This window comes from Microbulbifer taiwanensis (assembly GCF_014904815.1).
In the GTDB taxonomy this organism is placed as follows: domain Bacteria; phylum Pseudomonadota; class Gammaproteobacteria; order Pseudomonadales; family Cellvibrionaceae; genus Microbulbifer; species Microbulbifer taiwanensis.
The window spans coordinates 1-57,671 of record NZ_JACZFR010000036.1 but is presented as its reverse complement, the minus strand read 5'-3'; the positions used below and the strand labels follow the sequence as shown (position 1 = coordinate 57,671).

At 61.0% G+C, this 57,671-nt stretch carries 56 protein-coding genes (1 of these 56 running past the window's edge); 32 read left to right on the top strand and 24 right to left on the bottom strand.

The genetic code is table 11. The features are described 5' to 3' along the window. Together IG627_RS13865 and IG627_RS13860 are read right to left on the bottom strand one after the other, a co-directional pair. Positions 1 to 727, bottom strand: the start of a protein-coding gene (locus IG627_RS13865; protein ID WP_193192970.1) for an efflux RND transporter permease subunit. The gene continues 2,411 nt to the left of window position 1, outside the view; only the first 727 of its 3,138 coding nucleotides appear in the window; the start codon lies at positions 725 to 727; the stop codon falls past the left edge of the window. Positions 728 to 729: 2 nt separating this feature from the next. Next, a complete protein-coding gene (locus IG627_RS13860; protein WP_193192969.1) occupies positions 730 to 1,977 on the bottom strand; it encodes an efflux RND transporter periplasmic adaptor subunit in 1,248 nt (415 codons plus the stop codon). A 285-nt stretch (positions 1,978 to 2,262) separates the two neighbouring features. Between IG627_RS13860 and IG627_RS13855 the strand changes: the two genes are divergently transcribed. Continuing rightward, on the top strand, positions 2,263 to 4,608 hold the full coding sequence (locus IG627_RS13855; protein WP_193192968.1) for a Tex family protein: 2,346 nt from the start codon (positions 2,263 to 2,265) through the stop codon (positions 4,606 to 4,608). 122 nt (positions 4,609 to 4,730) lie between these two features. Here IG627_RS13855 and IG627_RS13850 read toward each other — a convergent pair whose 3' ends face one another. The 4 genes from IG627_RS13850 to IG627_RS13835 form a co-directional block, all read right to left on the bottom strand. Further along, positions 4,731 to 5,147 (bottom strand): hypothetical protein, encoded by a 417-nt coding sequence (locus tag IG627_RS13850; RefSeq protein WP_193192967.1) that lies wholly within the window; start codon positions 5,145 to 5,147, stop codon positions 4,731 to 4,733. A gap of 318 nt (positions 5,148 to 5,465) precedes the next feature. Next, entirely contained in the window at positions 5,466 to 6,128 is a 663-nt protein-coding gene (locus tag IG627_RS13845) for an RluA family pseudouridine synthase (RefSeq protein ID WP_193192966.1), read from the bottom strand. 114 nt (positions 6,129 to 6,242) lie between these two features. Beyond that, complete coding sequence (locus IG627_RS13840; RefSeq protein WP_193192965.1) at positions 6,243 to 6,677, bottom strand: acyl-CoA thioesterase; 435 nt, start codon at positions 6,675 to 6,677, stop codon at positions 6,243 to 6,245. Next, entirely contained in the window at positions 6,678 to 8,393 is a 1,716-nt protein-coding gene (locus IG627_RS13835; RefSeq protein ID WP_193192964.1) for a phytoene desaturase family protein, read from the bottom strand. 144 nt (positions 8,394 to 8,537) lie between these two features. Between IG627_RS13835 and IG627_RS13830 the strand changes: the two genes are divergently transcribed. From IG627_RS13830 to IG627_RS13820, 3 genes are read left to right on the top strand one after another with little or no spacing between them, the layout of a single operon-like run. Continuing rightward, positions 8,538 to 8,744 carry a ParD-like family protein gene (locus IG627_RS13830; protein WP_193192963.1) on the top strand — a complete coding sequence of 69 codons (207 nt, stop codon included), beginning with the start codon at positions 8,538 to 8,540 and terminating at the stop codon, positions 8,742 to 8,744. After that, positions 8,737 to 9,570, top strand: coding sequence for a type I methionyl aminopeptidase (gene map, locus IG627_RS13825; protein ID WP_193192962.1), 834 nt, complete (start codon positions 8,737 to 8,739; stop codon positions 9,568 to 9,570). The genes IG627_RS13830 and map overlap by 8 nt, the downstream gene beginning before the upstream one ends. After that, positions 9,554 to 10,330, top strand: coding sequence for an alpha/beta fold hydrolase (locus tag IG627_RS13820; protein WP_193192961.1), 777 nt, complete (start codon positions 9,554 to 9,556; stop codon positions 10,328 to 10,330). Before map ends, IG627_RS13820 begins: the two co-directional genes overlap by 17 nt. A gap of 180 nt (positions 10,331 to 10,510) precedes the next feature. Here the strand turns inward: IG627_RS13820 and IG627_RS13815 are convergent, their stop codons facing one another. Beyond that, positions 10,511 to 13,018, bottom strand: coding sequence for a TonB-dependent receptor (locus IG627_RS13815; protein ID WP_193192960.1), 2,508 nt, complete (start codon positions 13,016 to 13,018; stop codon positions 10,511 to 10,513). Between the two features lie 331 nt (positions 13,019 to 13,349). On the opposite strand from IG627_RS13815, the gene IG627_RS13810 reads away from it, so the two are divergent. The 8 genes from IG627_RS13810 (at position 13,350) to IG627_RS13775 (ending at position 18,349) form a co-directional block, all read left to right on the top strand. Further along, positions 13,350 to 13,808 (top strand): MarR family winged helix-turn-helix transcriptional regulator, encoded by a 459-nt coding sequence (locus IG627_RS13810; RefSeq protein WP_193192959.1) that lies wholly within the window; start codon positions 13,350 to 13,352, stop codon positions 13,806 to 13,808. Positions 13,809 to 13,977: 169 nt separating this feature from the next. Then, positions 13,978 to 14,406: an organic hydroperoxide resistance protein gene (locus IG627_RS13805; protein ID WP_193192958.1), complete on the top strand. Its 429-nt coding sequence runs from the start codon at positions 13,978 to 13,980 to the stop codon at positions 14,404 to 14,406. 42 nt (positions 14,407 to 14,448) lie between these two features. Then, complete coding sequence (locus tag IG627_RS13800; protein ID WP_193192957.1) at positions 14,449 to 15,468, top strand: alpha/beta hydrolase; 1,020 nt, start codon at positions 14,449 to 14,451, stop codon at positions 15,466 to 15,468. A 375-nt stretch (positions 15,469 to 15,843) separates the two neighbouring features. After that, positions 15,844 to 16,242, top strand: coding sequence for a GFA family protein (locus IG627_RS13795; protein WP_193192956.1), 399 nt, complete (start codon positions 15,844 to 15,846; stop codon positions 16,240 to 16,242). Positions 16,243 to 16,426: 184 nt separating this feature from the next. Next, on the top strand, positions 16,427 to 16,867 hold the full coding sequence (locus IG627_RS21305) for an MBL fold metallo-hydrolase (RefSeq protein ID WP_193192986.1): 441 nt from the start codon (positions 16,427 to 16,429) through the stop codon (positions 16,865 to 16,867). Then, positions 16,831 to 17,142, top strand: coding sequence for a hypothetical protein (locus tag IG627_RS13785; protein WP_193192955.1), 312 nt, complete (start codon positions 16,831 to 16,833; stop codon positions 17,140 to 17,142). The genes IG627_RS21305 and IG627_RS13785 overlap by 37 nt, the downstream gene beginning before the upstream one ends. Positions 17,143 to 17,225: 83 nt before the next feature. Continuing rightward, positions 17,226 to 17,951 carry an alpha/beta fold hydrolase gene (locus IG627_RS13780; RefSeq protein WP_193192954.1) on the top strand — a complete coding sequence of 242 codons (726 nt, stop codon included), beginning with the start codon at positions 17,226 to 17,228 and terminating at the stop codon, positions 17,949 to 17,951. A 152-nt stretch (positions 17,952 to 18,103) separates the two neighbouring features. Then, positions 18,104 to 18,349, top strand: coding sequence for a DUF2164 domain-containing protein (locus IG627_RS13775; protein ID WP_193192953.1), 246 nt, complete (start codon positions 18,104 to 18,106; stop codon positions 18,347 to 18,349). A 92-nt stretch (positions 18,350 to 18,441) separates the two neighbouring features. Here IG627_RS13775 and hutG read toward each other — a convergent pair whose 3' ends face one another. After that, positions 18,442 to 19,395, bottom strand: a complete 954-nt coding sequence (gene hutG, locus IG627_RS13770) for a formimidoylglutamase (RefSeq protein WP_193192952.1) — start codon at positions 19,393 to 19,395, stop codon at positions 18,442 to 18,444. Continuing rightward, a complete protein-coding gene (hutI, locus tag IG627_RS13765) occupies positions 19,379 to 20,608 on the bottom strand; it encodes an imidazolonepropionase (RefSeq protein WP_193192951.1) in 1,230 nt (409 codons plus the stop codon). The genes hutG and hutI overlap by 17 nt, the downstream gene beginning before the upstream one ends. Positions 20,609 to 20,888: 280 nt before the next feature. On the opposite strand from hutI, the gene hutC reads away from it, so the two are divergent. The 9 genes from hutC (at position 20,889) to IG627_RS13720 (ending at position 30,750) form a co-directional block, all read left to right on the top strand. After that, a complete protein-coding gene (hutC, locus tag IG627_RS13760) occupies positions 20,889 to 21,611 on the top strand; it encodes a histidine utilization repressor (protein ID WP_193192950.1) in 723 nt (240 codons plus the stop codon). A gap of 150 nt (positions 21,612 to 21,761) precedes the next feature. Further along, positions 21,762 to 23,438 (top strand): urocanate hydratase, encoded by a 1,677-nt coding sequence (gene hutU / locus IG627_RS13755; protein ID WP_193192949.1) that lies wholly within the window; start codon positions 21,762 to 21,764, stop codon positions 23,436 to 23,438. A 174-nt stretch (positions 23,439 to 23,612) separates the two neighbouring features. Then, positions 23,613 to 25,163, top strand: a complete 1,551-nt coding sequence (hutH, locus tag IG627_RS13750; protein ID WP_193192948.1) for a histidine ammonia-lyase — start codon at positions 23,613 to 23,615, stop codon at positions 25,161 to 25,163. A 153-nt stretch (positions 25,164 to 25,316) separates the two neighbouring features. Then, entirely contained in the window at positions 25,317 to 27,407 is a 2,091-nt protein-coding gene (locus IG627_RS13745) for a S9 family peptidase (protein WP_226865118.1), read from the top strand. Positions 27,408 to 27,566: 159 nt separating this feature from the next. Beyond that, entirely contained in the window at positions 27,567 to 27,854 is a 288-nt protein-coding gene (locus IG627_RS13740) for a hypothetical protein (RefSeq protein ID WP_193192946.1), read from the top strand. 92 nt (positions 27,855 to 27,946) lie between these two features. Further along, positions 27,947 to 28,348, top strand: a complete 402-nt coding sequence (locus tag IG627_RS13735) for a hypothetical protein (RefSeq protein WP_193192945.1) — start codon at positions 27,947 to 27,949, stop codon at positions 28,346 to 28,348. A 152-nt stretch (positions 28,349 to 28,500) separates the two neighbouring features. After that, entirely contained in the window at positions 28,501 to 29,154 is a 654-nt protein-coding gene (locus tag IG627_RS13730) for a hypothetical protein (protein WP_193192944.1), read from the top strand. A 145-nt stretch (positions 29,155 to 29,299) separates the two neighbouring features. Then, complete coding sequence (locus IG627_RS13725; protein ID WP_319024573.1) at positions 29,300 to 30,088, top strand: 3-hydroxybutyrate dehydrogenase; 789 nt, start codon at positions 29,300 to 29,302, stop codon at positions 30,086 to 30,088. 41 nt (positions 30,089 to 30,129) lie between these two features. Beyond that, positions 30,130 to 30,750 carry a response regulator gene (locus tag IG627_RS13720; RefSeq protein ID WP_193192943.1) on the top strand — a complete coding sequence of 207 codons (621 nt, stop codon included), beginning with the start codon at positions 30,130 to 30,132 and terminating at the stop codon, positions 30,748 to 30,750. A 104-nt stretch (positions 30,751 to 30,854) separates the two neighbouring features. On the opposite strand, the gene IG627_RS13715 is transcribed toward IG627_RS13720, so the two are convergent. From IG627_RS13715 to IG627_RS13705, 3 genes are all read right to left on the bottom strand, one after another. Further along, positions 30,855 to 31,790 (bottom strand): alpha/beta hydrolase, encoded by a 936-nt coding sequence (locus IG627_RS13715; protein ID WP_193192942.1) that lies wholly within the window; start codon positions 31,788 to 31,790, stop codon positions 30,855 to 30,857. Next, entirely contained in the window at positions 31,777 to 32,982 is a 1,206-nt protein-coding gene (locus IG627_RS13710) for an MFS transporter (RefSeq protein ID WP_193192941.1), read from the bottom strand. Before IG627_RS13710 ends, IG627_RS13715 begins: the two co-directional genes overlap by 14 nt. A 200-nt stretch (positions 32,983 to 33,182) precedes the next feature. Further along, entirely contained in the window at positions 33,183 to 36,551 is a 3,369-nt protein-coding gene (locus IG627_RS13705) for a hybrid sensor histidine kinase/response regulator (RefSeq protein WP_193192940.1), read from the bottom strand. A gap of 198 nt (positions 36,552 to 36,749) precedes the next feature. Here IG627_RS13705 and IG627_RS13700 point away from each other — a divergent pair, with 198 nt between their 5' ends. Together IG627_RS13700 and IG627_RS13695 are read left to right on the top strand one after the other, a co-directional pair. Then, positions 36,750 to 38,921, top strand: coding sequence for a TonB-dependent receptor (locus IG627_RS13700; protein ID WP_193192939.1), 2,172 nt, complete (start codon positions 36,750 to 36,752; stop codon positions 38,919 to 38,921). 264 nt (positions 38,922 to 39,185) lie between these two features. Further along, complete coding sequence (locus IG627_RS13695; RefSeq protein ID WP_193192938.1) at positions 39,186 to 39,362, top strand: hypothetical protein; 177 nt, start codon at positions 39,186 to 39,188, stop codon at positions 39,360 to 39,362. A gap of 54 nt (positions 39,363 to 39,416) precedes the next feature. Here IG627_RS13695 and pyk read toward each other — a convergent pair whose 3' ends face one another. Beyond that, entirely contained in the window at positions 39,417 to 40,853 is a 1,437-nt protein-coding gene (pyk, locus tag IG627_RS13690; protein WP_193192937.1) for a pyruvate kinase, read from the bottom strand. A gap of 191 nt (positions 40,854 to 41,044) precedes the next feature. Between pyk and IG627_RS13685 the strand changes: the two genes are divergently transcribed. Both IG627_RS13685 and IG627_RS13680 read left to right on the top strand, forming a co-directional pair. Further along, on the top strand, positions 41,045 to 41,518 hold the full coding sequence (locus IG627_RS13685) for an META domain-containing protein (protein ID WP_193192936.1): 474 nt from the start codon (positions 41,045 to 41,047) through the stop codon (positions 41,516 to 41,518). Between the two features lie 63 nt (positions 41,519 to 41,581). Then, positions 41,582 to 42,076, top strand: coding sequence for an META domain-containing protein (locus IG627_RS13680; protein WP_193192935.1), 495 nt, complete (start codon positions 41,582 to 41,584; stop codon positions 42,074 to 42,076). Positions 42,077 to 42,566: 490 nt separating this feature from the next. Here IG627_RS13680 and smrA read toward each other — a convergent pair whose 3' ends face one another. The 7 genes from smrA to IG627_RS13645 all read right to left on the bottom strand — a co-directional run bounded on the left by smrA (position 42,567) and on the right by IG627_RS13645 (position 46,500). Next, a complete protein-coding gene (gene smrA, locus IG627_RS13675) occupies positions 42,567 to 43,154 on the bottom strand; it encodes a DNA endonuclease SmrA (protein ID WP_193192934.1) in 588 nt (195 codons plus the stop codon). 38 nt (positions 43,155 to 43,192) lie between these two features. Further along, positions 43,193 to 44,056, bottom strand: coding sequence for an SDR family oxidoreductase (locus tag IG627_RS13670; RefSeq protein WP_193192933.1), 864 nt, complete (start codon positions 44,054 to 44,056; stop codon positions 43,193 to 43,195). Then, positions 44,049 to 44,498 (bottom strand): acyl-CoA thioesterase, encoded by a 450-nt coding sequence (locus IG627_RS13665; RefSeq protein WP_193192932.1) that lies wholly within the window; start codon positions 44,496 to 44,498, stop codon positions 44,049 to 44,051. The genes IG627_RS13670 and IG627_RS13665 overlap by 8 nt, the downstream gene beginning before the upstream one ends. Next, complete coding sequence (locus tag IG627_RS13660) at positions 44,499 to 44,846, bottom strand: GFA family protein (protein ID WP_193192931.1); 348 nt, start codon at positions 44,844 to 44,846, stop codon at positions 44,499 to 44,501. A gap of 291 nt (positions 44,847 to 45,137) precedes the next feature. Continuing rightward, positions 45,138 to 45,638 (bottom strand): protein-export chaperone SecB, encoded by a 501-nt coding sequence (gene secB, locus IG627_RS13655; protein WP_193192930.1) that lies wholly within the window; start codon positions 45,636 to 45,638, stop codon positions 45,138 to 45,140. 143 nt (positions 45,639 to 45,781) lie between these two features. Continuing rightward, on the bottom strand, positions 45,782 to 46,042 hold the full coding sequence (gene grxC / locus IG627_RS13650; protein ID WP_193192929.1) for a glutaredoxin 3: 261 nt from the start codon (positions 46,040 to 46,042) through the stop codon (positions 45,782 to 45,784). 47 nt (positions 46,043 to 46,089) lie between these two features. Continuing rightward, positions 46,090 to 46,500 carry a rhodanese-like domain-containing protein gene (locus IG627_RS13645; protein WP_319024572.1) on the bottom strand — a complete coding sequence of 137 codons (411 nt, stop codon included), beginning with the start codon at positions 46,498 to 46,500 and terminating at the stop codon, positions 46,090 to 46,092. Between the two features lie 218 nt (positions 46,501 to 46,718). Here IG627_RS13645 and gpmI point away from each other — a divergent pair, with 218 nt between their 5' ends. The 5 genes from gpmI (at position 46,719) to IG627_RS13620 (ending at position 51,708) form a co-directional block, all read left to right on the top strand. Beyond that, complete coding sequence (gene gpmI / locus IG627_RS13640; RefSeq protein ID WP_193192928.1) at positions 46,719 to 48,269, top strand: 2,3-bisphosphoglycerate-independent phosphoglycerate mutase; 1,551 nt, start codon at positions 46,719 to 46,721, stop codon at positions 48,267 to 48,269. An 8-nt stretch (positions 48,270 to 48,277) separates the two neighbouring features. Next, positions 48,278 to 49,411 carry a murein hydrolase activator EnvC family protein gene (locus tag IG627_RS13635; protein ID WP_193192927.1) on the top strand — a complete coding sequence of 378 codons (1,134 nt, stop codon included), beginning with the start codon at positions 48,278 to 48,280 and terminating at the stop codon, positions 49,409 to 49,411. A 62-nt stretch (positions 49,412 to 49,473) separates the two neighbouring features. Continuing rightward, positions 49,474 to 49,833, top strand: a complete 360-nt coding sequence (locus IG627_RS13630; protein WP_193192926.1) for a DUF488 domain-containing protein — start codon at positions 49,474 to 49,476, stop codon at positions 49,831 to 49,833. A gap of 139 nt (positions 49,834 to 49,972) precedes the next feature. After that, a complete protein-coding gene (locus IG627_RS13625; protein WP_193192925.1) occupies positions 49,973 to 51,322 on the top strand; it encodes a S41 family peptidase in 1,350 nt (449 codons plus the stop codon). A gap of 122 nt (positions 51,323 to 51,444) precedes the next feature. Continuing rightward, a complete protein-coding gene (locus tag IG627_RS13620; protein WP_193192924.1) occupies positions 51,445 to 51,708 on the top strand; it encodes a DUF6316 family protein in 264 nt (87 codons plus the stop codon). A 72-nt stretch (positions 51,709 to 51,780) separates the two neighbouring features. Here the strand turns inward: IG627_RS13620 and hisF are convergent, their stop codons facing one another. The 4 genes from hisF to hisB are packed head-to-tail and all read right to left on the bottom strand — an operon-like array spanning position 51,781 to position 54,598. Next, complete coding sequence (hisF, locus tag IG627_RS13615) at positions 51,781 to 52,542, bottom strand: imidazole glycerol phosphate synthase subunit HisF (protein WP_193192923.1); 762 nt, start codon at positions 52,540 to 52,542, stop codon at positions 51,781 to 51,783. A 15-nt stretch (positions 52,543 to 52,557) separates the two neighbouring features. Further along, on the bottom strand, positions 52,558 to 53,289 hold the full coding sequence (gene hisA, locus IG627_RS13610; protein WP_193192922.1) for a 1-(5-phosphoribosyl)-5-[(5-phosphoribosylamino)methylideneamino]imidazole-4-carboxamide isomerase: 732 nt from the start codon (positions 53,287 to 53,289) through the stop codon (positions 52,558 to 52,560). Positions 53,290 to 53,336: 47 nt separating this feature from the next. Continuing rightward, positions 53,337 to 54,011 carry an imidazole glycerol phosphate synthase subunit HisH gene (gene hisH, locus IG627_RS13605; RefSeq protein WP_193192921.1) on the bottom strand — a complete coding sequence of 225 codons (675 nt, stop codon included), beginning with the start codon at positions 54,009 to 54,011 and terminating at the stop codon, positions 53,337 to 53,339. Further along, positions 54,011 to 54,598 (bottom strand): imidazoleglycerol-phosphate dehydratase HisB, encoded by a 588-nt coding sequence (gene hisB, locus IG627_RS13600; protein WP_193192920.1) that lies wholly within the window; start codon positions 54,596 to 54,598, stop codon positions 54,011 to 54,013. Before hisB ends, hisH begins: the two co-directional genes overlap by 1 nt. A 140-nt stretch (positions 54,599 to 54,738) precedes the next feature. On the opposite strand from hisB, the gene IG627_RS13595 reads away from it, so the two are divergent. Then, positions 54,739 to 55,029: a hypothetical protein gene (locus IG627_RS13595; protein ID WP_193192919.1), complete on the top strand. Its 291-nt coding sequence runs from the start codon at positions 54,739 to 54,741 to the stop codon at positions 55,027 to 55,029. 313 nt (positions 55,030 to 55,342) lie between these two features. Then, positions 55,343 to 57,568 carry a TonB-dependent receptor gene (locus IG627_RS13590; protein WP_193192918.1) on the top strand — a complete coding sequence of 742 codons (2,226 nt, stop codon included), beginning with the start codon at positions 55,343 to 55,345 and terminating at the stop codon, positions 57,566 to 57,568. Positions 57,569 to 57,671: the final 103 nt, after the last annotated feature.

Genomic DNA, 57,671 nt, shown 5'->3' with positions numbered 1-57,671 from the left:
CCAGCGGGATGCGCGCGAAATCGTCGGCGGTGTAGGCCTGGCCGCGGGTCTGCACCTGGATATCACCGCGGTCGGAACGCACCATACCCGCCGGCAGGTCCAGCGAGGAGCGGCGCACCGCATTGGCGACATCGTCGAAGCTCAGGTTGTAGCGGCGCAGGTCCAGTTCGGAGACCTCGATGGACACCTCGTCGGCGCGATCACCCCAGACGTCCACCTGGCGCACGCCGGGAATCAGCAGCAGCTTGTCGCGCATGTCCAGCGCCGTGTCCTTCAGCTGGCGCTGGGACACGGGGCCGCCGATGGCGATATGCATTATCTGCGTCGACCACTCCTCCAGCGAGACCACCGTGCGCTCGATATCCGCGGGGAAGGTACTGATGGAGTCCACCTGCACCTTGATGTCGTTCAGCAGGCGCAGCTCATCGTAGCCGTCCACGGTCTCTACCCGCACGGTACTGTGGCTGCGGCGGGAGAAGGAGCTCACCTCCTTGATGCCCTTGACGTCGGAGATGGCCTGCTCGATCCGCTGGGTGACCTGTTGCTCCACTTCCGCCGGGCCGGCGCCCGGGTAACTGATATCGACGCGCACTATGCCCGGATTGATGGCCGGGAACACTTCGCGGCCGATATGGGAAATGCCGAATACGCCGCCGATGAGGATCATGATCATCAGCAGGTTGGCGGCCTTACTGTTGCGAACGAACCATTGAATGATGCCCTGCATGATCAGCGCGCCCCCTGCGCGACGCCCGCGGCCGGATTGGCAGCGGCGGCACTGGCGGTCGAGTCGGCATCATCGCCCTCTTCGCCCAGCAACAGGCCGGTCGGCTTTTCGTTCAGCGGATTGGCAGTGATCACCATACCCTCGCGGGAGTAGCCGAGGCTGGATACGATGACGCGCTCGCCCGGGGTGACATCGCCGCGCACCCAGACTTCCTCTTTCACCGCCTGCAGCAGCTGCACATCCTTGAATACCAGTTTGTTCTCCGCATCCAGCACCAGCAGGTGGTCGCCCTCGTGCAGGGCCTGGCGCGGCAGGCGAATGATGTTGTCGAGGGTCTTGCCGGCGATATCCGCCTCGACGAAGAGACCGTTCACCAGCGGTGCCTCGCCCTTGTAGGGGTTCTGTACCTGGGCCACCGCGTAGACGAAACGGCTGTTGGGATCGATGCTGGCCTCGGTGCGCACTATCTCGCCGCGCCACTCGCGCTGCCGGCCGGCGATCTGTGCAGCCAGGCGCACCGCCGGACCATTCTTAATCGACTGGCCCAGGGGCAGGTCCAGCAGGGACAGCTGGTGGTCGGTCAGCGGCAGGCGCACCTCGGCGATACCGGTGCTGTGAATCCTGGCCAGTTTGGTGCCGGGGGTGATGTACTGGCCCAGGTCGACGAAGGTCTCGACCACACGGCCGGCGAAGGGCGCCTGCACCCGGGTGCGCTGCAGGTCCAGCCTGGCCTGGTCGCGGTCGGCGCGGGCGGCGGCCACGGCGGCCTCGGCGGCAGACAGTTGCGGTTGGCGCAGGAAGAGGTCGTTGGCAGCCTTGCTGCCCAGGTCGCGCCACTCGCGCTTGGCCTGCTTGGCGCGGCCCTGCTCCTGCGCCAGGGTGGACTTGGCATTGGCCAGCTGCGCCTCGGCGCGGGTCAGCTGGTGCGCATAGTCCGCCGACTCAATCTGTACCAGGGAGTCACCATCGGCGAAGAAGCCGCCGGGCACGAAGGCATCGTTCACGCTCTCGATCACACCGCCGACCCGCGCCACCACCTCAATCTCGTGGCGCGCGTGCACCGTACCCTGGCTGGGCACCAGCAATGTCTGGCGGCCCGGCTCGGCGTAGAGGACATCGGCCACAGGCGGCACCGCCGCCTCGGCAACTTTTTCCTCAGGTTTCGGTGCCAGGACCGATACCAAGGCTATGGCGGCGACGCCGGCGATAACAACAATCGCCAAAAACTTGTTTTTGTTGGAAATTTTCACAAATACCCTCAACCCGGACAGGACGGAAATTGATCAAAATTTAGCTAGTTGCGCATTCTACTGGAGTTCGACGACGAGGGAAGCCATTTTGGATGCAGGCTGTCGCAAGCGGCTGCACTTCGCCGCAAATGGCCGCAAATAACCAGGCCGCGAGGGAGAGACCGCGGTCAAACCTTTCTCACTGCGCGCGCCTCGCGCATAATGCCCCACCGAATTTGCCCCGTATGGACGCCCCCCGTGCGCCCATGCAGATGTAGAAGCCCGCAGTACGGATTTAAAAACAAGATGCTGGATATCAACGCCCGAATTGCCGAAGAACTCAACGTACGCCCGCAACAGGTTTCCGCAGCGGTGGCGCTGCTGGACGAGGGCGCGACAGTGCCGTTTATCTCCCGCTACCGGAAGGAAGTCACCGGCGCCCTGGACGACACCCAGCTGCGCACCCTGGAAGAGCGGTTGCGCTACCTGCGCGAACTGGAGGAGCGCCGCGCCGCCATCCTCAAGAGCATCGACGAGCAGGGCAAGCTGACCCCGGAGCTGGCGCAGCAGATCAATGCCGCCGACACCAAGAATCGCCTCGAAGACCTCTACCTGCCCTACAAACCCAAGCGCCGCACCAAGGGCCAGATCGCCATCGAAGCCGGCCTGGAGCCGCTGGCCGATGCGCTGTTCGGCAACCCCTCCCTGAACCCGGAAGAGGAAGCCCAGCCGTACCTCAACACCGATAACGAAGACGCCTCCCTGCACGTCAAGGACATCAAGGCGGCCCTCGACGGTGCCAAGTTCATCCTGATGGAGCGCTTCGCCGAGGATGCCGAGCTACTGGGCAAGCTGCGCGAATTCCTCAAGCGCGACGGCCAGGTGAAATCGAAATTACTGGACGGCAAGGAGCAGGAGGGCGCCAAGTTCCGCGATTATTTCGAATACGCCGAAGACTGGGCCAAGGTGCCCAGCCACCGCGCCCTGGCCATCTTCCGCGGCCGCAACGAGGGCGTGCTGGCCATCAGCCTGGGCCTGGAGGACGACGAAGAGCGCGCACCGACCCAGGGCCACCCCTGCGAGACGATGATCGCCAGGCACGTGGAAATCGAGGATCAGGGCCGCCCGGCGGACAAGTGGCTGGGTGAAGTGGTGCGCTGGACCTGGCGCATCAAGCTGCTGACCAGCCTCGAGACCGACCTGATGGGCGAGCTGCGCGAGAAAGCGGAAGAGGAGGCGATCAAGGTCTTCTCCCGCAACCTGAAGGACCTGCTGCTGGCCGCCCCGGCGGGCCAGAAGGCCACCATCGGCCTGGACCCGGGCCTGCGCACCGGCGTCAAGGTGGCCGTCGTCGACGCCACTGGCAAGTTGCTCGACCACACCGCCATATTCCCCACACCGCCGCAGAATCGTATCCAGGAATCCGCCGCGGTCATCGCCGCCCTGTGCGCCAAGTACGACGTGGGCCTGATCGCCATCGGCAACGGCACCGCCAGCCGCGAGACCGACAAATTTGTCGGCGACACCATCAAGCAGTACAAGCTCAGCGCGCAGAAGGTCATGGTGAACGAGGCCGGCGCCTCGGTGTACTCCGCCTCCGAATTCGCCGCGCGCGAGTTCCCGGACCTGGACGTGACCATCCGCGGTGCCATTTCCATCGCCCGCCGCCTGCAGGACCCGCTCGCCGAGCTGGTAAAAATCGAGCCCAAGTCCATCGGCGTTGGCCAGTACCAGCACGACGTATCCCAGACCCAGCTGGCCCGCTCCCTGGATGCGGTGGTCGAGGACTGTGTAAACGGCGTCGGCGCCGAACTGAACTCCGCCTCAGCACCGCTGCTGTCGCGGGTGTCCGGCCTGAGCGCATCCATCGCCAACAATATCGTCAGCTACCGCGACCAGCACGGCGCCTTCAGGAACCGCAACCAGCTGAAAGAAGTGCCGCGCCTGGGGCCCAAGGCCTTCGAGCAGGCGGCGGGCTTCCTGCGCATCAACAGCGGTGAGAATCCGCTGGACAGGTCCGGCGTACACCCGGAGTCCTACGTGGTGGTCAAGCGCATCGCCGAGAAGAACGGCCGCGAGATCAACAGTCTGATCGGCGACTCCGCCTTCCTGCGCCGCCTGAACCCGGCCGACTACACCGACGACAAGTTTGGAATGCCGACGGTGACCGATATCATCGCCGAGCTGGAAAAGCCCGGCCGCGACCCGCGCCCGGAATTCCGCACCGCCCAGTTCGAAGAGGGCGTGGAGGACATCAAGGACCTGCGTCCGGGTATGGTGCTGGAAGGCACAGTCACCAACGTCACCAACTTCGGCGCCTTCGTCGATATCGGCGTGCACCAGGACGGCCTGGTCCATATCTCCGCGATGTCGGAGAAATTCGTCAAGGATCCGCACGAAGTGGTCAAGGCCAACGACATCGTCAAGGTCAAGGTGATGGAAGTGGACGTGGCGCGCAAGCGTATCGGCCTGTCCATGCGCATGAGCGACGAGCCGGGAGAACAGGGCAGCGGCGGCGTCAAGAAGGGCGACCACCGCGAGAGCCGCCAGGCGCAGCGACACAACAACAAGAGTCGCCAGCAGCAAAACAGTGGCGGTCGCGGCAGTATGGGCGACATCCTCGCTGCGGCCATGGCTGGCAAGAAGAAATAGCCCTGGGTATCCGGGCTCGCATGGCTTTTACGATCGCGGTGAGCAGTGCAGCCTTTACCGTCGACCAATAAAAAAACGGATGCGATTGCATCCGTTTTTTATCGGCGCGAAAACCTGCCAGATTATTCGACGCCTTCTTTATCCGCCATATTGACCACCACAGTCGACGGATACTTGTAGAAAGCGTTAGTAGCGCCATCAATAATGCAGGACGCGGTCAGGATGCAGGCATCCCATACCAGGTCCAGCAGCAACCACTGCGCCTGGAAGCTCGGGCTCGCAGAGCCAACACCCTTCTGGCTAGCATTTTCACACTCCACTTCCAGCTGATTGCCGTCTTTATGGATTACGGACGTGGTATTGGCCACAACACGCCATTCACCTTCCTCATTCCGAATCTGACACTGCGTTGACTCTGGAGAGCTGTCATTCAGCGTCGACACCATTATGTCCTGATTGGAGCCATCGAATATGGTGGCGCATCCCCCTAGTGTAAAGGCCGCGGCAAACATACAAGTAGCCAGTGCATTTTTAAGCATTACATTTTCCCAAAGTATTTTTTCTAAACATCCCGACAATACGCCAAAGTCATGGCAGAAAACGGGCGGGCAATACTGTGCTCACAGGTTGAGAGCGTCAAGGGCGGATACATGGTCAATCCACAAATGAGACATACCCAGCCAAAGGCACTGCGGCGTCAACGAACACAGCGCCCAACCCTTTCAACGAAAGCATGGATATTTTCACCGGCATTGTTTCTATGTCGAAAATTAAGCGGAACCGCACAAATTTTGCACTGGAGGCGGTACGCAAAGACGAATCTCGTATTCGCCCTGGCCGATTAACCACTGCCGCCACTATTGAAGTAAGCTTTCATCCGGCGCGCTGGTAAAGTGCATCCGCTTCCTGCTTTCCGGATGGTTGAGGGTCAGCTCCGCCGCGTGCAGCAACAGTCGCGGCGCGGCCGCCAGTGCTTGCGGATGGGCGTAGAAGGGATCGCCGAGAATGGGGTGACCTATCGCCTGCAGGTGCACCCGCAGCTGGTGCGAGCGCCCGGTGACTGGTTGCAATTCCATCAGGCTGCAGTTACGGGCAGCGGCGATTTTCTTCCAGTGGGTCAGCGATGGCTTGCCAACTTCATAGTCCACCTTCTGCCGCGGGCGGTTGGGCCAGTCGCAGATCAGCGGCAGGTCGATTTCCCCCGTCTCCGCTTCCGGCTCCCCCCACACTTTCGCAAGGTACTTTTTCTCTACCAATCGGTTCTGGAAGAGGGCGCTGAGTTTTCGGTGTGCCTCGGGGTCCCGCGCCATCACCACCAGGCCGGAGGTATCCATATCGAGGCGGTGCACTATCAGTGCACCCGGGTACTCCGCCTGCGCCCTACTGGCCAGGCTGTCGCGGTGGGCGGGGTCGCGCCCGGGCACGCTGAGCAGGCCGCAGGGCTTGTCCAGCACTAACAGCGACTCATCGGCGTAGACGACCGCCAGGTAGGGCTTTGTGGGTGGGCGGTATGGCCGCAACTGCTCTCTCCAGCTTCAAACATCTAATAAGACTGCGGCTTTGGTGAAGCCTCAAAATCGATCGCGGCCATGGGCGGATGGCCGCGAACATAGTATCCGCAACCGCGAAACTGTCTACTTCAATAGCGCTTCCAGCGCCATCCTGATCCGCGGCGGAATCGCCACCGACCGGTTCTCCACCCGATCCACGAACACATGGGTAAAGCTGCCCACCGCACAGGCCTCTTCCCCGTCGCGCCGGAAGATCCCTACTCCATAAGTCACGGAACTATTGCCCAGCTTCTCCACCCGCAGCCCCGCCTCGATTTCCTCCGGATAGGCAATCGCGGCACGGTAGTCGCAGCTGGAATTCACCACATAGCCCACCACCGGCGCGTGGTGAATATCCAGCCCGCCCTCCTCGATCAGGTAGCGGTTTACCGCCGAGTCGAAATAGGAGTAGTAGGTCACGTTATTCACATGACCGTAGATATCATTGTCCTGCCAGCGGGTGCTGATGGGGTAAAAGACCCGGTAGCGCTCGCGCGATATTGGTCTGGGGCCATTCATCTACTGATTTTCCGCAGCCGTTCCATCGATACTGTCCGCCACCGGCGATTCATCACTGACCTTGAGCGGCGCGGCCAGAATGCGCTTCAACAGGGACACGCCCCTGCGCCAGCCGAGAATACTCTGCGCGGTAACCACGCCGCCGATCATGGCGCCGGCGACGCCGCAGCTCATGATGTCCTGTCCGGTCAGGTAGAGTCCTTTGATGCGGCTCTGCGGGCGCAGCCAGGGCTGCTCGAAGCGATTGGGATCGTGGTCCAGGCCGTAGATCTCGCCGCGCGGGTAGGAACAGAAGTAGTCGGTGGACAGCGGTGTGGACAGTTCGCAGTAGTCTATCTGTCCGCGCAGCTGCGGGAAGTGTTTGTAGAGGTGCTCGAGCAGGCGCTGGCTGTATTTTTCCTTCAGCGCCTCGTATTCGTCGCCGCGCTTGCCCCAGGGCTGGTCGTGCCACCGGGCAAACCACTCGTACTTGCCCGGCGCGACTATCTCGATGGTGGCGCGGCCCGGGTAGCGTTTTATGAAACTGGGGTCCTTGGCGGACGGGAAGGAGATGTAGACCAGGGGGATTTCCCGCTCGCTGTCTTCGAGGAACTTCTGCACCTCGCCATCGTAGTCGGCGCTCGGGTAGAGCCAGTAATTGGTTTTCGGCAATCCCAGCTCCTCGGCGGTCTTCTGCAGGCCGATATAGAGGCAGACATGGGCCATTGAACGCTGCACGCTTTCCAGGTCGCGACTGTAGCCGGCCTGCCCACTGGCGCTCTGCGGCAACAGTTTTTCGAAGGTATTGAAAACCCCCGCACCGGAAATGACCAGCGGTGCCTCTATCTCGGTGCCATCCGCCATGCGCAGCCCACGCACGCGGTTGCCGTCGAGCAGTATGGTTTCCACCTCTGCGTAGGTGAATACCTCGCCGCCGGACTTCTGTATCTGCGGAATGATCGTCTCGGCAATCTGGCTGGCACCGCCAACCGGGTAGTAGCCGCCGTACAGATAGTGCCGGACTATCAGCGCGTGGATGATGAAACTGCCGGTCTTGGGCGTCATACCGTTGTCGCCCCACTGGCCGGTCAGCACCGCTATCAACTGTTCGTTGTCAGTCAGCTGGCGCAACACTTCATAGGTGGTTTTGTTCAGCCATGACGGCTCGCGCAATCTGCGCAACAGGCGGACCGCGGGCCCGCACCAACGCGGCAACAGTTTTTCCACAGTCCGCAGCGGCATGGCCTTGGCCACCGCATTGACCCGGTGCAGGTATTCCTCGATGGTTGCCCGCTCGCCGGGAAAGCGCCGCACCATTTCATCGATAAATTCGTCGCGCCCGGCGCGCAGGTCGTACTGCTCGTCGCCGATGCAGATGCGGTCGTAGGTGGCATCCATCGGCGCCCATTTGAGCCTGCCGGCGGAGAGGAAATCGAACAGCCTGCGGGTGACCGTCGGGTGCTCGCCGACATCGCCGATATAGTGCACCCCCACATCCCACTCGTAGCCATTGCGATCGTAGGCGTGGGTGAATCCACCGGCGGTGTAGTGCTGCTCCAGTACCAGCACCTTCTTGCCGGCAGCACTCAGCATGGCCGCGGTCGTCAGGCCACCGATCCCCGAGCCTATCACCAGCGCATCGTAAGGACCCTCGAGGCGGCCGGGCCTGTAGCGCCTGCCTATGCGAAGACGGCTGGGTTTGGGAGCGCTGCGCGGAGTTTCTGCTGACTGGACCATAGCGGCCTCACGGCTATTGCTGTTGTTATTGCTCCACCTTAACGTCGCAAAATCAGTTATGCAACAAATTGCATATCGTAAAGCCCTTTGCCCGCTTTATATAATTTATATATGATTTGTATATTCAGCTAGGGGCAAAAGCGCATGGGTATAGTCAAAATTTCCGAAGAGCTGCACGACGAGATACGCAAGGCGAGCACTGCCATGACGCGCTCCATCAATGCGCAGGCGGAATTCTGGATCAAGATCGGCATGCTGGCGGAGCTCAATCCGGAGCTGAGTTACAACCAGCTGTGCAAGAAGCTGCTGCGCGCACAGACGCCGACGCTGGAAGAACTGACCCGTGAATAACATCAGAATCAAAAACACCGCCGAGCAGGCGCTGATGCGCGACGCCGGCCGGCTGCTGGCGCGGGTCTTCGCCATGCTGGATGACTTTATCGCCCCCGGCGTTTCCACCATGCAGATCAACGACAGGGTCGAGGCGTTTATCGTCGGGGAGCTCCAGGCCAGGCCGGCCAGCAAGGGCCAGTACGGCTATCCCTATTCGCTCAACACCTCGGTCAACGAGGTGGTCTGCCACGGCATGCCGCGGGCGTCGCAGTTATTGAAAAACGGCGATATCGTCAATGTGGATATCACCCTGGAAAAAAGCGGCTTTATCGCCGACTCCAGCAAGATGTATATGATCGGCGGCGTGGCTCCGGTGGCCAAGCAGCTGGTGGACACAACCTACGAGGCCATGTGGAAGGGCATAGACGCGGTCAGACCCGGCGCAACTCTGGGCGATATCGGCCATGCGATACAGAAACACGCCGAAGGGCGCGGCTACAGTGTGGTGCGCGAGTATTGCGGCCATGGGATAGGCCGGGAAATGCACGAGGAGCCCCAGGTACTCCACTACGGCCGCCCCAACAGCGGCACCCTTTTACAGGAGGGCATGACCTTTACCATAGAGCCGATGATCAACCAGGGCGACCGCAAGACCAAAACCAAAAAGGACGGCTGGACGGTTGAGACCCGCGACGGCAGGCTGTCGGCGCAGTGGGAGCATACGGTGCTGGTCACCACTGATGGCTGTGAAGTACTTACACTCCGCGCTGAGGAGGTGCGTTCCACAGCCGATCACAGCAGTAACACGATAAACAAGGTAGTAAGAAGTGAACCGAGTAAGTAAAGACCGGGGAGAGTGCATCGTTTTTGTTCACGGGGCACTTGCCGATGCCCGGATGTGGCAGCCCCATATCTCAAACATCGAATCGGAATATGATGCCCGCGCCGTAACACTGCGCCACTTCGACGCAGCCGAAGACTGCAGCTTCGGCTTGAACACCCACGCTGACGACCTGGCTGGTTTTCTGAAATCCCTGCACGAACCGGCGCACATAGTGGCATGGTCATACGGTGCAGATGTCGTGCTGAATACTCTGACAAGACACGGTAGTGCGGTTGCGAGCGTATTCCTGTACGAACCGGGATATCCGGGATCCGTGCCACAAGAAAAGATGAATTCCTGGCTGGCCGATGCGAACGCGATGTTTGCACCGATATTCCAGGCCGTAGAGCAAGGCGATCTGCCCCTGGCCGTTGAACTGTTAATGGATGCCTCCGCAAACCGGAAAGGCTACTTCAGTTCCCAGGCAGATTTCTATCGACAGCAGCAACTCAGCAAAGCCTATACGCTGCCCCTACAATTGAACCAGAGTGAGCAGCCACAACTGGATGCGGACTCACTGGGGGAAATAAATGTCGACACCACCATTGCCTTTGGCTCGCAAAGCAGACACCTGAACAAGGTCACCTGCGCCTCTGTCAGTGCATCGGTCAATGGCTCCAGACTGCTCTGCGTTCCCGATGTCAACCATATGTTGCCACAGGAAAATCCAGATCACTTTATGCTACTGGTGAGAGAGCACCTTTCACAGATCGGCAATTAGTGAAATCCCGCGACAAACTATGGCCGCGACTGGCGTACCGGTGTCTATCGGTTGCAGCCATGATTCCTTTTTGCCGATAAGAATCACGGCCCCCTTATTGGCAAACCTAAAAGGGCCCTACTGCAGTAGTGCAGCCGGGCCCGCTGGGCTCCGGCCTGCGCCGGAGTGACGAGTTGCGGGTCAGAAGTTATAGCGCAGCTCGGCGCCGTAGCTTCTCGGCTCGGAGATGGACGTGTAGGGCGTACCGAACACATCCAGCGTGCGGCCGCTGGGAATATCCGCGCGCCCATTGTCGAGCAGATTGCGGCCCCAGAATGCCAGCTCGTAGCTGCCGTTGCCGCTCATCCAGCTGATGCGCCCGTTCAGGCGCTTGTCGTCCTCACCGACGCCGTCGATTTCACTGAAACTCTCCAGATAACCCGGCTCCAGCTCGTCGGTATTCTCCGCGTAGATATAGTCCAGGTGCACATTGAGGGCGCCGACCGGGATCGCCGGTGCCCAGTCCACGACCAGCGTGTAGGCGGTATTGACCGAGGACTTGTCGCGATCCTGCTGTAGCTCCCCTTCTGCATCATAGAAGGGATCCCATTCGGACTCCTCGTCGCGCACCGTGGTCACCATACCCAGGCGCAGGGTATCCAGCGGCAGCCAGTCCACGGTGACCTCAAAGCCGTTGAACTGCTGGTCACCGTTGATCACGCGCGGCAACGCATTGGCGGAGCCCGGCGGCTTGCTCTCTACGCTGCGCTGGCGATTGTCCACGGTCATGTCGAAGTAGCTGACCTGTACCCGCAGCAGGTTTTCCACAAGATCGCCCTTAACGCCCAGCTCGATATTGTCCACTTCCTCCGGCTCGATCGGCGTATCGGCGGTGAGCAGGTTGAGGGAATCGAAACCGCCGGACTTGTAGCCGGTGGAGTAGGACAGGAAGGCCATGGCGGTTTCCGAGAAATGGTACTGGCCGACCAGCCGGCCGGTGGTCGCACTCCACTCCTCGCGCGCCTCGCGCACACCCTGGCCTACGTTGTAGTCGTCGGCAGTGGAGAAGATCACCTCTTCCATACCCGGGCGTATGTCGCGGTAGTTGGTACCCGGCGTCAGCCAGCTGAAGGATTTCTCGTCGGTGCTGTAGCGCAGGCCGGCGAGGATATTGATGCTGTCGGTGAGCGCATAGTCCATATCGAAATAGACGCCCCAGTTGGTGAAGTCGCCCTCGTTCTCCACCCGCTCGACCCAGTTGCGGCCGGCGAATGAGGGACCGAACAGCATGCCGGTACCGAGGACATTGTAGGCAATCGCATCGTAGTAGTCGTCCACCTGCGGCAGCGGGCCGGTGAGCCCCATCGCCGGCGCAACCAGGGTGGTAAAGGTGGCCCAGTCGTCCGCCTCCCACAGGTGATCGACACTGTCCAGGGCCGCCAGTGCCTGGCCGGCCGCCATATCACCGATACCGCCATCCCCCGGAAAGCCGCCGGCGGACAGGGCCGCGCCGCCGGCGATCTGCGCGCGCAGTTCGGGATTGTTGACGATATCGGTGGTGACCAACCGCGTGACGGAGCTGGCGGTGGCGGTGACATCGGTGCTCTGGTAGATATTCTCGCGGGAGTAGTTGGCCCCCATGACCGCAGTCACCTTATCGCCGCTGAAATTCACCTGCAGCTCGTGGTAGCCGATATCCGAATCGAAGATATTGTTGGTGTCCAGGTAGCGGCTGATTTCCGCGGTGCCGTCCTCCTCCTCGCGATTGCTGGTTTCCCACTGGCGATAGCTGGACACCCATTTCATGCTCCAGCGGTCATTGAAACTGTGCATCAGCTTGGCGTTGACGGTGGACATGGAGCGGGTCTCCTCCCCCTCCATCACGTCGTTCTCCACCTTGCGCTCGAAGGGATCGATACTGTAGCTGTAGGGGCTGACACCGATAGCCTGGCGCGGTGCACTGTCCACTTCATCCCAATCGTAGGAGAGCTGCGCCGATGTGTTGTCGGTGATATCCCACCAGGCGGAGAGGCGCCCGGTCAGGATATCTTCGGACCCCGAGTCGACGCCGCCGGGATAGACATTTTCCACATAGCCGTCGCGCTGGTAACTCATCAGGTTACCGCGCACAAAGAAACTGTCGGAGAGCGGCGTGTTGAGCATGCCCTCCAACTGCTGCAGGCCGAAGTTTCCCAGGCGGGCAGACAGGAAAGCATCGAAATCCGCCTGCGCCCGGTTGGGCACCATGTTTACCGTACCGGCGGCAGCGTTGCGCCCGAAGAGCGTGCCCTGCGGCCCCTTCAATACCTCCACCCGCTGCATATCGGTAAACGACATGGAAGTGGCCGGGCTGGGTACATAGGCGTCGTCGTAGAAGACTGCCACCGACGGATCGCCGCCGGCGCTGATACTGGGGCTCTCGATACCGCGGATACTCAGTGCCGACTGGGTAACACTGCTGCCGGCCTCAAAACCGGGAATATAGTCGGCCATATCGCTCAGCTTGAGCGCATTGGTATTTTCCATATCGGTGCTGGAAAAGGTATCCACGGTCACAGGCACTTCCAGCGCATTCTGTTCGCGCTTCTGCGCGGTTACCGTCACTTCTTCGAGCGCCAGCTCTTCGGCGAAAGCCTGGGCGCTGAGACTGCCGGCAACAGCAATCGCCAGCGCGAGGGGATGCCGCCCAATCAACTTGGCATTGTTCATCGATCTCTCCATAGGGTTATTTTTATTTTCTGCGCGGCGGGGCCATTTATGGCGCGCAACCGCCTGTGGAGAAATACAAATAATCAACGAAAAGTTGGTACGCAGATGTTCGCGTACCAGTTACTGCAGCGAAATTCGTTATTATTTTCTCCGCAATTTTTTTCGAAACAGCGCATTGAAATTAGCACATGGGTTTTACGCTGGCTATACGGATGTACCAGTATCAGGCAGACTGCGCTCGACAATTCCGGCGAGTGTCGCCAACCGCTAAACCCGGCATTCCCATTGCGCTAAACTGCACAGGATTGCCAGCCATACAACGAGCGCGCCCATGGCCAAATCCGAATTCGAAGACCTGAAACTCGACAACCAGCTCTGCTTCAGCCTCTACTCCACCTCCCTGGCCATAAGCAAGATGTACAAACCCCTGCTGGAGAAGCTGGGACTCACCTACCCGCAGTACCTGATGATGCTGGTGTTGTGGGAGGAAGACGGCATCACCGCCACCGAGCTGGGCCGGCGCCTGGGCCAGGACAAGGGCGCATTGAGCCCGGTGATCAAACGCCTGGAAGCCCAGGGCCTGATCGATCGCCGCCGCGATCCCGGGGATGAGCGCCGCGTCCACCTGCAGCTCACCGCCACCGGCAAATCCATGCAGCGCCAGGCGCACACCATACCCTCGCAGGTGCTGCGCGCCACCGGCCTCGACCGGGCGGCGGTGCAACGGCTGAAAACACAGATAGAGGCCGTGCGCCGGGCCCTGAACAGTCTCACCGAGAACTCTGACTGATACGTCACCCTTCCAGTTTCCTCGCAAATCCCCCGCCAGCGACTACCTTCAACGGAAGCTATCAACACGATAGTAAAAAATGATTATCGCGATTACAGTTATCGCGATAACTTTCTCTCCGTGCCCGGCACAACACTGAATTTCAACATCACTCAATGAGGACACAGTCATGCAGGTACTCTACAAAGCCGTAGCCACTGCCACCGGAGGCCGCGACGGCCAGGCCAAGTCATCCGACGGCATACTGGATGTAAAACTCACCACCCCGAAAGAGCTCGGTGGCCCAGGCGGCGACGCCACCAATCCGGAACAACTGTTTGCCGCCGGCTACTCCGCCTGCTTTATCGGCGCGATCAAATTTGTCGCCGGTCAGGAAAAAGTCAAGGTACCGGAAGACACCAACGTGCGCGGCGAAGTGGGTATAGGTCCGATCAATGGAGGCAAGGGGTTCGGCCTGGATATCGACCTGTATGTCAGCTTGCCTGGCCTGGATAAGGAAACCGCCGAGAAGATCGCCAACCGCGCCCACGAAGAGGTGTGCCCCTACTCCAACGCAACGCGCGGCAACGTGGATGTGCGCCTGCACGTCGAGACCTGAGACAACTCGCAGTCAACCCCGATACTCCCGGAGGTAAGAGTCATGAAAAAATCACCCTTATCCAAGCTGGTATTCTCACTGTTCTTTGCCCTGGACACCGCTATCGCCTTCGGCGCCGGCTCCCCGGGAGTGGAGCAGAACACACAGAAGTTTCTCGAAACGCTCGAACAGGGCGGCGGCAAACCACTCGAGCAACTATCACCCGAAGATGCCCGCGCGGTGCTGACCGGTGCCCAACGGGGCGCCAAACTGCCGTCGGCAGAGGTGTCGCGGAAAACCATCGAGGTTGACGGCGAGCCGCTGAAGCTGGTGATCGTCAAGCCGAAGGGCGCCAAAGGACAGCTGCCGGTATTTATGTTCTTCCACGGCGGCGGCTGGGTTCTGGGTGACTTCCCCACCCACGAGCGCCTGATCCGCGACCTGGTAGTGCGCTCCGGTGCCGCAGCCGTCTACGTGGACTACACCCCGTCACCGGAAGCCAAGTACCCCACGGCGATCGACCAGGCCTACGCGGCGACCGAGTGGGTCGCTAAGCACGGCGGGGAAATCGGCGTGGACGGCTCGCGCCTGGCGGTAGCCGGCAACAGTGTCGGCGGCAATATGGCCGCGGTGGTGGCCCTGAAAGCCAAGGAAAAGGGTACGCCGAAGATCCGCTTCCAGCTGCTGCTGTGGCCGGTGACCGATGCCAACTACGATAACGCGTCTTACAAGCAGTTCGCCGAGGGCCACTTCCTGACCCGCAACATGATGAAATGGTTCTGGGACAACTACACCACCGACCCCAAGCAACGCGCCCAGATCTACGCCTCGCCGCTGCGCGCCACCACCGCGCAACTGCAGGGACTGCCCCCGGCGCTGATTCAGACTGCGGAAATGGATGTACTGCGGGATGAGGGCGAAGCCTACGGACGCAAACTGAACGACGCCGGTGTCACCGTCACCTCAGTCCGCTACAACGGCATGATCCACGACTTCGGCCTGCTCAATGCACTGAGCGAAGTGCCTGCGGTGCAGGATGCGCTGGACCAGGCCGGACAGGAACTGAAGCAACAGCTGCAATAGCAGCCACTGATCAGGCAAAAAGGCCCCGACACCGGGGCCCTATTGCCATTTGCAGCACCGTACTGATCCATTCCGCTAATGGCGCCAGTGCCGTTCACTACTCCCCAAAAGTAGAAATCAGACCATTTCTCTCGATTTCGCAATAGACACAAACACCCTGCCACTCCATATCTCCTGCCGACTGTGCCTCTTGGTACCAAATAACCAAATTCAGGCCCACTTCACAGACCGACAACAATTACATCAAACTATACAAAAATCAGTGGGCATATTTGGCAATCTGTGGCTAGATATAGGTATTCGTGGACAGATATGACCATACCCATGAATAAAGCTTTTATATGAGATTAAATTCAAGCAACGGAGTGTAATAAAATGAAAGGAACTTGTCTTTGCGAAGCTGTAACTGTTGAAGCCAGTGAAAGTAAAGAGTTTGAAGCCTGTCACTGTGGAATATGTCGGCGCTGGGGTGGCGGGCCACTGCTCGCAGTTCATTGTGGAAATAATGCGGCTTTCACGGGCAATGAATCAATAGCTACCTTTGCATCATCTGATTGGGCCGAAAGAGGGTTTTGCAAAAATTGCGGAACACATATTTTCTATCACCTAAAGCCAACGGATGAATACATTATTCCACTTGGATTATTTCAATCGGAAGGAAACTTTGTATTTAAAGGCCAGGTGTTTATAGATCAAAAACCAAGCTTCTATGAGTTCTCCAACCAAACAGAAAATCTTACGGAACGTGAAGTATTTGAAAAATTCGGTGCGTAGAAATCACTATATAAGGCGCTGATTTCGGACAAATTTTCCGCTGCGCCTTAATTTTTTCCGATCTTCTGGCGCTGCGGACCGCACTAAAACATGATCATCGATTAGAATAAGAGTTATCCGTTAAATTTACATTATCTTTTTCTTCGCGATCTACTCAACAATAAGCCTGTAAAATTCGGAGAATATTTTTACAACCGAACTTCCCAAGGAATCATTCATTCTGAAATCAATCGATTACGGAACAAATATTGGACTGCTAAAAACTACAAAAGGAATTATTTTAGTAGATCCCATTCCGGGAAGTGAACATCTGGATGCATTAAATACTGCTGTAAAAAACCTTATTGGCGAACCAGTAAGCTTTATACTGAGTACGCATGAGCACAGTGATCATTCAGGTGGAAATACTTATTTTTCCGATATGGGAGGCATACTCCTTGATGATGCAGCCAATTTCACAGAAATTTATAGGCTATTGTTCAAATCTCATCCAGATGAATATAAAGTTTTTCTCACACAGAAAGTAACAGTATTTTTGTTGGTGATGTTTACGATACCAATTGGCATCCAACATTCTATGCTGGAGGAGTGTCCGGAATTAACAATACAATTGAAGCAATTTTGAAGCTAGGCAATGACGAAAGTATCATTGCCCCTGGACACGAAAAACCGACGAACAAAGCCGAACTGCGCGCGTATTGGAAAAACACTTTAGATTGGGTATCAAGAGTAAGGAAATTGAAGAGCGATGGTATGACGGCTGTAGAAATTAAGAATGATGCGCAAATAAGAATTATTCTAGGAAAATTTAACCTGGAAAACAGAACCGATTTTATACCAGAGAAAGCATTTGTCCGCTTTATTGAAAGAACGCTAACAGTTATTGACAATGGTGTGTAACAAGCGCTGCAGTCGCTACAAAGTACGCGACTGGGACAGCTTACGCCCGCTAAATCGAGCGCTAGCATTCTCAAGGAGCAAGGATGAAATTCCATGAATTTGGTGACTCTGAAGGGGTTCCCACTGTCTTTTTTATGGGTACACCGCAGAAAGGAGACTCCGGACAAGAGTTCGCAGATCTCGCAAGTAGACTAGGTATCCGGCTTATCTGCCCTACCCGACCTTGGTACGATGACTTTAGCTCTATACCATCATTCGCCCTGTGCTCAGATAAAACAGAGGAGTACTTGCGAAACAATGGCATCACTTCTTGCCATACAATTGGTGGAAGTGGTGGCGGCCCATTCGCGATACACTTTTCGACAAACAACCCCAAAATTGTTTGCTCTTGCTATCTTGTGGCATCTATGGGAACGCCTGATATTTTTGTTGAGAAAGTTACCTCGCCACCCACGTTACAACTTTTGGAGTTTTTTAGAGATAACAACTATAGCTCGGCAATAGAACAACTTATCTCACTGGGACTTTCTCGAGATCTAGCCCATGGTGCGTGGTCAGACTTCAAGGTTCTTCTTGGCTCATGGAACTCAATTACGTTTCAACACTCGCCAACTGTGTATATCCATCATGGTGAAGAAGATGAAAATGCTCCTATCGAGAGCATTCTTGATCTAGCAGGAAAATTACCCAAATCCGAGTTTCGTATATCCCTCCACGCCAGCCATGAGGCACTGGCTGAGGATGAAAACTTCACCGAATTTACTAGGATTTTTAAAGAGATAGAATCCCAGTGGCGCCCCACGCGCTAAAAATGCAGCGTGGACGACGTTAATCTTCACCCGCCCTAACGGACACCAAAATCTAACGAGATACGAAATGTTCAATGTCCCGATACAAGCTCTGTGGCTGATTTAAATTTTTCACGGCCTTAGTACATAACTTGAATAGATCAGGCCTCACCATGAAAGAAATTGAATTTTCGGAAGACCAGAAGGACAGAATGATAAGTAAGGTCAAGGCTTACTTCAGCAACGAATTGCAACAGGATATTGGTGGATTTGAAGCCGAGTTTCTCATCGACTTCTTTTCAAAGAAACTGGGAACGTATTTTTATAACCGCGGCCTCTTTGACGCTCAGCACTTTTTCAATGAAAAAATGGAGGAAATCAGCTACGTCATTCAAGAGCTGGAACAGCCAGAAGGCTAGTGTGACCCGGGCAGTTCTGGCGCGCCCACAGCTTTGCCTCTCCAAAAACCGGGTCGCAAGCAGACAACCCGGTTTCCGAGATTCCGTTACTGCTATGCCATCACCCCATTCGCAATCTGGAACCCGATGCGCGCCGCCGTGCGCGCGGCATGATCCTCGATATCGAAATAGGGATTGAATTCGGCCATATCGGCCAGGCACACCTTATTCGAACCCAGCACCGTATCCAGCAACGGCTCCAGCAGTTCCAGCGGCACACCGCGGCCGGCGGGTGCGCTGACCGCGGGCATCACCGCCGCCGGGAGTACATCCAGGCACACAGTCAGGTAGACGAAGTCCACGCCGTCGATAAATTCCCGGATCTGCTTCTGCACATTGTCCAGGTGCCAGGGCGTGATCTCACGGTCGCGGATTATCTTTGCGCCCAGCTCGTCGGCGCGCTGGTAGAGGGCCGGGGTATTGGCATTGTCTGCGGCACCAACGCAGAGGTAGTTGAAGGGGCGACCGTTGATCTCGCACTGTTCAGAGATCTGGTAAAAGGGCGTACCGGACGAACCCTTGGGTGCGGGAATACGCAGGTCCAGATGCGCATCGAAATTGATGATGCCCAGGGTCTTGTCGCGCTGCTCTTCGCGCATCCAGCGCGCTATGCCCTGGTAGCTGCCGTAGGCGATCTCGTGACCGCCGCCGAGTACCAGCGGAAAGTGGCCGCAATTCAGCACTTCAGTAATACGCGCGCCGAGCAGGGACTGGGCGGACTCCAGGTCTTCCTTTTCGATTTTGACATTACCGGCATCGTAAAGGGGTGCATCGAAGGTGGCCGGCAGGCTGGCCATCGCCAGGCGCAGTATGCGCGGGCCCTTGGCGGCGCCGATGCGACCCTTGTTGCGGCGCACGCCCTCGTCGGAGACGAAGCCGAGAATCGCCAGGCCCGGGGCGCTGTCCAGTTGCAGCGGCGTGATGCGCTGGTGCCAGCGCTCACCGGCCCTGCCGTCTTCGCTGTCGGTGCGCCCGCTCCACAGGTGCATATCAGCCAGCTGTAGCATCTCTGCCTCCAAAAAGCATCTGCGACGGTTTCAGTGCGCCCACTTCGTAGGCCAGCTGGTCCGGGGTTTCCATCGGCCACAGCACCATATCGGCGCGCAGTCCCGGGCGCAGTACGCCGCGGGAACAGCAGAGTCCCAGCGCACGCGACGCGGAACGGGTGACGCCGGCGAGCGCCTCGGCGGGGGTCAGGCCGAACAGGTTGCAGCCCATGTTCATCATCAGGCGCAGCGACGCGATGGGGCAGCTGCCCGGGTTCAGGTCGGTGGACAGGGCCATGCAAACGCCGGAGGCGCGCAGCTTTTCCACCGGCGGCATCTGTGTCTCGCGCAGTGTGTAGAAGGCGCCGGGCAGCAGTACCGCGACGGTGCCGCTCTCGGCCATGGCCGCCACGTCGGCGTCGGTGATGTATTCGATATGGTCGACGGAAAGGGCGCTGGCCCTGGCCGCCATGGCCGTGGCGCCGGTGCGCGCCAGCTGTTCCGCGTGCACTTTCACCGGCAGGTCGAGTTTCTTGGCGCAGTCGATCACCCGCTGGCACTGCTCGACGGAGAAGGCGATGGATTCGCAGAACATGTCCACCGCGTCGGCGAGCTGCTCCTTGGCCACCGCCGGCAGTATCTGCTCGCACACCAGGTCGATATATTCGTCCGCGCGGCCGTCGTATTCCGGCGGCAGCGCGTGGGCGGCGAGACAGGTGGTGACGATATCCACCGGGTAGTGCTGGGCCAGGCGGCGCGCGGTGCGCAGCTGTTTCAGTTCGGTATCCAGGTCCAGGCCGTAACCGGATTTCACTTCCACTGTGGTCACGCCCTCGGACATCAGCGCTTTCAGACGCGGCTCGGCGGCGCGATACAACTCCTCGGCGCTGGCCGCGCGGGTGGCGCGCACCGTCGACAGTATGCCGCCGCCGGACCTGGCCACCTCCTCGTAGCTCTCTCCGCCCAGGCGGCGGGCGAATTCCGACGCGCGGTGCCCGCCGTATACGAGGTGGGTGTGGCAGTCGATCAGGCCCGGGGTCAGCCACTGGCCCTCACCGTCGACGGTCCTGTCCGCGGCGCAGTCCGGCAGCTCCCGGCGTGGCCCCAACCACACAATCTTGCCCCCGGTCACCGCCACGGCGGCATCCTCCACGGCACCGTAGCCACCGGGAATGGACGGATCCATGGTGGCGGCGTGGACATTGGTAATCAGCAGATCACAGCGTTCTGTCATAGATTCTCTTTTCCCGGCGCTCCTGAAAGACCTTCTCAGCCCTCCCGGAGGCGCGGATTTCCTTTTTCTAACCATAGACGCTCGGCCAATCGACCGGGCGGTTTCCCAATTCAGCGGGTGTGACACCTCGCCCAATCTGCAGGGTAACCCTGGTGTGCGCCCCTACAGCTCCGGCACCGTGGACCGCGATGGCTTGACAGCGATCGCCGGGACCACCATAGTAACCCCTATCTTGTATATACAACCATATACAAGCTGTTACAGCACTTTACCGAAGTCCATGAATACTGCAACTCCCAACACCGGCGAACCCCGCTATGCGGCCATCAAGCGCCATATCCGCCGGCAGATAGAAACCGGCAGCTGGCCCGTGCACTTCCAGGTGCCGTCGGAGAACCAGCTGGCGCAGGAGTTCGGCGTCAGCCGCATGACCGCGCGCCGCGCGCTGACCGAGCTGACCGACGAGGGAGTGCTGATGCGCTCCCAGGGCCTGGGCACTTTTGTCGCCGAGCCGGTACCGGCCGGCTCGCTGCTGGAAGTGCGCAATATTGCCGACGAGGTCTCCGCCCGCGGCCACAGTTATAGCAATCGCATTCTATTGTTGCAGGAGTGCGAGGCAGCCGCGGACGTGGCCCGCGCCCTGGGTATACCCGAGGGCGCGCGCATCTTTCACTCGATCATAGTGCACTGCGACAACGAGCTGCCGATCCAGTGGGAGGAGCGCTTTACCAATCCGGGTCTGGCACCGGACTACCTGCAGCAGGACTTCAGCGCGACCACGCCCAACGCCTACCTGTCCCGGGTGGCACCGCTGACCGAGGCGGACACCACCGTGGAGGCGATTGCAGCAAAACCCGCAATCGCCGCGGCACTGGCCATAGAGGCGAACAGCGCCTGCCTGCAGATCTGGCGGCGCACCAAGAGCAGTGCCGGCACCGTGAGTTTTGCGCGACTGGTGCACCCGGGAAATCGTTACCGGCTCGGCGCACAGTTGAGATTTTAAAACTCCAATGTCGTCATCCCGGCGCAGAGCCTGTGCCGGACTTGATCCGGTACCGGGATCCAGTGCCCGAATCGAACGCAGAGAGTGCTGGATTCCGGGTCAAGCCCGGAATGACGAATGATTTTTTTGAAAAAATATTGCGAGGTAATCATGACCACCGAAAAACGCCACGATCCGAGCCGCAAAATTGCTGCGCCCACCGGAACCAAGTTGAACGCCAAGAGCTGGCTCACCGAAGCGCCGCTGCGCATGCTGATGAACAACCTGCACCCGGATGTGGCCGAGCGCCCGGAGGATCTGGTGGTCTACGGCGGTATCGGCCGCGCCGCGCGGAACTGGGAGTGCTACGACAAGATCGTCGAGGTGCTGCAGCGCCTCGAGGACGACGAGACTCTGCTGGTGCAGTCCGGCAAGCCGGTGGGCGTGTTCAAGACCCACGCCGATGCGCCGCGGGTGCTGATCGCCAACTCCAACCTGGTGCCCCACTGGGCCAACTGGGAACACTTCAACGAGCTGGATAAGAAGGGCCTGGCCATGTACGGCCAGATGACCGCCGGCTCCTGGATCTATATCGGCTCCCAGGGCATCGTGCAGGGCACCTACGAAACCTTCGCCGCGGTTGCGCGCAAACACTTCGGCGGCGAATCGAACGGCAGATGGATTCTGACCGGCGGCCTCGGCGGTATGGGCGGCGCCCAGCCGCTGGCGGCAACTATGGCCGGCTTCAGCATGATCGCGGTGGAGTGTGACGAGACCCGTATCGATTTCCGCCTGCGCACCGGCTACGTGGACAAGAAAGCCAAGAGCCTGGACGAGGCACTGCAAATCATCGAAGCCGCGAAGGAAAAAGGTGAGGCGGTATCCGTCGGCCTGCTCGGCAACTGCGCGGATATTTTCCCGGAAATCGTTGCGCGCAATATCCTGCCCGACTCCGTCACCGACCAGACCTCCGCCCACGACCCGCTGAACGGCTACCTGCCGAAAGGCTGGACCCTGGAGCAGGCCGCCGAGATGCGCAAGTCCGATCCGGCGCTTGTGGTCAGTGAGGCGAAAAAATCCATGGCCATCCAGGTGGAAGCCATGCTGGAGCTGCAGAAGCGCGGCGCCGCGACTCTCGACTACGGCAACAACATCCGCCAGATGGCCTTCGAGGAAGGAGTGCAGAACGCCTTCGATTTCCCCGGCTTCGTGCCCGCCTATATCCGCCCGCTCTTCTGCGAGGGCGTGGGCCCGTTCCGCTGGGCGGCGCTGTCCGGCAACCCGGAGGATATCTACAAGACCGACGCCAAGGTGAAGGAGCTGATTCCGGACAACCCGCAGCTGCACAACTGGCTGGATATGGCCCGCGAGCGCATCCAGTTCCAGGGCCTGCCGGCGCGCATCTGCTGGGTGGGTCTGAAGGACCGCGCGCGCCTGGCGCTGGCCTTTAATGAGATGGTCGCCAACGGCGAGCTGGAAGCGCCGGTGGTGATCGGCCGCGACCATCTGGATAGCGGCTCCGTCGCCAGCCCCAACCGCGAGACCGAATCCATGATGGACGGCAGCGATGCCGTGTCCGACTGGCCGCTGCTGAACGCGCTACTGAACACCGCCAGCGGCGCCACTTGGGTATCCCTGCACCACGGCGGCGGCGTGGGCATGGGCTTCAGCCAGCACTCCGGTGTGGTGATCGTCTGCGACGGCACCGAGGCGGCGCGCAAGCGCATCGCTCGGGTGCTGTGGAACGACCCAGCCACCGGCGTGATGCGCCACGCGGATGCGGGTTACGACATCGCCAAGCAGTGCGCGAAGGAGCAGGGTCTGGACCTGCCGATGTTGAAAGACTGATTCGAGACGAACAACTTTCTTACAGGGTCATCCCGGACTCGATCCGGGATCCAGCAACTGGAGCAGCCGAACACTCACTGCCAAAGAACTGGATACCGGTACCGGATCAAGTCCGGCACAGGCTCTGCGCCGGTATGACGACGAAATAGATAATTATTTTCGGTGAATAAATTTATGTACAAATTGGAAATCGATCCCGGTCAACTGAGCCTGGCGCAACTGCGCCGCGTCGCGCGCGAGCCGGTGCAGCTGTCACTGGCAAAAAGTGCCTACCCGGCCATCGAGGCCTCCGCCAAGACCGTCGCCCAAGTGCTGAACGAGGGCCGCACCGTTTACGGCATCAACACCGGTTTCGGTCTGCTGGCCAACACCCGCATCGAGAAACAGGACCTGGAAGCCCTGCAGCGCGCGATCGTGCTCAGCCACGCCGCCGGTACCGGCAATTTCATGAGTGAGGCCACGGTGCGCCTGCTGATGGTGCTGAAGATCAACTCCCTCGCGCGCGGTTTTTCCGGTGTGCGCGCCGAGCTGATCGAGGCGCTGATCAAGCTGGTCAACGCGGAAGTTTTCCCGGCGATTCCGGAGAAGGGTTCCGTGGGCGCGTCCGGCGACCTGGCGCCGCTGGCGCATATGAGCGTGGTACTGCTCGGTGAGGGCGAATGCTTTATCGGCGGCAAGCGCAAGTCCGCCAAAGAGGGCCTGAAAAAGGCCGGCCTGGAACCCATGACCCTGGCACCGAAAGAGGGCCTGGCGCTGCTGAACGGCACCCAGGCTTCCACCGCCTTTGCCCTGCTGGGCATGTTCTCGGCCGAAGACCTGTTCGCCGGCGGCCTGGTGAGCGGCGCCCTGACCCTGGAAGCGGCCAAGGGCTCCCGCCGCCCCTTCGACGACCGCATTCACGCGGCCCGCGGCCAGAAGGCGCAGCGCCAGGTCGCCGCCGCGTATCGCGACCTGCTCGGCGACAGCAGCGAAATCGGTGAGTCGCACCAGTTCTGTGAAAAGGTACAAGACCCCTATTCCCTGCGCTGCCAGCCGCAGGTGATGGGCGCCTGCCTGCAGCAGATTCGCTTCGCCGCAGAGGTGCTGCTGGCAGAGGCCAACGGTGTCTCCGACAATCCGCTGGTATTTACCGACGAGGAAAACCCGGAAAACTCCGACATCATTTCCGGCGGCAACTTCCACGCCGAGCCGGTGGCCATGGTGGCCGACAACCTGGCGCTGGCACTGGCGGAAATCGGCGCCCTGTCCGAGCGCCGCATGGCGCTGCTGATCGATTCCAACCTGTCCGGCCTGCCGCCCTTCCTGGTGGACAACGGCGGGGTCAACTCCGGCTTTATGATCGCCCAGGTGACTTCCGCGGCGCTGGCCAGCGAGAACAAGACCTTCGCCCACCCGGCCAGCGTCGACTCGCTGCCCACCTCCGCCAACCAGGAAGACCATGTTTCCATGGCCACCTTCGCCGGCCGCCGCCTGCGCGATATGGCCGACAACACCTGCGGTATTCTCGCGGTGGAACTGCTGGCCGCTTGCCAGGGCATGGACTTCCGCGCGCCGCTGAAGAGCACGGAAAAACTGGAACAGGCCAAGGGCAAGCTGCGCGAGCGGGTGTCTTTCTACGATAAGGATCGCTACTTCGCGCCGGATATCGAGGAGGCCAAGCAGCTGCTGGCCAGTGCCGCCTACCTTCAGTTTGTAGAGCCGAATCTGCTGCCCAGCTGCCACTGAAACCTAACCCCTCCACCAAAGGCGCCGCGTTCAACCGGCGCCTTTTCTTTTTGCGACCTGGCTTCCTGCACCCGCTTTCAAAGCACCGGGCATTGTGCAATCCTGCCCGCGGAGTAGCGGACGTACACCGAAAAATAAATGCAGGAATCAGCCATGAGAAAATCAATCGGATTTTTAGGCGCAGTCTCGCTCTTTGCACTGATCAGTGCCTGCAGTCCCAGGGGCGACTCGACAACGGAAATCAGCAAGGAAGAGGCCGCTGCCGGAGAAAAACCTCAGGTTAAGCTGATCGAGCGGGAGCTGCTGTTCGGCAATCCGGACCGATCCCAGGGGCGCCTCAGCCCGGACGGCAGCATGATGAGTTTTCGCGCACCGCTGGACGGCGTGATGAATCTCTGGGTGGCGCCGGCGGGCGATATCGACGCGGCCGAGCCGGTCACCCATGACACGGGCCGCGGTATACCGCGGCATTTCTGGGCCCTGGACAGCAAACACCTGCTCTATACCCGCGATAAAAAGGGCGATGAAAACTGGCATCTTTACAGCATCGACCTGGAGAGCAGGAAAATTGTCGACCTGTCTCCCTACGAGGGCGTACAGGCGCAGATGATCGCCCAGAGCGAGTCGCATCCGGGCATCGCCATCGTCGGTATGAACGATCGCGATCCGCGCTGGCACGACCTGTACAGGGTGAACCTGAAAACCGCCGAGCGGAAACTGCTCCTCGAGAACGACGGCTTCGCCACCTTCTTCTTCGACAACGACCTGCAGCTGCGCCTCGCCACCGAGTCGACGCCGAGCGGCGGCTTCAATGTGTTCGAGTGGCGCGACGAGGAGTGGCTGCAGCTGTTCGAGATTCCCGTCGCGGACACCTTCACCACCCAGATCCTCGGTTTCGATGCCGCCAACAACGGCATCTTTATGCTCGACAGCCGCGAGCGGGACAAGGCGGCGCTGGTCCACCTGGATCTGGAGTCCGGCGATACAGAAATACTGGCGGCGTCCGAACTGGCCGATATTTCCAAGGTGTTTTTCCACCCCCGCAACCACGAGCCCATCGCCTACGCGGTGAATATCCACACCAACAAGTGGACGGCACTGGAGGAGGATTACGCGGATAATTTCTCCGCACTCAACGCCAGTGTGGAGGGGAATTTCGACATACTGGCATCCACACTGGACGCCTCCAGGTGGGTACTGTACACGGATCGCGGCAACGCCTCTCCGGTCTACCAGGTTTTCCACAGCGGAAACAACAAACTGGACCAGCTCTTCGTCACCAACCCGAAACTGGATGGCCTGCCACTGGCAACAATGTATTCCCAGACGATCCGCGCCCGGGATGGCAAGGACCTGATTTCCTACCTGACCCTTCCGGCGGACGCGGATAAAAACGGATCCGTATCCGCGCCGGTGCCCATGGTACTGCTGGTCCACGGCGGCCCCTGGGCCAGGGACACTTTCGGCTACTCAGGCGCAGTGCAGTGGCTCGCCAACCGCGGTTACGCGGTGCTGCAGGTAAACTTCCGCGCGTCCATCGGCTTCGGCAAGGTCTTCGTGAACGCCGGCAACGGCGAGTGGGCCGGCGCCATGCACGACGACCTGATCGACGCCGTCGACTGGGCCATCGAAAAGGGCATTACGAGGCCCGACAAAGTCGCGATCATGGGCGGCAGCTACGGCGGCTATGCGACCCTGGTGGGGCTCACCTTCACGCCGGAGAAATTCGCCTGCGGTGTGGATATCGTCGGTCCCTCCAACCTGAACACCCTGCTGGATTCCATTCCACCCTACTGGGAGGGCTACAGGAATACCCTGCACGCAGCGGTGGGTAATCCGGAGACCGCCGAGGGCCGGAAGCTGTTGCAGGAGCGCTCCCCCCTCAACCGCACCGACAAGATAGTGCGGCCGCTGTTGATCGGCCAGGGCGCCAACGACCCGCGGGTGAAGCAGGCCGAGTCGGACCAGATAGTCGCGGCGATGAAGGAGAAGGACATACCGGTGACCTATATCCTCTACCCGGACGAGGGCCACGGTTTCCAGAAGCCGGAAAACAAGCTGTCGTTCTTCGCCGCCTCCGAGGCCTTCCTGGCAGACTGCATCGGCGGGAGCTACCAGCCCATCGGCGAGGACCTGTCCGGGTCCAGTATTCAAGTCGTATACGGCGCTGACTTTGTGCCGGGCCTGCCCCAGGCGCTGGACAAAGCGAAGATCATCGCCACCAATATGGAAACCGCCGAGTAGATACCCCGCATTCCAGTGGCGCCGGCCCGCCCGGCGCCACTGCTCACTCCCTTCACGCAGACACCCGCCAATTAATAATTCCTCCATTGAGGAAATTTGCGCCAACCCTGCTAGGCTGATTATTAGACGTTTTACCCGCCAATCGGCGCGGAGGTCTCAATGAAACGGCTGCCCGAGAGGCTGCTGCTGTCCAGCGCCTGCTGTGCGCTGGTGGCTGCGGCCACCCTGACACTGTCGGCCTGCTCCGGCAGCGGCTACACCGCCCGCAGCACCACGGTGACCGGCAGGGCCTACTACCGGGTCGGCGGGCCCTACTACCACTGTCACCCGAACGGCCTCTGCCACAATGCGCGCCACCCCGACTACTACTGGAGCGGCGGCTACTACCGCCCCAGACCACCCTATTACTACTCACCGCCAGTGAGGCCGCGACCCAGGCCTTACTGACCGGGGACGAATCCCAACCCCAGGCGAGCGACATGCAAGTGCCGCAGGAAGTGCCTCAACCAACGGAGCTTCCCTAAATCGGAGACTGCATTATGAAGAGACTGATCAGAACCGGCCTTATCGCCGCCACGGTCTGCACCGCCCTGACCCTGGGTGCCTGCGCGACCGATGGCTACTACGGAGGCAGCTACTATTCCGGTGGCTACTACGGCGGTTACCCCTACGTCTATCCATCCAGCGGTGTTTCCTTCTACTACTCCTCACCGCGCTATTACCGCTACGGTTACCGCTATCACCCGCGCTATAGGTATTACGGCCGTGGCTACTACCGCTATCGCGGACGCGGCTACGACGGCCACCGTTACTATCGCGGGCGCGGCTACTATCGCGGACGCGGATACCACGGCCGCCCGACCACCACCGGCCGCAGGAGGGCGGGGGGCCGGCCCCACAGGGGGGGCAGCCCCAGACCCGCCGGCGGCGCCCGCCGCTAGCGGGCCATGAGCCCACCCGTACGACACTGCCCCCGCTGCCGTCAGCAGGAACCCAACGCTGACCGCAGTCGGGGGCAGGTGTTTTTGAGAATCCCGGAGTCGGCGCGATGAATTGCATCCTCAAGCGAGCATTAACGGCGGCTACTCTATGTGTGGCAGTAACCCTCGGCGCCTGCACGTCGGGCGGTTACTACTCCGCCGCTCCTGTCTTTTCGCGGCCCTATACCTACCCGTCCAGTAGGACCCATTACTCGACGCGCGCCGAGACACGCAGCTCCTATTCCGGTTCCTATGTCGCCCCATCCGGTACCGTTATCTACCTGCCCTACGCATCCAGCGATTACTATCGGGTGCGACCCGACTATTATCCGCGCGAGATATATTCCACGCAGTCCTACTACTACCGACCCTATCAGTATTATCGCTACCGCCCCTACTACAAAAAAAGATACGGCTATCGCGGTGACAGCTACTACCGCGGAGGCAGGGCTTACCGCATACACCGCCGGCACTTCAAACATCGCCGCCATGCCACAGGTAGCGATCGCAGGCTTCGCGGCGCCGACCGGATTGGTCCCACTCCCGGCATCAGCGGTGATCGCCGCCTGCGACCGGGGCACAGAACAATAGGCGGGCGGCGCATAGAGGGTAGAAAGAATATCCGCAGCGGGCATCACAGGCACCGCGGCCACAGTACTCACGGCAGGCGCCGATCGATCGGCAAGTATCACACACGCCCCGGCCACCGCCACCAGTCCTCACCCGCCCCGGGGCACCGCTCGGGCGGCAGGGGCAGGCACCGTTGATACGGGACTCATCGGGCCGTCTCATACCTTGGTCATACAGACGCACAATCCCGCCGCTGTTAGCATTTTTGCCAGGTGAAGTAAGCTCTGCCAGCAATGCGCAGATCGAGCTTTTATTCTTTGGCAGCGGCCGCGGGAGTTTTCAGTGCAGCGGGAACAGAAACAGCCAGTATTGATCACCGGGTCCACCAGCGGCATTGGTTTCGCGATAGCGGAAACCATGGCACGTGCGGGCCATGCGGTTATGCTGCACGGCCTGGCCAGCCCGGCGCAGGGCGAGGATCTCCAGCGTCGCCTTCGCAAAGAATACGAAGTATCCTGCGGCTTCAGCAGCGCCGATATATCCTCCGAAGCCGGCTGCGCCCAGCTGATCGCAGACACCCGCGAGGCACTCGGCAACCCGGCTATCCTGGTCAACAACGCCGGTGTGCAATTCACAGCCGAAACCAGCGAATTCCCAACGGAGCAGTGGCAGAAAATTCTGGCGATCAACCTGAGTGCTGCATTTTTCCTCGCCCGCGACCTGCTGCCCGACATGCGCGCCACCAGCTGGGGGCGCATCGTCAATATCTCCTCCGTACACGGCCTGGTGGCGTCGGAAAGGAAGGCCGCCTACTGCGCCGCCAAACACGGCCTGATCGGTCTCACCAAGGTGCTGGCGCTGGAGAACGCCGACCGCGGTATCACCGCCAACGCCGTCTGCCCCGGCTGGGTGGAGACACCGCTGATTCAGCCACAGATAGACTCCATTGCCAGGACGCAGGAAATAGACACCGAGGCGGCGCGCGTGCAGTTGATCGGCGCCAAGCAACCCCTGGCCCGCGCGACCAAACCGGAAGCCATCGGCGAACTGGTGCTCTACCTGTGCGGCGACTTCGCCAGTACCATTACCGGCGCCTCCCTGCCGGTGGACGGGGGTTGGAGCGCACAGTAAGATCTCTGCACCCTGGATAACTTTTAAAACAAGGGTGTTATGTGAATTACCGACTGCTGATTGCCGACGATCACCCCCTCTATCGCGACGCCCTGGCCACCACACTGTCACGACACTTCCCGGACTGCGAATTGCTGCAGAGCGAAGACCTGGATTCCACCCTTCAGCAACTGCATGGCACGACCATTGACCTGCTGCTGCTGGACCTGAATATGCCCGGCAGCCAAGGCCTGAATGGCCTGGCCCAGATACGCAACGATCATCCGGCAGTACCCGTGGTGGTGGTGTCCGGTAGCGATAAAAATGCCGTGGTGCAGCAGGCGGCCGGCTTCGGCGCCAGCGGCTTCTTGTCCAAGACCGCCGAGACCGGCGAAATAGTGCAGTGCATCGAAAAGGTTCTTGCGGGAGAGCAGTGGTTCAGTGCCGAGGCGCTGGAGAGCAGCGAAGAAATTGCACTGGCTGAGCGGCTGGGGCGACTGACACCGCAGCAACTGCGTATCTTCCAGATGATCGCGCAGGGACTGTTGAACAAGCAGATTGCCTACGAGCTGGAGATCACCGAGCCCACGGTCAAAAGCCATGTGACAGCCATTCTGCGCAAGCTGGAGCTGCGCGACCGCAAGCAGCTGATCCGCGAGGCCCAGTCCCTGATCCAGCTGTAGAGACCCCACTTCAGATTCAATGGTGCTTCGCTCGCCGTACCGGCGCAGGCCGGCATCCAGTTAAGTGGCACCTGGATTCCGGCCTGCGCCGGAATGATGAGTAATCACTTCACGGCGGATACAAACTCGGCCAGGTGGCGGTAGAGCTTCTCACAGGCCTCGGGCACCAGGGATTCCAGGTTCAGGAAAGCGTGAATCATATCGTCGAAATGCAGTGACTCCGCCGATATTCCCACCTGACGCAGTTTTTCCAGGTAGGCAATACCCTCGTCCCGCAGCGGGCAGAATTCCGCCGTAACTATTAGTGTCTGCGGCAGATTAGCGGTGTACTCGCCGTGCAGCGCCGAGGCCTCGCGGCGATTCTCCGCGCCGCGGAAATAGTTATCGAAATACCAGCCGATCTTTTCCTTTTCCAGCAGGTAGCCGCTGCCGTTTTCGTCGATGGACGGCAGCTGCATGGTGTAATCCAGGCTGGGATAAATCAGTACCTGGGCGGCGATACTGTGACGCCCGTGCTGCAACAACCGGCTGGCAGCGGCACAGAGGGCAGCACCACCTGAGTCGCCCATCAGTATCCAGCGATCGCTGTGGGCAACCGTTTTTTTATCCAGCGCCGCACCCAGATTCCCGACCACCGCAAGCAGGTCCTGCAAGCCGGCCGGATAGGGGTTTTCCGGTGCCAGGCGGTAGTCGACGGAAACCACGGTGCGCCGGCAGTGTTCGGCCACGCGGCGACATATCGGGTCGTAGACCGTCACGCTGCCGGCCATATGGCCGCCGCCGTGACAGTAAATAATAGCCGGCCCGGGCTCACTGGATTTCGGCGTGTAGATACGCACCGGCACCGCGTAGTGATTGCCGGACACCAGTGTCTCGCACACCGCCATCTCCGCGCCCGGCTCGACAAAGCTGCGGGTCAGGTTAGCCAGGCTCTCGCGCGCACTGATAGGCGTCGGCTCAAATCCCGCCGCTTTCAGTTGCACCACCTGGGCGTTGACGCCCTCGAGCCACTCGGCGAGCTTTGCATCAAGCTGTCGCATTTTCTGCTCCATCTTCCGCTTCGACGGTCACGCTTTCCCTGCCACTCTCAGGCAGCAGGAAGGAGAAAATAAACAGGGAGGAGGAACAGGCCACGGCAAAGTAGGCCGCGAATGCCGGCTCACCGCTGTAATCAGCCAGCAGGCCGGCGCCGTACATCAGCGCCGTCTCCACCCCGTAGGAAATCGACCAGAACATCGCGAAGGTCACCGTGATGCGCGCCGGTGTCACGCCCGGCAGTTCCTGCGGCAGTGTCACCAGGGCGGTCATCGGCAGGAACATAAAGAAGCCGGCCAGCGCCGCGGCAGCATAGGCAATCAGCGGATTGCGGCTGACGAGCATCAGTGCGGCGAATATCACCAGCGCCAGGCCGGCATAGCGCAGTACCGGCAGACGCAGCGGATAGCGCTTGGTCAAAAGAATACCGGCGGCGGTACCGATCATACCGGCGGCGATCATTACCGCCGACAGGTGGCTGCTGGCCACGGCGAAGCCGTCGATCAGCGGGAAGAGGGCGAAGACGGCGATATAGCAGAAGAGCACACCGCAGTAGGCCAGCGGCAGCCACCAGTTGAATGCCTCGCGCACGCCATGGCGCAGGCCGTAGTTCTCTTCACCATTTTTTCCAGCACCGGAAAGGGAGAAGTTTTCCGCCGACAGCCACCAGAGTACAGCCAGTGCTGCGACCATCACGCCGTAGAGAATCACCACCGATTGCCAGCTGCCCATCCAGGCCGCCAGCGCGCCGGTGGACAGCAGCGCGAGCAGATTGCCAGTATTGAAGGCGGCCGCGTTGATGCCGTTGATCAGCGGGCGCTCGCTCGCGGAAAAGTAGTGCAAAACCACCGGATTGAAATACACTATCGCCAGTGCGCCGCCCAGGCCCAGTGCCAGCCTTGAGATCAACCAGCCGCTGTAGTCACCAGCCAGCGCACCAAAACCACCGGCGCCAATCAGCAGAATAGCCAGCGCAAATGCGCGCTTCACCCCCAGGCGCATCAGCAGCATGGCCGCGGCCAGGTTGCCGACGATCTTCGCCAGGGTAATCACATTGCTGCCCCAGGTGGCATTGGCGAAACCCTCCTCGCCAAAGGACGACTGTATCTCCGGCGTGAGTATGGCGCCGGAGACCCAGGAGGCGGCAAAGAGTGCGTAGGCGGTGAACATCAGGACTTCAAGTAGATATTTTTTCATTGTTTTACTTCTGATTTCTCTCTATCGCTTTAGATTCTCTATTTCAAATCAAGCCTACGTTAGCTCGTCATACCGGCGCAGGTCGGTATCCAGTACGGGGGCGCCTAGATTCCGGCCTGCGCCGGAATGACGACAGAATGCCCGCCGCTCCAACATGGGGATTGCAGTTCCCGTAGGGTGCGCCGCGCGCACCGCCATCGCTATACGACCTTGGTCGCAGGCTCCGCCTGGGCGAGCTGTTTCTGCCTCGCCTGCAGGAGGGCGCGCAGAGCCGCCGGGCGCAGGGGCTTCTGCAGAAACTGCCAGCCCGCGCGCTGTGCCCGGTTTTTCACCAGGTCGGTGTTTTCCGCCGAGATGATCACGCAGGGTACCGCCTCGCCCCAGTGGCCCATCAGCTGTTGCGCCAGCGCTATGCCGTCGACGCTGTCTTCCAGGTGGAAATCCATCAGCAGCAGGTCGGGCTTTTGCAATTGCAGCGCCGAGTCGCTACCGCGCGCGCATTCGATGCTGCACCCCCAGCCGCCGAGCAGTGCCTGCATGGCCTCCAGGATTGCAGGCTCGTTGTCGACGCAGAGCACGCGCAATTGCAGCGATGACTGCGCCGGTGTCAGCTGTGCGGTAGCCGCCGCCTGGCGATTTTCCGCGCGCGCGCGCGGCAGGCGCACGCGGAACACACTGCCGCGCCCCGGCCGTGACACCAGCTCGATGGGCGAATCCAGCAGCCGGCACAGGCGCTCGACGGTGGCCAGGCCCAAACCGTAGCCGTGCTCGCGCTCGACACCGCCCAGACGACAGAACTCGCGGAAGATATTCTGCTGTTGCGAGCCGTCTATGCCGCAGCCGGTGTCCCAGACCTCCAGTGAAACACCACCATTCTTATGGCGTGCGCCTATCAGTACGCCACCGCTGCGTGTGTACTTGATGGCGTTGTCCACCAGATTCTGTACCACCCGGCGCAGCATCTTTTCATCGCTCATCACCCAGAGGTCGCTGCGGCGGTAGCGCAGCTGGATATTGCGGCTGCCCGCGGCCAGGCGCGCCTGCTCCACCACCTCTGCGACCACTCTGTCCAGTTCGGTAGGCTGGATTTTCGGGTGGATATCGCCGGCGTCCATGCGCGCTATCTGCAGCATATCGGTGATCAGCTGCTCGGCCGCCGCCAGGGCACTGTCGGCGCGACTCAGCAGGCCGCGACTGTCGTCGTCCAGCCTGCGCGCGCTGAGCGCATCGAGGAACAGGCGGCTGGCATTCAACGGCTGCACCAGATCGTGACTGGCGGCGGCGAGAAACCGGGTCTTACCGGCGCTGGCCACTTCCAGCTCGCTGTTCAGCGTTTCCAGCTGTTCGTTCAAGGCTTGCAGCGCAGCGGTGCGCGCCGCAACCTTCTGCTCGAGGGAATCCTTAACTTCGGTCAGCTCTCCCAGGGTACGCTGGTAGTCCGACACATCGGTATAGGTGGTCACGAAGCCACCGCCGGGCAGCGGGTTGCCGCGAATCTCCAGCACAGTGCCATCGGTGCGGTGGCGCTGCACCCGGTAGGCGGTGCCAGCCCGCAGGTGCTCCACGCGTTTCTGTACGTGTATCTCCACAGAACCGGGGCCGCACTCACCGCGGCTGGCGTTGTAGCGCACCAGCTCCGCCACTGGCTGACCGACATGGATCATCGACGACGGATAGCGGAAGAGCTCCACATAGCGGCGGTTCCAGGCCACCAGGTTGAGGTTGGCATCCACCACCGAGATGCCCTGATCGATATTGTCGATGCTGCTCTGCAGCAGGCCGCGCCCGAACTGGTAGATGGCGGAGGCCTGCTCCAGGGTCTGGGCGCTGGCCTCGGCGCCGTTGTAATTGCGCACCAGGCGGCGCGCGCTGGTGGAACCGACGATACCGGCGAGAATTTTCTCCACCGCCTCGCGGTAATCGTTACCGGATGCCTCGCGGAGGCCGGCAAAAGTCTTTCCCGCCGCGTCGCCACCGATAAAGCGCGCCAGCAGCTCGCGCAGCTGCGCCCTGTCCACCGGCACCTCGGCGACGCTGCTGTCGTGGGGGGTCGAGAACGCCAGCCACTTGGATACCAGCAGCAGAAGCGCGCAATTGAGTCCCATGCCGATGACGCAGCTGATCGTCAGTGAACTCCATTGCAGATCCAACCAACGCGCAACGAGATCCACCTCACCCACCGCTGCCGGCAGGGCCGACAGCGCCCAGACAAGCGTACCTGCAGCCAGCCCGGCGATAACACCGGCCGCGCGCAGCCTGATCCAGTGCTTGGGCCAGATCACAGCGGCGATCATCGCCGGCGCCAGCTGGCCGACCAGAGCCAGGGACAGCAGGCCGAAGGTGCCCAGGCGCACACCCGCGCCTATCGCCTCGTTGACCGCAAAGGCCGCCAGCATGATCAGCGCGATAATGCCGCGGCGCACGCGGCGCAGGTCCGAACCCAGCGCCTGGTCCGCGGGCCGCGCCTGCAGTCGCTGCAACCACCAGGGCACCACCATGGTGTTGGCGATCATGGTGGAAAGGGCGATGGTGGCAATGATGACCATGCTGGAACCGGCGGAGAGGCCGCCGATAAAGGCCAGCAGCGACAGCCACTCGGAGCCGCCGTGCAGGGGTATACCCAGCACGAAGCGCTCCGGGTTATCGAAGCCCGCCCCGGGGGTCTGGGGCAGCCACAGCAGCCCGCCGTAGCCGACCACCAGAATCGCCACCGAGAGTATCCCCAGATAGATCGGTATCAGCTTCCTCACCGGGCCTATATCCTGCTCGCCGTCACTCTCGATCATCAGGATATGGAACTGTCGCGGCAGGCAGAACATGGCCGCCATGCCCAGCACCACCACGGCGAAATAACCGGTATCCGCGGGACGCGCCGCATTCAATTGTGCAACCCGCTCACTGGCCAGCGCCTCGCGCGCCAGGCCGGTTGCCCCATCGAAGGCGCTGCCCAGCACAAACCAGGCCACGGCGACGAAGGCCCCAATCTTGACCAGCGCCTCGAAGGCCACGGCCAGCAGCATGCCGTTGCGGTGCACGCTGCTGTCGATATGGCGGGTACCGAACAGCAGTGCGAACAGGCCCAGAGTCACACTGACAACCGCCGTCACCGCAGAGGAACTGATTTCCCCACTATGGGCCAGCAATAGGAAACTGTCCGATACCGCCCGCAACTGAAGAGCCAGATAGGGCAAGACTGCGACCAGTGCGAGCACGGCCACTGTGGCCGCCAGCCACTGGGAGCCGCCGAACTGGGCGCTGATAAAGTCGGCGATGGAGGTGGAGCCCCGCCGCTTGCACAGGCGCACGAAACGGGTCAGCAGCGGCGCGCCGACAATCAGCATCAGGCTGGCGCCGACAAAGGTGGGCGGCAACAGCCAGCCCTCCTCCACCGCCTGCGCCGGGGTGCCGAAGAACATCCATGCGCTGGTGTAGGTACCGGCCAGGGCCAGCAGCAATGGCTTGATCGGGCGAATGCGCGCCACCGGCAGCCGGTCGCCCCAGAAGGCAATAGCGAACAGCAACAGCAGGTAGGCCAGGGCAACGGCGGCCAGGGTAGTGAGGCTAAACAAGCGGCAATACCTATTTGGACTTGTCTTCGTTATTCTTTCTCTCGACGACTGAAACCATACCCCAGTGGCTGTTTTTTGTCCTCCATCCTGAGCACCGCAAACGTCATACCTTGGTCTAGCAGGCAAATAGACTCCGAGTGGATAGAGTGGCAGCTCCGAGACTTATAAAAACCATAATTTTGGTGAATGGAGAGAGCCATGAGCAGAGCGATAAATAGAGCAATAAAATTCCATCCCCTCGCCGCCGGCGTCATGCTGGCCTGCGGCGCCAGCTTTACCCACGCCGACCCCGCTCTGGAAGAAGTGACCGTCACCGCGCAGAAGCGCGAGCAGTCGCTGCAGGAGGTGCCGGTGGCGGTAACTGCCATCGGCGAAGCAAGCCTGATTGAAAATGGCATCACGGATATGACCGATATCCAGAAGCTGAGCCCCAATACAACACTGCAGGTCAGCCGGGGGACCAACTCCACGCTGACGGCCTTCATTCGCGGAATCGGCCAACAGGACCCTCTGTGGGGCTATGAGCCGGGCGTCGGCATTTACATCGACGACGTCTATGTGGCCCGCCCCCAGGGTGCGGTAATGGATGTGTTCGATGTGGAGCGTATCGAGGTATTGCGCGGCCCCCAGGGCACCCTCTACGGCAAGAACACCATCGGCGGCGCCGTCAAATACGTCACCAAGAAAATGACAGGAGACACCGAGGTTTCAATTGGCTCCGCAATCGGCAGTTACAATCAGCGTGACTTCAAAATCAAAGCCTCCACCGGCCTGACGGAAAACCTCAATATCGGTGCAGCGATAGCCAGCTTCAATCGCGATGGTTTCGGGGAAAATGTCATTACAGGTGACGACCAGTATGACAAAGACATACTGGCAATGCGGGTCAGCCTGGAGTATTCACCCTCCGATGATATTTTTGTTCGCTTTGCGGCAGACAACACCGCGGATGACTCTGCGTCCAAGCATGGACACCGTTTTAACCCCGGCATCAATGGCGAAGCAGTGCTGGACAGCGTTTACGATACAGAATCCAACCTTCCCGCCGACAACAGCGTCGAGACCAGCGGAATGTCCCTGTCCGCAGAGTGGCAAGTATCCGAAAGCATTACGCTCAAATCTGTGACCGCCAGCCGCGAGGGAGAAACTGAAACCGTCATCGACTTCGACAGCGTAAGCACCCCGAGCTTCGACGTTCCAGCGATCTATGACGACGAACAGTTTACCCAGGAATTCCAGCTGGTCTGGCAGGGAGAAAGTTCTGACCTTGTCAGTGGAATTTATTACTACGACGGCACCGCTTCCGGGAGCTACGATGCCGTTCTCGCTCCCAGCACCGTGGCCGTATCCGGCAGCGTCGATACTGAAAGCCTGTCCGCCTATGCCCACTACAACTGGCAATTTGCCGATCAGTGGAACCTGAATCTCGGCGGTCGCTATACCCGCGACGAAAAAGAGGCGGATGTCTATAACGCTGTACTCCTCGGGCTAGGTTCCGATTTCTCTCATGGTAAATACTATGGAGATACGGCAGAATCAACGCTGTTTCAGGTGAGGACGGATTACACCAACAGTAATACCTGGAGCGAGTTTACGCCGCGTATTGGCCTGGATTACCAGGTGAATGAAGATGCCATGCTCTATGCATCCTATAGTTCCGGCTTTAAAAGCGGTGGCTTTGACATGCGCGGTGTAGAAACCGCCAACCCGTTGACTCGCGAAGGTTACGCACCGGAAACCGTCGATACCGTGGAACTGGGTTGGAAGCTGGATGCACTGAACAACCGCCTGCGCCTGAACGGTGCGCTCTTCAGGGCCGACTACACAGACATGCAGCTGACCACCCAGCGCATTCTCGACGACGGAACCACCGCCGGTGATGTATTGAACGCAGGCAAGTCACGCATTCAGGGTATTGAACTCGAAGCGTCGCTGGCTATTACCGACAACTTGACTGCAAATGCCAACCTCGGCTGGGTCGATGCAGAATTTATCGAATTCATGTCGGGTGGCGAGGACATCGCGGATACCCGCGACATGCAGAACACGCCCGATACAACGGCGATGATGCAGCTGAACTGGGCGATTCCCGCTGCAGGCGGTGAGGTGGTTGTCGTGCCCTCTGTGTCGTATCGCTCCGATACGCAGATATTCGAGACTCCCGGCATTCTCGATCAGGACGCCTACACGCTGGTAGATCTCACTGCAACTTACTACAGTGCGAATGGCGACTGGCAGCTGGGCCTGGTCGGGAAAAACCTGACCGATAAGGAATACCGCATCGCCGGGTACGATTTCGGCACTGTATTCCAGACCGGCTTCTACGGCGCCCCGCGCACCATAGCCCTGACCGGCAGCTACAACTTCTGACCGGGAACCAGTCAGGCCCGATTGTTGCGCGAATTCTCCTCGGGGCGCCCCCTGCCTCCAGCTCAGTGAGCTACGACTTGCCGCCGTTAGTGTTTAACGGCGGCTTTTTTGTTTGTAGTTTCACGGGATCCTTATGATCGTCCGCTCTGTCGCCACTTTGCACAAATTGGCGTCAAAAACCTCACTTTGACGGCTGCTTCCTCTAGGCTGAAATTGAGTGCGGAGTAAATTCGCGCCTACCACACAAGTCACGAGGTACCTGCGGTGCAGAAATTGAGCTGTATTCTGCTGGCAGTGGCCCTGGCGACAGGAGTTGCCGGTTGTTCGACAACCGCGCCCGAGGGAGCCCCCAAAGCACTGACCATGAACGGTCAGAAATTCCACTGTATTGAACAGGAACTGGAGACCAAGATACTGGTGCGCTGTGTGCGGACCTCGTAAATCCCCGGGCGCGAAATGATCGCGCCGCAGGAGCAGCGGGGCGGCCATCCGCATTCAGTCCACCTGCACTATGCGCAGCGTATCGGTGTTGCCCCCCACGTCCTGGTGGTAACCCCGGGAGACCAGTACGAAATCGCCCTCTTGCAGTAGTTTGCGCTTCTTCAGGTGCGCTATGGCCTGGCGATCCCGCGTCGGGCCGTCCATGCCCTCCACTTCCATCAGCACCGGGTCCACGCCGCGATACAGGGCCACACGGCTGCAGCTGCTGCGATGTCGGCAAAAGGCAAAAATTGGAATGTCCGCGCGCACCCGCGACATCAGCAGCGCCGTGTTGCCGGTTTCGGTCTGGCAGATAATCGCCTTGATATCGCGGCAGTGGTTGGCGATGGTCGTCGCAGCCATGGCAATACAGGCGTCACCGGCGGGATAATTTTCCTGCATTACCCTGGGCGGTTTCCGCCTGGCGCGGTGCTTCTCGGCACCGACAATGACTTCGGCCATATGCTCTACCGTCTCCACCGGGTAGTCGCCGGCGGCAGTCTCCGCTGACAGCATCACGGCATCTGTGCCATCCAGCACCGCGTTGGCCACATCGCAGACTTCGGCGCGGGTGGGCACCGGGCTGGAGATCATCGACTCCATCATCTGTGTCGCGGTGATGGCCACCCGGTTCAGGTGTCGCGCGCGGCGGATCAGGTGTTTCTGCACGCCCATCAGTTGCGCATCACCGATCTCCACTGCCAGGTCGCCACGGGCCACCATAATGACGTCGCTGGCGAGGATCAGTTCGTCCAGTTGCGCCTCGTCGGCGACCGCTTCGGCGCGTTCTATCTTGGCCACCAGGTGCGCACTGCCACCGGCGGCACGCAGCAGCTGGCGCGCCTTCTGCATATCGGCGGCATCGCGGGGAAAGGATACTGCCAGGTAATCGAGCTCCAGCTCCGCTGCCAGCTTGATGTCCCTGCGGTCCTTCTGCGTCAGTGCCGGTGCGGTCAGGCCACCGCCCAGCTTGTTGATACCTTTGTTGTTGGATAGCCAGCCACCCACCTCGACCCGGGTATGCACTGCGCGGCCGTCTACTTTCTTTACCTGCAGGCGCAGGCGGCCGTCGTCCAGCAGCAGGATATCCCCAGCGGAGCAGTCGCTCGACAGATCCCCATAGTCCACCGATACACCCTGCACATTGCCGCCACCCTCGGGCCAGTCCGGGTCCAACGCAAAACCCGCGTCCTTCTCCAGGCGCGCGCGCCCCTCGCTGAAGGTGCCGACGCGAATCTTCGGCCCCTGCAGGTCACCGAGTACCGCCACATGGCGGCCCTGGCGGGCGGCCTCCCTCCGCACCTGCTCGGCGCGGCGGCGGTGATCCCCGGCGATACCGTGGGAGAAGTTGAGGCGCACCATATCCACACCGGTCGCGATCAGCTGCTTCAGCATGCCCGCCTTGTCTGTGGCAGGACCCAGGGTGGCGACGATCTTGGTACGTCTGAGCATGTGGATAACTTCCATGTAAGCGCTCACCTGCGGCAGTGGTCGGCGCTTTTGCAAGCATAGCTTGTCGCCCTACTCCACTCCCGGTACAGCACAGCAACTAAGCTTTCCGTAGCAACTTTTTTGGGATTCGGCGCCGGAAACTGATCGAAACAGGTGCCAGTGTTCAGGAACAGGCAGGGAGCTAGACGCCAATGAGCAGATTCATACAGTTGTGGCTGCTGGGAGTAGTATTGGTCGCGGGCGGCTGTCTCGGTATCGGTACCGAAGAGGCCCCGGTAGTGCAGTCGGCGGGCAACCTGAATACGGTTTGCGGCAACAAGTGGCAGCTGAAGCGCTTGCGGGTCAACGGCGAAGCCATTGCGGTAGAGGAAACGGACCGGTTCACTTTCCTGTGTAATCGCGAAGGCAATGTAATGGGCAAGAGCGGCATCAATACCTATCGCGGCGCCATGCAGGTCACTGAAAACGGCCAGATGCTGTGGGACACCTCCAGCTTCGCCTCCACCAAAATGGCAGGGCCGGACGCCCTGATGCAACAGGAAAACAGCTACCTGCGCGCCCTCGCCGGCACCCGCCAGGCCTTTACCAAATCCGGCGGTGCGCGGCTGATTCTGCGCGATGCCTCCGGTGATATCTATATAGAATTTGTCAGGGTCGGGCCTTGAACCCTGCCACAGACAGGCAGGGATTTTTCAGGTTTAATATCACAAAAATAACGAGACCTTTTCATGCTGTGCTTCCACAAACGCCTTCTTTCACTCATTCAGTTTTCACTGCTGCTGTCCCTGTCCGGCTGTGGCCACCTGGGAAACGATGAACTGGCGGAAAGTGTGGAGGAGTCTTCGGTCTGCGAGCACCAATGGTTGCTGGAGAGCCTGTCCGTGGACGGGCGCGAACACCGCTCGCGCCTGCTGTGGAAAAAGTTATTGCGCGATCGCCCCTACTTCACCTGTGACAAGCTCGGCTATGTGCGCGGCAGCGCCGGCATCAACCCCTACCTGGGTCGCTTCGCGCTATCCGACAGTGGAGAGATTTCCTGGCCCCAGGTTCCGGCGATCTCGCGCATGAGCGACGCCCGTGGCAGCAGTGATCTGGAAAAGGACTACCTGAAGGCGTTGCCGCAGACCGACAACCTGACGGTAAAAGGCGACTCCCTGATCCTGCGCAGCGAAAGCGGTGCTACCCGACTGGAGTTCAAGCGCATCGAAGGAATGCCGCGATAACCCCTCACAGAATTCATTCCACAACTTTCTCGCCCCCCAATAAAAAACGGCGGCCAAATTGGCCGCCGAGCATTATCAATCAAGAAGGGTAAAAATTCGCCAAAGCGAATCAAAAAGAGAGAAGACCAACGCTGCCTCCAGATACCGCTCGAACCCTAGCGAGGCGGACAAGCAAGTCGTTGTAGTTGCATACTAGTTGTCAGTCGTGACAATCAGGTTACAGCGATATCTAAAATCCGACTGGCCAGTTTGCAGCCCACCAACTGGCAGCTTGTCGCCACCCCCTCCATTTGGTATCCGTTACCACCGCAGGTAGATTCTGGCCTTTTCACATTGAATTCGATGGCCCCGTCCCTTCGGGTTGCGCTCCCCAAACGGGCCATGCCGTATTGCTCATCGCTCATTCGGCCAACTAAACCACGCTCCTCGCCTGACCCACTTTGGGACGGCAACGCGACCACCGATTTAGTTTAGGCAGGCCCTGGGGAAATTACCGATTGCGGCGCTGGTGCTGTTCGAGGTTTTCCTGCCGCTTGCGCTCGCTCTTGCGCAACAGCACATAGGTCGCGCCCAGGCCGCCGTGCTGTTTCTGCGCGCTGTGAAAGGCGAGCACCTCCTGCAGTTGCGGCAGCCAGTTATTGACGCAGCTCTTCAGCAGCGCCGGCTGCTTGCGCCCCTCGCCCTTGCCGTGGGTGATCAGCGCACAGCGCACGTCCGCCTCGACACAGTCGCGCACGAATTCCAGCACCGCACGGCGTGCCATTTCCACCGTGTAGCGGTGCAGATCGAGGCGCGCGTCCACCTGGTATTTGCCCAGGCGCAGATTGCGGTAAACACCGTTCTGTACACCGTCGCGCTTGAACTCCAGCGGGTCCCAGGGATCCACCAGTTCGACGTATTCCCCGGACAGGGGGTTCAGCTCCCGGGCAGTTTCCTCCACGGCGGCCTCACGGCGCGCGCGCTGGTTCAGGTCCGCATCCTGACGGTCTTTCTTCAGGACCACACGACGCTCCCGCGCCAGGGGCTTGACGTCACCCAGCTGGCCCAGGGCGTCCTGAAAAAGATCGCTGTCGCTCACGGCACTAATACCTCTTCTGCCTCTCGATACTGCGGTGATTAATCCAGGAACAGGTCCACGGCCAGGTCGTCGGCCTTGGCCGGATTGTGGGCGTAGCCGGTAAAATCCTCAACGCCGCGCTCACCCAGAAGCTCCTCGTCGATCAGCTGGCGGCCGGTCAGCGCACTGTTCTCCGTCACCAGGACTTCATAGGCCGCATCGGCCATCACCGCCGGCTTGCGACTCTGCTCGAACATTTCGCGGTTGCCCACCGCGAATTCAATCGCCGCAGTAGCCACCAGGGTGCGCGGCCACAGGGTGGCGACGCTGACACCCGCCTCGCGCAATTCCTCCGCCAGCCCCATGCTCAGGACGGTCATGCCAAATTTCGACAGCGCGTAGGGGGCAAAAGGCCCCAGCCACTTGGGCTGCAGGTTGATGGGCGGCGACAGGCTGAGGATATGGCCGTTGCCCGACTGCTTGAGATAGGGCATCGCCAGGTGCGCGGTCAGGTAGACGGCGCGACTGTTGATACTCTGCATCAGGTCGTAGCGTTTGGGCGGAGTGGATTCCACATTGGTCAGGTTGATGGCACCGGCATTGTTCACCACCGCGTCGATGCCACCGAATTTTTCCGCGGCCTCTGCCATCGCCTCGGCGACCCGCTTTTCCTCGCGCACGTCCACCTGCAACGGCAGCGCCGCACCGCCGGCGGCCTCCACCTCCTCCGCCACCGAGTAAATGGTACCCGGCAGCTTCGGGTGCGGCTCGGCGGATTTGGCGGCGATAACAATATTGGCCCCGTCCGCTGCACACTTGAGCGCAATGGCGCGGCCGATGCCGCGGCTGGCACCGGTGATGAAAATCGTCTTGCCCTTGAGGGCGCCGGTGTTTTTGGTCAGGGTGATAAATTCTTCACTCACTTGCGGCCTCCGGGGCAATGACTGCCGGGCAATAGATATCCTTGAACACTTGGGGCATGCGCTTGGGTCTGCCGCTGGACAGCTCGATACACACCATCTGCCACTGGGCGCGCAGTACCAGCGCCTCGTCGGAAGCGCGGAACACCTGGAAGCGGCGGGTCATATTCAGGCGCCCATCCACCTTCGTCAGCCAGGTACCGAACAGCAGTTCATCCCCTTCCCTGGCCGCCAGTATATAGTCGTACTCGCCGTGGCGAATGGCCATACCGCGGTCGAGCCCCTGGTAATTTGTGACATCCAGGCCCAGCTCCACGCTGTGGGCCCAACCGGCGCGCTCGCACCAGCGCACATATTCGGCGTTGTTGGTGTGGTGCAGGCCGTCCACATGCTCGGCCTGTACGGTGACCCTCCACACGAAGGGTCGCGGTAAATCCCATTCCATTCAGAAACTGCGCCCGTCTACCTGCTTGATCGTCAATTCCGTCGGCTCCACCCCTTCCAGGCAGCGCACATTGATGGCGGCGATGGGAGAACCATCCGGCATCTGCCCGAAACCGAAGGGCTGGCAGCCGCAATCGGGGCAGAACTGGTGTTTGATCTCGTGCTTGTTGAAGGTGTAAGTGGCCATGTCCGCTTCCGGCGACTTGAGCGCAACCTGGTCGCGGGGGCTGAACCAGAGCAGAAAGCCCTTCTTGCTGCAGTGGGAGCAGTTGCACTCCATCACTTCATCGATCTGCCCTTCCACTTCAAATGCGATACGGCCGCAGTGGCAGCTTCCCTGATAGTTCACGATGGCTCTCCTGTTGTGGGGTGTGGTTCGAGCCTATGCGATCTGGTGGGAGGGGACAAGTGACTCGGTGCGCGCGGCGCACCCTACGGGACTCGATAAGAGCAATGGGGTTAGATGCGAAGGTCCTGCTGCCAGCGCCCTAGGTTCAAAACCACCGAAGACCCATACTCATCAAAACGGCACGGATTGCCGTTTTGCACAGCCGAAGGCTGCCCGCAGGGTGAGGGCCAAGGACGGCCCAAATGAAAAAGGCCCCGATTGGGGCCTTTTCGATTCAGAGCCGGGCAAGCATCAGGCTTCGGTCTGCTCTTCCTTGGCGGCTTCCGCCTGCTGCTGCGCCTGGTTCAGGGCCGCGGCGAAGAGGGCGTCGAAGTTGATCGGCGGCAGCATCAGGGCCGGGAAAGAGCCCTTGGTTACCACGTTGTCCACCACTTCGCGGGCGTAGGGGAAGAGTATCTGCGGGCAGGCGGTGTTCAGCGCCTGGGCCAGCTGCTGGCCCTCCAGGCCCTTGATGGCAAAAAGGCCGGCCTGCTTCACTTCCACCAGGAAGGCAGTCTCTTCTTCCAGCTTGACGGTGATGGTCAGGGTCAGCGCCACTTCGTACAGATCTTCGTCGATCTTGGCGGTGCTGGTGTTCAGCTCCTGGTTGACCTGGGGCTTCCACTGCTTCTTGAAGACCTCGGCACCCATCGGGGTCTCGAAGGAGAGGTCTTTCAGGTAGATGCGCTGCATCGCGAATTGTACTTGCGGGGCCTCTGCGTTGGCCGCTGCGCCGTTCTGTTCTTCAGCCATGTTACTGCCTGTTCTTTATATAAGTGATTTATTACTGCCTTCCGTGAGAAAGACTCCCTGTATGAGTCTTTCAAATGGGGCCTGCGAATACCGTTTCAAGGCCGAGAATAGCAAATTACTATGACCGGACGTCGCAGCGGGCGTCAGTTGGCGCCACCCAACAGCTTGTCCAGTTGGCGGCTGCGCTCCAGCGCCATCAGCTCGTCGCAACCGCCGACATGCTGCTCGCCGATCCAGATCTGTGGCACCGTATGGCGACCCGCCTTGGCGGTCATCTGCGCGCGCAGCTCCGGATCGCCGTCCACGGCCATCTCGCGGTAATGCACGCCCTTGCTGTCGAGCAGCTGCTTGGCGCGAATACAGAAGGGGCAATAGCGGGTGGTGTAGATAACGACTTCTTTCACGATACCGTCTTTTTCAACGCTGGCGCGACCTGCAGCTGCGCCTTCAGTTAACCCTTGACCAGCGGCAGGTTCTGGTTGGCCCACTCGGTCATGCCGCCCTGCAGGCGGCGCACCTGGAAACCCTGCTGTTTCAACAGGCGACCCACGGCGCCGGCGTGCTGGCCCAGTTTGTCCGCCACTATCAGCGGCTTGTCCTTGTAGGCAGCCAGCTCGGAAACCCGCTCCGCCACCTCGCCGTGGGGGATATGCACCGCATCCACGATATGGCCGGCGCTGAATTCACTCCTGTCGCGCACGTCCAGTATCCGCGCGCCCTCGCCATTGATCAGCCGCGTCACCTCGTGTATCGATGCCGGGGTGCCGGCCTTGTAGCGCTCGCTCAGCGCAAATGCGTACAGCAATACCACCAGCAGGCTGACCAGCAGCCACTGCTCGCTCATAAAGACGAAAAAGTCCACTCCGCCCCCAATTCCGTGTTTGTTGTTGTGATCGACGCCCTGGCGCCCAATGCGGCCGGAGTATACACGATCCTGGCGAAATCTTAACCAGCCCGACACCTTTTAAAAGCCGGGTGTGCCGTATCTCTCATCCACGCCGGCGAACATGGTTAAAGGCTGCGCAATCGGGTTAAAATCCGCGTCCCGATTCCAACCACCGGCAGAGGAACACCTTCGCTATGGCCGCTGACCAACCCCATCAAAAACGTCCCCTGGTCCTGCTGATCCTGGACGGCTTCGGCCACAGCGAGAATCCCGAGCACAATGCCATCCACGCGGCCAAATCGCCGGTGTGGGACCAACTCTGGGCCAGCCGCCCCAAGACCCTGATCCAGACCTCCGGTATGGCGGTGGGCCTGCCCGAGGGGCAGATGGGTAACTCCGAAGTGGGGCATATGACCCTGGGCGCCGGCCGCGTCGTGTACCAGAACTACACCCGCATCAACAAGGCCATCCAGGACGGCGACTTCTTCAGGAATCCCGCCTACACCGCCGCGGTGGACAAGGCCATCGCCAACAACGGCGCCGTGCATATTATGGGCCTGCTGTCCGAGGGCGGGGTGCACAGCCATGAAGACCACATAGTCGCGATGGTGACCCTGGCCGCCCAGCGCGGTGCCAGGGCCATCTATGTACACGCCTTCCTCGACGGCCGCGACACGCCGCCGCGCAGCGCCGAACCCTCCCTGGCGCGCCTGATGCAGGTGTGCGACTCCATCGGCACCGCGCACATCGCCAGCCTGGCCGGACGCTACTTCGCCATGGATCGCGACCAGCGCTGGGACAGGGTCCAGGCCGTCTATGACCTGATGACCCGGGGTGTGGCCGAATACGAAGCCGCCGACGCCCTGGCCGGCCTGGCCGCCGCCTATGAGCGCGGTGAGAACGACGAGTTCGTCGCGCCGACCCAGATTGGCGAAGCGGCGCCGATCAACGACGGCGACGCGCTGATCTTTATGAACTTTCGCCCGGACCGCGCGCGCCAGTTGACCCGCGCCTTTACCGATTCCAATTTCGACGGCTTCGAGCGCGCCGCCGCGCCCGAACTGGCAGACTTCGTGATGACCACCGAGTACGCTGCCGACATTGACGCCAGCTGCGCCTTCCCGCCGGAGAAACTGGTGAACTCCTTCGGCGAATACCTGGCGGAGCAGGGCAGGACCCAGTTGCGCATCGCCGAGACAGAGAAATACGCCCACGTGACCTTCTTCTTCAGCGGTGGCCGCGAGGAGCCCTACGCCGGCGAGACCCGCGAGCTGATCAAGTCGCCCAACGTGGCTACCTACGACCTGCAGCCGGAAATGAACGCGCCGGAGGTAACCGACAAGCTGGTGGCGGCCATCGGCAGCGGCGATTACGACGCCATCATCTGCAACTACGCCAATGGCGATATGGTCGGCCACACCGGTATCTTCGAGGCCGCCGTCGCGGCGGTGGAGGCCCTGGACCAGTGCGTCGGCCGCGTCGTCAACGCGGCCCTGGCCGCCGGCGGCGAGGTGCTGATCACCGCCGACCACGGCAATGTGGAGGAGATGTTCGACGGCGCATCCGGCCAGGTCAGCACCCAGCACTCCACCCTGCCGGTCCCCTTCGTCTATGTGGGTGAGCGCAACGTCAGCCTGCGCGACGGCGGCAGCCTGGCGGACGTGGCACCGACCATGCTAGCGTTGATGGATCTGCCGCAACCGGCGGAAATGACTGGCCAGAGCCTGGTGAAATTCGACGGATGATTTACGCAATGAGAGTTCTAGCAGTAATCCTGTTCACACTCTTGTCCCTGCCCGCCTGGTCCCAGTCCGACGCGGACGGGGACCAGCAGGCGCGCCTGGCCGAGATCAAGCAGCGCATCGAGGCGCTGCAGCAGGAACTCAACCAGGTAAAGAGCCAGCGCGACCAGCTGCTCAAGGACCTGGAGGACAACGAAAAGGATATCTCCGAACTGCACCAGCGCATCGACCAGATCAAGCGCGATATGCGCAGCCGCGGCGAGAAACTGCAGGAACTGAAAAAAGAGCAGCAGCAGCTGCAGGAATCTCGGCGAAGTATGCAGCGGCGGGTCGAGCAGGAAGTCGCCGCCGCATACCGACTCGGAAGACAGGAGCAGGTCAAGCTGCTCCTCAACCAGCAAGACCCCCAGAATATCGCCCGCCAGCTCCGCTACCACGAATACTTTCTCCAAGAACGCAGCCGCGTTATCGACGACTACCTCGCCACACTGACTTCCCTGCAAACAGTCAGCAGCTCGATCGAGCGCGAGCGCGACACTTTGGATAGCGAGCGACGCCAGCTACAGGAGCGGGAGCAGCGGCTCAAGGGCGCACAGAGGCAGAGAAACAAGACCCTCGACAGGCTGGCCGCGCGCCTGGCGGACAAGAGCGGTGAACTGCAGCAGCTGAAGAGCGACAGAGGGCGCCTGCAGAAGCTCGTGGATGAGGTGGGTAAGGCCATCGCCTCGCTGGTGAGCCCCGGGGACCAGCAGCCCTTCGCCAGGCAGCGCGGGCGCATGCGGTGGCCGGCCGAGGGCCGCCGCGCCAACGCCTACGGCCAGCGCCGCGCCAACGGCATCTCCTGGAAGGGCATCACCATCCGCGCCAGTGAAGGTGAACCGGTGCGCGCCATTCATCGCGGCCGGGTGGTCTTTTCCGACTACCTGCGCGGCCAGGGCATGCTGATGATCCTGGATCACGGCGACGGCTATATGAGTCTCTACGCCCACAACCAGTCCCTGACCCGGAGCCTCGGCGAGTGGGTCGAGCGCGGCGACACCATCGCCCGGGTCGGCAACAGCGGCGGCCTGGCGCACAGCGGCGTCTACTTCGAGATACGCCGCAACGGCAAGCCGCAGGATCCCACCGTCTGGTGTCGCGGTTAACGGGATCACGAATTATCGCCATGCGGCTACCCTGACAGAGAGATGGGCAGATCACTTTCGACATGGCCGGACCAACCTCTATCCACTGCAAACGCGCCTACGCTTCGCCCCAGCGCGGGGACGGCTACCGCGTGCTGGTGGACCGCCTTTGGCCGCGCGGCCTGAGCCGCGAATCACTGCCGCTGGACGACTGGTGCAAGGCGCTGGCGCCCTCCGACGAGCTGCGACACTGGTTCAACCACGATCCCCGCCTCTGGGCCGCCTTTTACCAGCGCTACCACAAGGAATTGCGCGAAAAGAGTGCAGAGATTGAGACCCTCCTGAAGGCCAGTAACGGGCGTCCTTTGACGTTGCTCTATGCCGCGCGGGATCAGGAGCACAACAACGCGGTGGCACTGAAAATGTTCCTGCAAGGACAATGAATTCACAGAAGTGCGATAAATACGGCGCCGAGGGCAATTTTTCGCGCAGTTGAGTTTCCCGCCAACTTAAATCCCTGCCCACCCCCGCGGTCTACACTTTCGCAAAGAAGCGAAGAAATAAGGCAGAGGTTTCAACGATATGTTCACCCCCAAAGCGCTGGCCACCTTTATCGGCGCAGCCGCCCTCACCGCCCTGCCCCTGATGGGCCTCAGCGAGGGCGATTCCAACCACGACCTGATACCCGAAACCGCAACCCGCCTGCCGCTGGAAGACCTGCGCAGCTTCGCCAAAGTGTTCGAACAGATTCGCCAGGGTTACGTCGAGGAAGTGGACGACAGCACCCTGCTGGAATACGCCATCAAGGGCATGCTGCAGGGGCTGGATCCGCACTCCTCCTACCTGGACCGGGAATCCTTCGACGACCTGCAGGCCAATACCACCGGCGAGTTTGCCGGACTCGGCATCGAAGTGGGTATCGAGAACGAACATATCACCGTCGTCACGCCAATGGACGACACCCCGGCCTCCCGCGCCGGCCTGAAGTCCGGTGATATCATCCTGCGCCTGTCCGGTAAATCCATGAAGGGGGTCAGCCTGGACGAGGCGGTGGAGCGCATGCGTGGACCCAAGGGCAGCAGCGTCACCCTGACCATAGCGCGCAAGGGTCACAAGCAGCCTTTCGAGGTCACCCTGAAGCGCGACACGGTGCGCGTGCGCAGTGTGCGCAGCAAAATGCTCGACGACGGCTACGGATACCTGCGCATCAGCCAGTTCCAGCTGGATACCGGCGGCGACGTGGCACGGGAGATCAAGAAACTGCAGAAGAAGGGCAAGCTGAAAGGCCTGATCGTCGACCTGCGCAACAACCCGGGCGGTGTATTGCAGTCGTCGGTGGAAGTGGCCGATACCTTCCTCGAGGAGGGCCTGGTGGTCTACACCGAGGGGCGCACCGAATCCGCCAACCTCAGCTACTCCGCCGAGCCGGGCGACCTGACCGAGGGTGCGCCGCTGGTAGTCCTGATCAACGACGGCTCCGCCTCCGCCGCGGAAATTGTCGCCGGCGCCCTGCAGGACCACCGCCGCGCAGTGGTGATGGGTACCGACAGCTTCGGCAAGGGCTCGGTGCAGACGGTGATTCCGATCAACAACGAGCGCGCCATCAAGCTGACCACGGCGCTCTACTTCACCCCCAATGGCCGCTCCATCCAGGCCCAGGGGATTACACCGGATATCGTGGTCGAGCGGGTCAAGATTACCCGTCTGCAGGGCGCCACACGCACCACCGAGGCGGACCTGGCCGGCCATTTGGGCAACGGCAATGGCGGTGCGGAGCGCGGATCCAGCGACCGCGCCAAAGAGAAGGAGGGCCGCGACGACTGGCTCGATCGTGACAACCAGATTTTCGAGGCACTCAATGTACTCAAGGGCCTGAATCTCTACGCCCAGAGGGACAGGGGTTTACGCGAGCGCGTCGCCCGCGCCGATTGATCCCGCCGAGGAGTCAGGGGCGAATGCCGCATTCGCCCGACAAGGATGTAGGGGCGAACACGCTGTTCGCCCGAGAACGAAACCGCGTGGGTTATGTTCGTGCGCGGTTTTGGAAGGTGGTTATGCAGAAGTACCGCGCCGGCGAAGAGGGGCAACCCCTTCCCCCGCGCTCCGACCGCTTCTACAAACTGGGAGACGACTGGTACTTCCAGGTACGCGGCGGCGCCTGTTTCGGGCCCTATCCCTGCCGCGATGAGGCGGAGCGCGCAGTTCGATTTTATTTTTACCCACCGAGAGTTACCTACGGCAAGCAGCAGAAGGGCGCGGTGATCCATCCGTTCGGCAGCCAGCGCGCCAAGCACTGGCGCAGAAACCACAAGATCTGACGTCGATCCAGGTCACTCCTCTGCTGGGTGCACCGCGCGCACCAAAGAGACCGGCGGTGCGCACGGCGCACCCTACAGACGCATCTCTATTCCCGCTTCCTGCATAAAGGCCTTGGCCTCGGCAATGCTGTACTCGCCAAAGTGGAAAATACTCGCCGCCAGCACCGCATCGGCACCGCCCTGCAGGACGCCATCGGCCAGGTGCTGAAGATTGCCCACGCCGCCGGAGGCGATCACCGGCACCGGCACCGCATCGGATACCGCGCGGGTCAGGGGCAGGTCGAAACCATTCCTGGTACCGTCCCTGTCCATGCTGGTCAGCAGTATTTCGCCGGCGCCCAGGTCCGCCATTTTTTTGGCCCACTCGACCGCATCTATGCCGGTGGGGTTGCGGCCGCCGTGGGTGAATATCTCCCACTTGTTTTCAGCCACCTGTTTCGCATCAATGGCGACGACAATGCACTGGCTGCCGAAACGTTCGGCCGCCTCGCGCACGAATTCCGGATTCTTGACGGCGGCCGAGTTGATCGCTGTCTTGTCCGCGCCGGCATTCAGCAGGTTGCGGATATCCTGCAGTGTGCGCACACCGCCGCCGACGGTCAGAGGAATAAACACCTGGGAGGCCATCTTCTCCACGGTGTGCAATGTGGTGTCGCGGCCCTCATGGGTTGCGGTGATATCGAGAAAGGTAATCTCGTCCGCTCCCGCCTCGTTGTAGCGGCGCGCGATTTCCACCGGGTCGCCGGCATCGCGGATATCGACAAAATTGACGCCCTTGACCACGCGCCCGGCGTCGACGTCCAGGCAGGGGATGATTCGCTTTGCCAGTGCCATCTTCTCTTCTTCCCTTTACCGCTTCCAGTCGTCGCAGAGCTGCTGCGCCTGGCGCAGGTTCAGCTTGTCCTCGTAGATGGCGCGGCCGGTAATGGCCCCGGCTATCTCGCCTGCCTCGAGCAGCTGGCGAATATCCTCGATACTGCTGACACCGCCGGAGGCGATGATCGGAATCTGCACCGCGCGCGCCATTTCCAGCGTGGCGGCGATATTGACCCCCTGCATCATGCCGTCGCGGGCGATATCGGTGTAGACGATGGAACTGACACCACAGTCGGCGAACTGCTTCGCCAGTTCCGTGGCCTGTAGCTCGGACACTTCCGCCCAGCCCTCGGTCGCCACCAGGCCGTCCTTCGCGTCCAGGCCGACGATGATATGACCCTCGAACTCGCGGCAGGCTTCTTTCACCAGCTGCGGATTCTTGACCGCGGCGGTGCCGATAATGGCCCAGGTCACACCGGCATCCAGGTATTTTTCGATGGTGTGCAGATCGCGGATGCCGCCGCCTATCTGCACCGGCAGGCCGGGAAACTGTTTCGCAATTGCAGTGACCGCCTCTCCGTTGACCGGGTTACCGGCAAAGGCACCATTCAGGTCCACCAGGTGCAACCGCCTGGCGCCCTCGTCGACCCAGTGCTGCGCCGTGGCCAGCGGGTCGTCGGAGAATACGGTGGCGTCGTCCATCTCGCCCTGGCGCAGGCGCACGCACTGGCCGTCTTTCAAGTCGATTGCGGGTATTACGATCATGATCTGTCTTTAATTCGGCGGTAAATGTAAATCGTATTTGGTGGTAATCAGATTTTGCCGTTCCAGCCGACAAAATTTTTCAGCAGCTGCAGGCCGGCGTCGGCACTTTTTTCCGGGTGGAACTGGGTGGCAAAAATATTTTCCCGCGCTACCGCGGCGGCGAGGGATACACCGTAGTCGGTCTGCCCGGCGATATCGGCATTCTCTTCGGCCGGCACATAGTAACTGTGCACGAAATAAAAACGGCTGCCGCCCTCAATATCCTTCCACAGCGGATGCGCCCGCTTCTGCTCTACCCGGTTCCACCCCATATGGGGGACCTTTAATCTTGAGCCGCAGGCGCCAACCTTTCCGTCTTCCTGCAAATCGTTGCCAAAAAACTTTACCGGCTGCGGGAAAATATCCAGGCAGTCGACACCGTTGTTCTCCTCGCTGCGGCGCATCATGATCTGCATGCCGACGCAGATGCCGAGTATCGGCAGGCCGGACTCTATGGCGTCATTCAGCAGTGGCGCGAAGCCGGCCTCGACGAAGCCCGCCATACAGTCGCGGATGGCGCCGACGCCCGGCACCAGCAAACGGTCGGCGCCCTGGGCCTGCTCCGGTGTACCGGCGAGCACCACTTCGTCATGCGGCGCAACCCGCTGCAAGGCACTGGCCACCGAGTGCAGGTTGCCCATGCCGTAGTCGAGTACGGCGATTTTTTGCGTTGACGAGGGCATCAGAGCACACCCTTGGTGGAGGGCATGGTGCCGGCCATGCGCGGATCCGGCGTCAGCGCCATGCGCAGGGCACGACCGAAGGCCTTGAATACCGTCTCCACCTGGTGGTGGGCATTGTGGCCGCGCAGGCAATCGATATGCAGGGTCACCAGGGCGTGGTTCACGAAGCCCTGGAAGAATTCGTAGAAGAGCTCGGTATCGAAATTGCCGATGCGTTTCTGGGTAAAGGGCACGTCCATGATCAGACCGGGGCGGCCGGAGAAGTCCACCACTACCCTGGAGAGCGCTTCATCGAGCGGCACATAGGCGTGACCGTAGCGAGTCATGCCCTTCTTGTCCCCGAGCGCCTCGGTAATCGCCTTACCCAGGGTGATGCCGATGTCCTCCACCGTGTGGTGATCGTCGATATGCACATCGCCATCGCAGCTGATATCCAGGTCGATCATGCCGTGGCGGGCTATCTGGTCGAGCATATGCTCGAGGAAAGGCACCCCGGTATCAAACTGGCCGCGGCCGTCGCCATCGAGGTTGACGCTGACGGCGATTTTGGTTTCCAGGGTATCGCGTTTGACGCTGGCCTTGCGCATGGAGGGAAAATCCTCGGTCTGTTTACAAATTGGGGGCGATTAGGCAGAAGGCGCGAATTATAGGACGAATGACCGCCCCTGTGACCGGTTGGTGACAGATGAAACTTGATTCGTAACCCGAAGCACATATCATACCGTCCATGGTCAACCACTCCCGCCAAAGATCCCGCTTCTGGGCCAGCCTGATGCTGTTGCTTGCACTGCTCGCAGCCCAGCCGCTGTGGGCGGAGCATATTCACCTGAACGACGGTCAGGTGGAGATGTGTGACCTCTGCTTCAACCATATGCCCGCCGCCCACGGCAGCGACTTCGATTTCGTCCAGCCGGCACCGGTAGTGCTCTACAGCACCCAGTCCGCGCCGGTACCCCGCGACTGTCAGCCGGAGCGCCAGAGCGCCCGCGCACCCCCGCTATTCCTGCCACCCCGCTGACTGGCACCGAGCGTGATGCGAAGGGCCTGATGCCGGGGTTTGTTTGTGGGACTGTTGGCGAGAGGGGCCGAAGGCGCCGTGAATACGTGGAGCGGCCGGGCCACCTCGCCGACAAGCCTACAGGGACGTATTAAGGGGGGGCGCCTAGCCCGTGTCCCACAAACAAACCCCGGCAGCAGGCCCGCCCGTCGCCCCAATCGGTAGCCACAAGCCAACTAGCAAACTCGAAAAACCGATAAGTTTATTTAGCGGCGACGCCTGCCTGTTCGTTTATGGCAGCGCCCGCGCGCCGTGTGACAGGAATAAAAAACCGATGAACAAGACCAGCAAACTGGCCCTGGCGATTGCCGGCGCCCTGACCGTGCCCGCCACCTACGCCGCCGACAATACCGGCCAGCCCCTGGAAGAGGTCAACGTCACCGTATCCCCGCTGGACAAGCCCGCCGACGCCGTGGCCGCACCGGTATCCGTGCTGTCCGGCGAGGCGCTGCGCGACGCCGCTGCCGCAACCCTGGGCCAGACCCTGGAGAGCCAGCCGGGCGTGGCCAACGCCTCCTTCGGCGGCGGTGTCGGCCTGCCGGTGATTCGCGGCCAGAGCGCCAACCGCGTCAAGGTGCTGAACGACAACCTGGACGTGGCCGATGCCTCCAATACCAGCTCCGACCACGCCGCCAGCATCGAGCCACTGCTGGCCCAGCGCATCGAGATATTGCGCGGCCCGGCCGCCCTACGCTACGGCAGCGGCGCCATCGGCGGCGTGGTGAACGTGATCGACGGCCGCATCCCCACCCAGGTGCCCGAGGCGCTGGAGGGCGCCCTGGAGATGCGCCACAACAGCGGCAACAGCCAGGACGCCGGCGTCTTCCGCCTGTCCGGCGGCGCCGGCCGGGTGGCCTGGTACCTGGACGGCGTCTACCGCGACAGCGACGACACGGAGATCCCCGGCCTCGCCATCATCCACCGCGAGGAAGCGCACCACGACGAGGAGCACGCCGGTGAGGAACACGGGCACGAAGAGGAAGAGTTCAACACCGACGGTTTCGTCGGCAACACCAATGCCCGCGCCCACAGCTACAGCGGCGGCGTCTCCTGGATCACCGAAACCGGCTTTGTCGGCCTGTCGGTAAACCAGCTCGAGAACAACTACGGTATTCCCCTCGGCGCCCACGAACACCACCATGAGGAAGAGGAGCACGGGGAGGAAGACCACCACGAAGAGGAAGCTGCGGGCGACGAGCACGAGGAGCACGAGCACGGCGAAGCGCCGGAAGTCGTGCGTATCGATATGGCCCAGACCCGCTACGACCTCAAGGGCGAACACCAGTTCGACGACGGCTACTGGGACAAGCTGCGCCTGCGCCTCGGCTACAACGACTACGAGCACACGGAGCTGGAAGCCCACGGAGACCACTTCCACGAGGGCACCCGCTTTACCAACGAGGCCTGGGAGAGCCGCATAGAAGTGACCCACGACGACGGCGGCGAGTGGCGCGGCGCCTACGGCCTGCAGCTGTCCAACAAGGACTTCGCGGCCATCGGCGACGAGGCCTTCGTGCAGCCGTCCAAGACCCGCAGTGTGGGCCTCTTCACCATGAAGGAACGCGCCTGGGGTGACTGGCACCTGGATCTGGGCGGCCGCGCCGAGCAGGTCTCCGTCGATCCGGATCAGGGGGAAAGCCAGGACTTTAACCTGCTGGGGCTGAGCGGCACCCTGCAGTATTTCCTGGCCGAGCACCAGCACCTGAGCTTCGGTGCCACCCACGCAGAGCGCGCACCGGTGGCCGAGGAGTTGTTTGCCGACGGCGCCCACCTGGCGGAAGCCCGCTACCTGGAAGGCGAAGAGGATCTCGACAAGGAGAAGTCCTTCAACCTGGAGCTGGGCTACCACCACCACAATGAAGAAGCCTCCGGCTGGCACGCCGCCCGCGTCGAAGCCAACCTGTTCTACAACCGCGTGACCGACTATATCTACGCGGCCAACACCGGCGAGGAAAACCACGAGGAAGAGCTGGCCGTCTACGGATACAGCAACCGCGATGCGGTCTTCTACGGTGCCGAAGCCTCCGTGCGCCTGCCCTTTGCCGGCGGCCACTATGTGGAGCTGTTCGGTGACAGCGTGCGCGCCAGCTTTACCAGCGATCTCGACCTGCATCACGGGGAAGAAGAAGGCGAAGCGGGCCACGATCACGACCACGAGGAAGGCGAGGGCCGCGAGTACAGCCGCGATGTGCCGCGTATGCCGCCGCTGCGTATCGGACTCGCCCTGGGCGGCGACTACGACCAGTGGAACTGGGAGTTGCGCACCACCAAGGCTTCCGCACAGGAACGCGCCGGCGCCTTTGAGGAAGCCACCGATGGCTATACGCGCATGGACCTGACCGCGCGCTACAACCTCAAGCTGGGCAGCACCGACGCGGTGCTGTTCGCCAGCGCCCGCAACCTGCTGGACGAGGAAATCCGCAACTCCGCCTCGCTGCTGCGCGACTTCGCCCCGGAAATGGGCCGCAGCGTCGAAGCCGGCGTGCGGTTTATTTTCTAGGCCGCAACTGCTTCAATACCCCCTCCGAGCGCCCCCCCCCCCCCCCGCCGGGGGGGCGCCCCCCCCCCCACCCCGGGTGGGTTCCCCCCCGGGGGGGCCCCCC

Bases quoted from the DNA above. Each gene is read 5' to 3' on its own strand.
- IG627_RS13685 (WP_193192936.1), top strand. From the start codon at position 41,045: ATGAGCAGATTCATACAGTTGTGGCTGCTGGGAGTAGTATTGGTCGCG.
- IG627_RS13700 (WP_193192939.1), top strand. From the start codon at position 36,750: ATGAGCAGAGCGATAAATAGAGCAATAAAATTCCATCCCCTCGCCGCC.
- IG627_RS13830 (WP_193192963.1), top strand. From the start codon at position 8,538: ATGGGTATAGTCAAAATTTCCGAAGAGCTGCACGACGAGATACGCAAG.
- hisH (WP_193192921.1), bottom strand. From the start codon at position 54,011: ATGCCCTCGTCAACGCAAAAAATCGCCGTACTCGACTACGGCATGGGC.
- IG627_RS13710 (WP_193192941.1), bottom strand. From the start codon at position 32,982: ATGAAAAAATATCTACTTGAAGTCCTGATGTTCACCGCCTACGCACTC.
- secB (WP_193192930.1), bottom strand. From the start codon at position 45,638: ATGGCTGAAGAACAGAACGGCGCAGCGGCCAACGCAGAGGCCCCGCAA.
- gpmI (WP_193192928.1), top strand. From the start codon at position 46,719: ATGGCCGCTGACCAACCCCATCAAAAACGTCCCCTGGTCCTGCTGATC.
- IG627_RS13715 (WP_193192942.1), bottom strand. From the start codon at position 31,790: ATGCGACAGCTTGATGCAAAGCTCGCCGAGTGGCTCGAGGGCGTCAAC.
- hisF (WP_193192923.1), bottom strand. From the start codon at position 52,542: ATGGCACTGGCAAAGCGAATCATCCCCTGCCTGGACGTCGACGCCGGG.
- IG627_RS13740 (WP_193192946.1), top strand. From the start codon at position 27,567: ATGAAACGGCTGCCCGAGAGGCTGCTGCTGTCCAGCGCCTGCTGTGCG.
- IG627_RS13795 (WP_193192956.1), top strand. From the start codon at position 15,844: ATGAAAGGAACTTGTCTTTGCGAAGCTGTAACTGTTGAAGCCAGTGAA.
- hisB (WP_193192920.1), bottom strand. From the start codon at position 54,598: ATGCGCAAGGCCAGCGTCAAACGCGATACCCTGGAAACCAAAATCGCC.
- hisA (WP_193192922.1), bottom strand. From the start codon at position 53,289: ATGATCGTAATACCCGCAATCGACTTGAAAGACGGCCAGTGCGTGCGC.
- IG627_RS13680 (WP_193192935.1), top strand. From the start codon at position 41,582: ATGCTGTGCTTCCACAAACGCCTTCTTTCACTCATTCAGTTTTCACTG.
- hutG (WP_193192952.1), bottom strand. From the start codon at position 19,395: ATGCTACAGCTGGCTGATATGCACCTGTGGAGCGGGCGCACCGACAGC.
- IG627_RS13590 (WP_193192918.1), top strand. From the start codon at position 55,343: ATGAACAAGACCAGCAAACTGGCCCTGGCGATTGCCGGCGCCCTGACC.
- IG627_RS13620 (WP_193192924.1), top strand. From the start codon at position 51,445: ATGCAGAAGTACCGCGCCGGCGAAGAGGGGCAACCCCTTCCCCCGCGC.
- IG627_RS13840 (WP_193192965.1), bottom strand. From the start codon at position 6,677: ATGAATGGCCCCAGACCAATATCGCGCGAGCGCTACCGGGTCTTTTAC.
- IG627_RS13815 (WP_193192960.1), bottom strand. From the start codon at position 13,018: ATGAACAATGCCAAGTTGATTGGGCGGCATCCCCTCGCGCTGGCGATT.
- pyk (WP_193192937.1), bottom strand. From the start codon at position 40,853: ATGCTCAGACGTACCAAGATCGTCGCCACCCTGGGTCCTGCCACAGAC.
- IG627_RS13735 (WP_193192945.1), top strand. From the start codon at position 27,947: ATGAAGAGACTGATCAGAACCGGCCTTATCGCCGCCACGGTCTGCACC.
- IG627_RS13775 (WP_193192953.1), top strand. From the start codon at position 18,104: ATGAAAGAAATTGAATTTTCGGAAGACCAGAAGGACAGAATGATAAGT.
- hutC (WP_193192950.1), top strand. From the start codon at position 20,889: ATGAATACTGCAACTCCCAACACCGGCGAACCCCGCTATGCGGCCATC.
- IG627_RS13595 (WP_193192919.1), top strand. From the start codon at position 54,739: ATGGTCAACCACTCCCGCCAAAGATCCCGCTTCTGGGCCAGCCTGATG.
- IG627_RS13800 (WP_193192957.1), top strand. From the start codon at position 14,449: ATGAAAAAATCACCCTTATCCAAGCTGGTATTCTCACTGTTCTTTGCC.
- IG627_RS13665 (WP_193192932.1), bottom strand. From the start codon at position 44,498: ATGGAATGGGATTTACCGCGACCCTTCGTGTGGAGGGTCACCGTACAG.
- hutH (WP_193192948.1), top strand. From the start codon at position 23,613: ATGTACAAATTGGAAATCGATCCCGGTCAACTGAGCCTGGCGCAACTG.
- IG627_RS13625 (WP_193192925.1), top strand. From the start codon at position 49,973: ATGTTCACCCCCAAAGCGCTGGCCACCTTTATCGGCGCAGCCGCCCTC.
- hutU (WP_193192949.1), top strand. From the start codon at position 21,762: ATGACCACCGAAAAACGCCACGATCCGAGCCGCAAAATTGCTGCGCCC.
- IG627_RS13855 (WP_193192968.1), top strand. From the start codon at position 2,263: ATGCTGGATATCAACGCCCGAATTGCCGAAGAACTCAACGTACGCCCG.
- IG627_RS13745 (WP_226865118.1), top strand. From the start codon at position 25,317: ATGAGAAAATCAATCGGATTTTTAGGCGCAGTCTCGCTCTTTGCACTG.
- IG627_RS13805 (WP_193192958.1), top strand. From the start codon at position 13,978: ATGCAGGTACTCTACAAAGCCGTAGCCACTGCCACCGGAGGCCGCGAC.
- IG627_RS13780 (WP_193192954.1), top strand. From the start codon at position 17,226: ATGAAATTCCATGAATTTGGTGACTCTGAAGGGGTTCCCACTGTCTTT.
- IG627_RS13635 (WP_193192927.1), top strand. From the start codon at position 48,278: ATGAGAGTTCTAGCAGTAATCCTGTTCACACTCTTGTCCCTGCCCGCC.
- hutI (WP_193192951.1), bottom strand. From the start codon at position 20,608: ATGACAGAACGCTGTGATCTGCTGATTACCAATGTCCACGCCGCCACC.
- IG627_RS13850 (WP_193192967.1), bottom strand. From the start codon at position 5,147: ATGCTTAAAAATGCACTGGCTACTTGTATGTTTGCCGCGGCCTTTACA.
- IG627_RS13630 (WP_193192926.1), top strand. From the start codon at position 49,474: ATGGCCGGACCAACCTCTATCCACTGCAAACGCGCCTACGCTTCGCCC.
- IG627_RS13810 (WP_193192959.1), top strand. From the start codon at position 13,350: ATGGCCAAATCCGAATTCGAAGACCTGAAACTCGACAACCAGCTCTGC.
- IG627_RS13835 (WP_193192964.1), bottom strand. From the start codon at position 8,393: ATGGTCCAGTCAGCAGAAACTCCGCGCAGCGCTCCCAAACCCAGCCGT.